The sequence below is a fragment of the Pseudomonas putida genome (assembly GCF_028682635.1).
Classification (GTDB): Bacteria; Pseudomonadota; Gammaproteobacteria; order Pseudomonadales; family Pseudomonadaceae; genus Aquipseudomonas; species Aquipseudomonas putida_AE.
The window spans coordinates 114,698-166,872 of the sequence record NZ_JANHLK010000015.1 but is presented as its reverse complement, the minus strand read 5'-3'; the positions used below and the strand labels follow the sequence as shown (position 1 = coordinate 166,872).

Below are 52,175 nucleotides of genomic sequence, written 5' to 3'. Positions count from 1 at the left end.
GGGCCTGGGCCTGCGCGCCAAGCTGGGCCTGGCGTTCAACGAAATGGTGCGCAGCGGCGAGCTCTCCGCGCCAATCGTGATCGGTCGCGACCACCTGGACTCCGGTTCCGTAGCGAGCCCGAACCGCGAAACCGAATCGATGCAGGACGGTTCCGATGCCGTGTCCGACTGGCCACTGCTCAACGCCCTGCTCAACACCGCGAGCGGCGCGACCTGGGTTTCCCTGCACCACGGCGGCGGCGTCGGCATGGGCTTCTCCCAGCATTCGGGCATGGTGATTGTCTGCGACGGTACCGATGAAGCGGCCGAGCGTATCGCTCGCGTGTTGCACAACGACCCGGCGACCGGCGTGATGCGCCATGCCGATGCCGGTTACCAGATCGCGATCGACTGCGCCAAGGAGCAAGGGCTGAACCTGCCGATGATTACCGGTAAATAAAAAACCGGCCTTGGCCGACGCAAACCTGTAGGAGCTGGCTTGCCAGCGAATGACGCACCCAGGTGTGTCAGGAAAGATGCCTTCGCGAGCAAGCTCGCTCCTACAGGGGATCACCAACCCAGAATAACAATCCACAGAGGTTGAATCATGGCTGTCAGCAGCGAACGTGCAGGCAACAAACCGTTGATCGAGAAGCGCTCGATCGACTACATCCCGGAGGCGGAAAGACACGGTCGTCTGTTTAGCCAGTTCACCCTGTGGATGGGTGCCAACCTGCAAATCACCGCGATTGTCACCGGGGCCCTGGCCGTGGTGCTCGGCGGTGATGTGTTCTGGTCGTTGATCGGTCTGTTGATCGGCCAACTGATCGGTGGCGGCGTCATGGCGCTGCATGCGGCGCAAGGGCCCAAGCTGGGCCTGCCGCAGATGATCTCCAGCCGTGTGCAGTTCGGCGTGTATGGCGCGGCGATCCCGATCGTGCTGGTGTGCCTGATGTACCTGGGCTTCACCGCAACGGGGACCGTGCTTTCCGGCCAGGCGCTGGGCCAGTTGTTTGGCGTCAGCGACACCGTCGGTATCCTTCTTTTCGCCAGTGTCATCGTGCTGGTCACGGTGCTCGGTTACCGAGTGATCCATTGGATCGGCCGTGTTGCCAGTGTCATTGGCGTGATTGCCTTTGTGTATCTGTTCAGCCGTCTGATCAGCCAGGTTGATGTTGGCGCGCTGTTGCAGATCCGCCACTTCAGCTGGAGCAGTTTCCTGCTCGCGGTGTCGCTCGCGGCATCCTGGCAGATCGCCTTCGGCCCTTATGTGGCTGACTACTCTCGCTACCTGCCGAGCAAGGTTTCCTCGGTGAAAACCTTTTTCGCCGCAGGCGCAGGTTCGGTGATTGGTGCACAGGTGGCGATGGTCCTCGGCGTGTTCGCTGCCGCTTCGGCGAACGGCCAATTCGCCGGCCACGAAGTGGCCTACATCGTTGGCCTGGGTGGTACCGGTGCCACCGCTGCGCTGCTGTACTTCAGCATCGCGTTCGGCAAGGTCACCATTTCCACGCTGAACTCCTACGGCAGCTTCATGTGCATTGCGACCATCATCAGCGGCTTCCAGGGTGACCTGAAAGTATCGCGCTTGCAGCGCCTACTCTTCGTGCTGGTCATCGTCGGTGCTGCGACCCTGATGGCGTTGCTTGGCCAGCACTCGTTCCTCGGTGCGTTCAAGTCCTTCATCCTGTTCCTGCTGGCGTTCTTTACGCCATGGAGCGCGATCAACCTGGTGGATTACTACTGCATCACCCGCGAGCGCTATGACGTGCCGGCGCTGTCCGATCCGAACGGTCGCTATGGCCGTTGGAACGCCCTCGGTATCAGCGTCTATGTTTTCGGTGTGCTGGTGCAGCTGCCGTTCATCTCCACCAAGTTCTACACCGGTCCGCTGGTGGCGGCCCTGGGCGATGTGGATATTTCCTGGATCATCGGCCTGGTGGTTCCCGCAGCCCTGTATTACCTGTGTGCGAAAAAATGGCACGGCTCAGTGCCCGATCATTTGATCCTGCCGGTCGAGCAGGACGTGGTCACCGAACAAAAGCAGACTGTCGGTCGCGCTGCGGCGCAGGCCTGATTGGACGTGGACAGGGCTGGATGCCTCTTGACTGCCGTAAGCCAATTCATGATTAGGAGCGTCACTACAATGAAATCGAACAAGACCCTGCTGACCACATTGCTATCCATGGGCCTGCTGGCCAGCGCCGGCGCCTCTCAGGCAGCGGGCTGGTGCGAGTCTGGCAAACCGGTGAAATTCGCCGGCCTGAACTGGGAAAGCGCCATGTTGCTGACCGACGTGATGCAACTGGTTCTGGAAAAAGGCTACGACTGCAAGACCGACAGCCTGCCAGGCAACTCCATCACCATGGAAAACGCCCTGGGCAGCAACGACATCCAGGTGTTTGCCGAAGAGTGGGTTGGCCGCAGCGAGGTCTGGAACAAGGCCGAGAAGGCCGGCAAGGTCGTCGGTGTCGGTGCTCCGGTCGTCGGCGCGGTCGAAGGCTGGTACGTGCCGCGCTATGTGATCGAAGGCGATGCCAAGCGTAAGCTGGAAGCCAAGACCCCGGACCTGAAGAACATTGCCGACCTGGGCAAATATGCGGCGGTGTTCAAGGACGCCGAAGAACCCTCCAAAGGGCGTTTCTACAACTGCCCGGCCGGCTGGACCTGTGAGCTGGACAACAGCGAAATGCTGAAAAGCTACGGTCTGGAAAGCACCTACACCAACTTCCGCCCAGGCACCGGCCCGGCACTCGATGCCGCCGTGCTGTCGAGCTACAAGCGTGGCGAGCCGATCCTGTTCTACTACTGGTCGCCGACGCCGCTGATGGGCCAGGTCGACGTGGTGAAGCTGGAAGAGAAACCAGGCGTGAACAAGACCGTGACCATCAAGGTCGGCCTGTCCAAGACCTTCCACGACGAAGCGCCGGAACTGGTGGCCGTGCTGGAAAAGGTCAACGTGCCAATCGACCTGCTGAACCAGAACCTGGCCCGCATGACCAAAGAGCGGATCGAGTCGCCAAAACTGGCCAAGATCTTCTTGAAGGAACATCCTGAAGTCTGGCACGCATGGGTGAGCGAAGACGCAGCCAAGAAAATCGACGCGGCCTTGTAGGTTGGGCTTCTCCGGCTGCCGACGACGGCAGTCGGATGCTTGATCGCAACCCCTTGATTGAGAGTCTCTTATGTTTCCCGAAAGCTTTACCTTTTCCATCGCCGACTGGGTCAACGGTTGGGTCGATTCGCTGGTCACCAACTACGGCGACGTGTTCCGGCACATCTCCGACACCCTGTTGTGGGCCATCGTCAATCTCGAAAGCCTGCTGCGCGCAGCGCCCTGGTGGCTGATGCTGGCCATCGTGGCGGGCGTGGCCTGGCACGCGACCCGCAAGGTCGTGACCACCGCCGTGATCGTCGGCCTGCTGTTCCTGGTGGGCGCGGTCGGCCTCTGGGACAAGCTGATGCAGACCCTGGCGCTGATGATGGTGGCCACGGTCATCTCGGTGCTGATCGGCGTGCCGCTGGGCATTCTCTCGGCCCGCAGCAATCGCCTGCGTTCGGTGCTGATGCCGTTGCTGGACATCATGCAGACCATGCCGAGCTTCGTGTACCTGATCCCGGTACTGATGCTGTTCGGCCTGGGCAAGGTCCCGGCGATTTTCGCCACCGTGATCTACGCGGCGCCACCGCTGATCCGCCTGACCGACCTGGGGATTCGCCAGGTTGACGGCGAGGTGATGGAAGCGATCAACGCCTTCGGTGCCAACCGTTGGCAGCAACTGTTCGGCGTGCAATTGCCGCTGGCCCTGCCGAGCATCATGGCCGGGATCAACCAGACCACCATGATGGCCCTGTCGATGGTGGTGATCGCCTCGATGATCGGTGCCCGTGGCCTGGGCGAAGACGTGCTGGTGGGGATTCAGACCCTCAACGTCGGACGCGGCCTCGAAGCCGGTCTGGCGATCGTGATTCTGGCCGTCGTGATCGACCGCATTACACAGGCGTACGGTCGTGCACGGCATGAGGTGAGCAAATGAACAACGCAACCGTGAGCAAGATCGAAGTCAAGAACGTCTTCAAGATTTTCGGCAACCGTTCCAAGGAAGCGCTGGCCATGGTCGGCCAGGGCAAGACCAAGGATCAGGTGCTGGCTGAAACCGGCTGCGTGGTCGGCGTGAACGATTTGTCCCTGAGCATCGGCAGCGGCGAGATCTTCGTGATCATGGGCCTGTCGGGTTCCGGCAAATCCACCCTGGTGCGCCACTTCAACCGCCTGATCGACCCGACCAGCGGCGCGATCCTGGTGGACGGCGTGGACATCCTGCAATACGACATGGAAGCCTTGCGCGAATTTCGTCGTCGCAAGATCAGCATGGTGTTCCAGAGCTTCGGCCTGTTGCCGCACAAAAGCGTGCTGGACAACGTCGCCTACGGCTTGAAGATCCGCGGCGAGAGCAAGCAGATGTGCGCCGAGCGCGCGCTGCACTGGATCAACACCGTGGGCCTCAAGGGCTACGAAAACAAATACCCGCACCAGCTTTCCGGCGGCATGCGCCAGCGTGTGGGCCTGGCCCGTGCGTTGGCGGCGGACACCGACATCATCCTGATGGACGAAGCCTTCAGTGCCCTCGACCCGCTGATTCGCGCCGAGATGCAGGACCAGTTGCTGGAACTGCAAAAGACCCTGCACAAGACCATCGTCTTCATCACCCACGACCTCGACGAGGCCGTGCGCATCGGCAACCGCATCGCGATTCTCAAGGATGGCCGCCTGATCCAGGTCGGCACGCCGAAAGAGATCCTGCATTCGCCGGCGGATGAGTATGTCGACCGCTTTGTGCAGCGTCGGGCAGCGGTGGTTTAAAGATTTGCGGTGAATGTGCTGGCCTCTTCGCTGGCAAGCCAGCTCCTACAAGGTGTACGCAATCCCCTGTAGGAGCTGGCTTGCCAGCGAAGGCGGCGGTGAAGCTGCATCAATATTTGGATGAGGTTGAAGATGTCCCAGGCTGAAAAAATCGTTATCACCGAGAAGCAGGTCACCTGGCAGGACGTGGTCGCCGTCGCCCGTCATGGCGCGCAACTCGAGCTGTCGGCGCCGATCTGGGCGCGGATTGAAAACGCCCAGGCCATCGTCCAGCGCATCGTCAGCAGCGGCGAGCGCGCCTACGGCATCAACACCGGGCTGGGCGCACTGTGCAACGTTTCGCTGCAGGACGAACAGCTCAGCCAGTTGTCGCGCAACACCTTGCTCAGCCACGCCTGTGGCGTCGGCGCGCCGCTGAGCAACGAGCAGACCCGCTCGATCATGTGCGCCGCCGTCGTCAACTACAGCCACGGCAAATCCGGCCTGCACCGCCAGGTAGTCGAGGCGCTGCTGGCGTTGCTCAACCGTGGCATCACCCCGCAAGTGCCATCCCAGGGCTCCGTAGGCTACCTGACCCACATGGCCCACATCGGTATCGCATTGCTGGGTGTCGGCAATGTCAGCTATCGCGGGCAGATCGTTTGCGCGCAGCAGGCCCTGGCCGAAGAAGGGCTGCAACCGGTCAAGCTGGGTGCCAAGGATGGTCTGTGCCTGGTCAACGGTACGCCCTGCATGACCGGCCTGAGTTGCCTGGCCATTGCCGATGCCACGCACCTGCTGGAATGGGCCGACGTGATCGGTGCCATGAGCTTCGAGGCCCAGCGCGGGCAGATCGACGCGTTCGATGCCGAAATCATCGCGCTCAAGCCGCACCCGGGCATGCAGCAGGTCGGCATCAACCTGCGTGCGTTGCTCGACGGCAGCGAAGTGATTGCCCAGAGCAAGGGCATTCGCACACAGGATGCCTTGAGCATTCGATCGATTCCGCAGGTGCACGGTGCTGCTCGCGACCAGTTGCTGCACGCGACCCGGCAGATCGAAACCGAACTCAACAGCGCCACCGACAACCCGCTGGTGCTGGGCACCGCGGACAACTACCGCGTCGTTTCCCAGGCTAACCCGCACGGCCAGTCCGTGGCGCTGGCGGCAGACCTGCTGGCCATCGCCATGGCCGAAATCGGCTCCATCGCCGAGCGTCGTCTCGACCGTTTGATCAACCCGCATGTCAGCGGTCTGCCGGCGTTTCTGGTGGCCAACCCGGGCGTGAACTCCGGGATGATGATCGTGCAATACGTCGCTGCCTCGCTGTGTGCAGAAAACCGCCAATTGGCGCAACCGGCGGTACTCGACAACTACGTCACCTCCGGCCTGCAGGAAGATCACCTGAGCCTGGGCACCAACGCCGCGCTGAAGCTGCATCGTGCCCTGGAAAACTGCACACAGATCCTCGCCATCGAGTACCTGCTGGCAGCCCAGGCGTTCGAGTTCCTGAAAGAACAGCGTTTCGGCGCTGGCACAGATGCGGCGTGGCGTCTGCTGCGTCAGCGCGTCCCGGCTTACGATCAGGACCGTTGGCTGGCGCCGGACATCGCTGCCGCTGCTGGGGTTTTGAAAGAACCGAATTTGCTGCGCAAGGCTTTGCCGAACCTGAACTGATTTCTAAATAAGCCAGCGTGCCAAGGCGCCAGCCCCCCAAAAGGTGGGAAGCGACGGACAACGGACATCTCCGGAGCGTCTGGTTAGTTAATAAAAACTCTCAAAAGGAGAATGAATGTGACTGCGCTTAATTTGATCCCTGGCCAACTGACCCTCGCCCAACTGCGTGACGTGTATCAGCAACCGGTGAAACTGACCCTCGACAACAGCGCCGCGGCCCAGATCGAAGCCAGCGTTGCCTGCGTGGAACAGATTCTCGCCGAGAACCGCACCGCCTACGGCATCAACACCGGTTTCGGTCTGCTGGCCTCGACCCGCATCGCCAGCGAAGACCTGGAAAACCTGCAGCGCTCGCTGGTGCTGTCCCATGCAGCCGGTGTCGGCCAGCCAATCAGCGACGACCTGGTGCGCCTGATCATGGTGCTCAAGGTCAACAGCCTGAGCCGTGGTTTCTCCGGTATCCGCCGGGTAGTCATCGATGCGCTGATCGCCCTGATCAACGCCGAGGTTTATCCGCACATCCCGCTGAAAGGTTCGGTCGGTGCCTCCGGTGACCTGGCCCCTCTGGCCCACATGTCGCTGGTGCTGCTGGGTGAAGGCAAGGCTCGCTACAAGGGCGAGTGGATGGAAGCCACCGAAGCGCTGAAAGTTGCTGGTCTGACCCCGCTGACCCTGGCGGCGAAAGAAGGCCTGGCGCTGCTCAACGGCACTCAGGTTTCCACCGCGTTTGCCCTGCGTGGCCTGTTCGAAGGCGAAGACCTGTTCGCCGGTGCCTTGGCACTGGGTGGCCTGACCGTTGAAGCGGTGTTGGGCTCGCGCTCGCCGTTCGACGCACGTATCCATGCTGCCCGTGGCCAGAAAGGCCAGATCGACGCCGCTGCCGCTTACCGCGACCTGCTGGGCGAGCGCAGTGAAGTCTCCGACTCTCATGAAAACTGCGAGAAGGTCCAGGACCCGTACTCCCTGCGCTGCCAGCCGCAAGTCATGGGCGCGTGCCTGACCCAGTTCCGTCAGGCCGCCGAAGTGCTGGCCGTCGAAGCCAACGCCGTTTCCGACAACCCGCTGGTATTTGCCGCTGAAGGCGACGTGATCTCCGGCGGTAACTTCCACGCCGAACCGGTGGCCATGGCTGCTGACAACATGGCCCTGGCCATCGCTGAAATCGGCTCCCTGAGCGAGCGCCGTATCTCGCTGATGATGGACAAGCACATGTCGCAACTGCCGCCGTTCCTGGTGGCTAACGGTGGCGTGAACTCCGGCTTCATGATCGCCCAGGTGACCGCCGCGGCACTGGCCAGCGAAAACAAGGCGCTGTCCCATCCGCATTCGGTGGACAGCCTGCCGACGTCCGCCAACCAGGAAGACCACGTATCGATGGCTCCTGCGGCTGGCAAGCGTCTGTGGGAAATGGCCGAGAACACCCGTGGGATTCTCGCCGTTGAATGGCTGGCGGCAGTGCAGGGCCTGGACTTGCGCAACGGTCTGAAGAGCTCGCCGAAACTGGAAAAGGCCCGGGCGATTCTGCGTAACGAAGTGCCGTTCTATGAGAAGGACCGTTTCTTTGCGCCGGACATCAACGCTGCGAGCGAGTTGCTGGCTTCGCGTTGCTTGAACGAGCTGGTATCGGCGAAGCTTTTGCCTAGCCTGTGATGGACTCATCGCCAGCAGGCTGGCTCCCACCCAACCGTGGGAGCCAGCCTGCTGGCGATTCGATTTTGAATACTGTGGAGACTAAGGGATGAAAACCCTCTGGCAACACTGCCACGTCGCAACCATGGCGCAAGGCGTCTACTCGATCATCGAGGACGCGGCCATCGTGACGTCCGGTGCGCTCATCGAGTGGGTCGGCCCGCGCGCTGAACTGCCGGCGGGCGAATACCCGGCGGTCAATGATTTGAATGGGGCCTGGGTCACGCCAGGCCTGATCGACTGCCACACCCACACGGTGTTCGGCGGTAACCGCAGCGGTGAATTCGAGCAGCGCCTGCAAGGCGTCAGCTACGCGGAAATCGCCGCCAGCGGCGGCGGCATCGCCAGCACCGTGCGTGCCACTCGCGCGGCCAGCGAAGACGAGCTGTTCGCCAGCGCCGCCAAGCGTCTGAAAAGCCTGATGCGCGATGGCGTCACCAGCATCGAGATCAAATCCGGATACGGTCTCGACCTCGCCAACGAACGCAAGATGCTGCGGGTAGCGCGTCGCCTTGGCGCCGAACTGCCGGTCAGCGTGCGCAGCACCTGCCTGGCGGCTCACGCCTTGCCACCGGAATATGCCGATCGCGCCGACGATTACATCGATCACATCTGCAGCGACATGCTCCCGGCCCTGGCCGCCGAAGGGCTGGTGGACGCGGTGGATGCGTTCTGTGAATACCTGGCGTTTTCCCCTGCCCAGGTCGAGCGCGTATTCATCACCGCCCAGGAACTGGGCCTGCCGGTGAAGCTGCACGCCGAGCAACTTTCGTCCCTGCACGGTTCGAGCCTGGCGGCGCGTTACCACGCGCTGTCGGCCGATCATCTGGAATTCATGACCGAAGACGACGCCATCGCCATGGCCAAGTCCGGCACAGTGGCGGTGTTGCTGCCCGGCGCCTTCTACTTCCTGCGCGAGACCCAGTTGCCGCCGATGGAGGCCTTGCGCAAGCACGGCGTGAAAATCGCCATCGCCACCGACCTCAACCCCGGCACCTCGCCGGCGCTGTCGTTGCGCTTGATGCTGAACATGGCCTGCACCTGTTTCCGCATGACCCCGGAAGAGGCCCTGGCTGGCGCGACCCTCCATGCCGCGACCGCGTTGGGCATGGCTGACACCCACGGTTCGCTTGAGGCCGGCAAGGTTGCGGATTTCGTTGCCTGGCACATCGATCGCCCGGCCGACCTGTGCTACTGGCTGGGCGGAGACCTGGAAAAACGCGTCGTGCGCCACGGCGTCGAATCAAGTCTGTAGGAGATCTGTTGTGGATAAGGTTCTGAACTTCAAACAAGGCCGCGTACCGCTGCTGATCAGCATGCCCCACGCCGGCGTGCGCCTGACCCCGGCGGTCGAAGCGGGATTGATCCCCGACGCGAAAAGCCTGCCGGACACCGACTGGCATATCCCGAAGCTTTACGATTTCGCCGCCGAGCTGGGTGCCAGCACCCTGGCCGCCGAGTATTCGCGATTCGTCATCGACCTGAACCGGCCGTCCGACGACAAGCCTTTGTATGTCGGCGCCACCACCGGTCTGTACCCGGCGACACTGTTCGACGGCATCCCGTTGTTCCGCGAAGGCCTTGAGCCCTCTGCCGATGAACGTGCAACCTACCTGGAGCAGATCTGGACGCCGTACCACAGCACCTTGCAGAACGAGCTGGCGCGACTGAAAGCCGAGTTCGGCTACGCGCTGTTGTTCGATGCGCACTCGATCCGCTCGATCATCCCGCACCTGTTCGACGGCAAGCTGCCGGACTTCAACCTCGGTACCTTCAATGGCGCCAGTTGCGATCCGCAGCTGGCCTCGCAGCTGGAAGCCATCTGCGCCGGTCATCCGGATTACAGCCATGTGTTGAACGGACGCTTCAAAGGCGGCCACATCACCCGGCATTACGGTAATCCGGCAGAAAACATTCACGCCGTGCAACTGGAGCTGGGGCAGTGCACGTACATGGAAGAGTTCGAGCCGTTCCGTTATCGGCCGGACCTGGCGGAGCCGACGCGGGTGGTATTGAAAGAGTTGTTACAAGGTTTGCTCGCGTGGGGTAAGGAACGCTACAAACGCTGAATGCCAACGCAATTCCCCCGGTAGGAGCTGCCGCAGGCTGCGATCTTTTGATCTTGAAAAATCAGAATCAAAAGATCGCAGCCTGCGGCAGCTCCTACAGGGGGCATGCTCATTGACGTAATTCGGGTTTATGATGCCCAACGGCAGAATAATAGAAGTCCCCCCAGGGATGACCTCGACCCCTTACGGAGCGCGCAATGCAGACTTTGTACCCGCAGATCAAACCCCACGCCCGGCACGATCTGGCCGTCGACGAGACCCACACGCTGTATGTCGACGAAAGCGGTTCGCCGAAAGGTTTGCCGGTGGTGTTCATTCACGGCGGCCCCGGTGCCGGTTGCGATGCCGCGAGTCGCTGTTACTTCGATCCCAACCTGTACCGCATTGTCACCTTCGACCAGCGCGGTTGCGGTCGTTCCACCCCCCACGCGAGTCTGGAAAACAACACCACCTGGGACCTGGTCGCCGACCTCGAGCGGATCCGCCAGCACCTGGGCATCGACAAGTGGGTGCTGTTCGGCGGTTCCTGGGGTTCGACCCTGGCGCTGGCCTACGCGCAAACCCATCCGGAGCGCGTACACGGGCTGATCCTGCGCGGGATTTTTCTCTGCCGCCCGCAGGAAATCGAATGGTTCTATCAAGCGGGCGCCAGTCGCCTGTTCCCGGATTACTGGCAGGACTACATTGCGCCGATCCCGGCGGACGAGCGCCATGACCTGCTCAACGCCTTCCACAAACGCCTGACCGGCAACGACCAGATCGCCCAGATGCACGCGGCCAAGGCCTGGTCCACCTGGGAAGGTCGCACCGCCACCCTGCGTCCGAACCCGATGGTCGTCGATCGTTTCTCCGAGCCGCAGCGTGCGTTGTCCATCGCCCGTATCGAATGCCACTATTTCACCAACAATGCCTTCCTTGAGCCGAACCAGCTGATTCGCGACATGGGCAAGATCGCTCATTTGCCAGGAGTGATCGTCCACGGTCGCTATGACGTGATCTGCCCGCTGGATAACGCCTGGGAACTGCACCAGGCCTGGCCCAATAGCGAACTGCAAATCATCCGTGACGCGGGCCATGCCGCTGCCGAACCGGGCATTACCGATGCATTGGTGCGTGCTGCAGATAAAATGGCGCGGCGCTTGCTCGACCTCGCCCCCGAAGAAGCATGAAAGGTCTGCTGCAACGCGTGCGCGGCGCGCGAGTCGAGGTGGCGGGGGAGGTGGTCGGCGCGGTCGACCAGGGTTTGCTGGTGCTGGTAGCCGTCGAGCCGGACGACACGCGGGCCAGCGCCGACAAACTTCTCAATAAGCTGCTTAACTATCGAGTGTTCAGCGACGCTGAGGGCAAGATGAACCTGTCCCTGGCGGATGTGGGTGGCGGGTTGCTGCTGGTCTCGCAGTTCACCCTGGCCGCCGACACCAAGAGCGGGCTGCGTCCGAGTTTTTCGACCGCGGCCCCTCCGGCCTTGGGTGAGGAGCTGTTCGACTATCTATTAAGCAAAGCGAAACAGGTGCATGGCACTGTGGCATCAGGTAGATTCGGCGCGGATATGCAGGTGCACCTGGTCAATGACGGCCCGGTCACCTTCCTGTTACAGACCTGAAAGCGTTTGAAACATCTTTTTAAGCGCTTTTCGACTGAAAACAGGCGTTTTCCCCGATAAATACTTTGTTACCCCTGATGCGTTGTAACGCGGCCTACTAGATAATCGCGCGCTACGGGGATCAGCGTTCGTTGGTCCATTTTGACTTAGGTAGAGACTTGTCCGGATCCGATTGGGGAATCATTTTGCCCCAGCGGAGTCGGAACAATGCTCGCCAACTTGGCAAGAGTGGTCTGCAGGACCGGTTTTTTCCCACCGGATGCCTACAGGCCCTTTAACTGGCCGTTGGTTTTTTGATCTGTTTTCGGCGAGGGTTGCTCGTGATTGTTAGTCCCTGTAACGCACCAAAATTGACTGCCAAACGGTTTCGTAGCGCATTGGTAGCGGGCTCGGCACTCCTGTGCCTGCTCAGCGCCGGCCAGCTTTGGGCATTCAATCTGGATGATGTATCGGTAAAGGCAAAAGAGCTGGCCGGGCAAAAGTACGAAGCGCCGCGCAGCAACCTGCCGAACGAATTTCGCGAGATGAAATTCGCCGACTATCAGAAAATTCGCTTCCTGACTGAAAAAGCCGAATGGGCCGATCAGAAGACCCCGTTCAAGCTTTCGTTCTATCACCAGGGCATGCATTTCGATACACCGGTGAAAATCAACGAAATCACGGCGAACAGCGTCGAAGAGATCAAGTACGACCCAAGTCGTTTCGATTTCGGCGACGTCAAGTTCGACCCAAAGGCCACCGAACAGCTCGGTTACGCCGGTTTCCGTGTCCTCTACCCGGTCAACAAGGCTGACAAGCAAGACGAAATCATGACCATGCTTGGCGCGAGCTACTTCCGCGTTGTCGGCAAGGGTCACGTCTATGGTTTGTCCGCTCGCGGCATGGCGATCGATACCGCCTTGCCGTCCGGCGAAGAGTTCCCGCGGTTTCGCGAGTTCTGGATTCAACAGCCAAAACCGGGCGACAAGCACCTGGTGATCTTCGCCCTGCTGGATTCGCCACGGGCCACCGGTGCCTATCGCCTGACCCTGCGTCCGGGCAGCGACACCATTGTCGACGTCAAGGCGCAGATGTTCCTGCGTGACAAGGTCGGCAAACTGGGCATCGCACCACTGACCAGCATGTTCCTGTTCGGCGCCAACCAGCCGTCGAAAGTGCTCAACTATCGCCGCGAATTGCACGATTCCAGCGGCCTCGCTATCCATGCCGGCAACGGCGAGTGGATCTGGCGTCCGCTGAACAATCCGAAACACCTGGCGGTGAGCAACTTCTCGGTCGAGAACCCGCGCGGCTTTGGCTTGCTGCAACGTGGCCGTGACTTCAGCCACTACGAAGACCTCGACGACCGCTACGACAAGCGCCCAAGCGCCTGGATCGAACCGAAGGGCGACTGGGGCAAGGGCTCCGTCGATCTGGTAGAGATTCCGACCGCCGACGAAACCAACGACAATATCGTGGCTTTCTGGAGCCCGGAGAAGATGCCGGAGCCAGGCCAGCCGCTGGACTTCGCCTATCGCATGCACTGGACCATGGACGAAGCGGCGCTGCACGCACCGGACAGTGCCTGGGTCAGCCAGACCCTGAAATCCACCGGTGACGTCAAACAGTCGAACCTGATTCGTCAGCCGGACGGCAGCGTTGCCTATCTGGTGGACTTTGAAGGTCCTTCCTTGGCGGCACTGGCACCGGATACCGATGTGCGCAGCCAGGTCAGCGTCGGCGAAAACGCCGAACTGGTCGAGAACAGCGTGCGCTACAACCCTGAAACCAAGGGCTGGCGCCTGACCCTGCGCATGAAGATCAAGGACCCGAGCAAGTCCACCGAGATGCGTGCTGCACTGGTGCAGAACATCGTGCCAGCCGATCTGGCCAAGACTTCGCTTCCAGTGTCTAACTCTTCCGTTGCCAAGGCAGACAAGGTTGCTGCCAAGCAAGCGGAGAAAGCCGACAAGGAAGCGAAGGCCGCCGAAGCCAAGCAGGCCGAAGCCAAGCCAGTTGCAGATGCCAAGGATGCGGCGAACAACAAAGACGCCAAGCAGCCTGCTGCTGACGCGGCCCAAGCCACACCGGAATCGGCATCGACTGAAGAAGTCCTGACCGAGACCTGGAGCTATCAGTTGCCTGCCGATGAGTAATTCTCAAGTACAGCCAGAGACGCTTTCCGAGTATCTGGCACATCTGCCAATGACCGACCAGCAGCGCGCGGAACTCGCGGGCTGCCGGTCCTTCAGCGAATTGCACGAGCGTCTGTCGTCTTCCACATTCGACGCTCCGGCCGAGGCCGCCCAGGCATCGGTCGGCAAGCGCCTGACCCTGAGCACCGCCGAAGAATTGCAGGACGCCGAAATGCTGGCGCTCGACGTCAGTGGTCGGGTCGTCCTCAAGGCGACCCCGCCAATTCGCCGGACCAAGGTCGTGCCGGAACCGTGGCGGACCAATATCCTGGTGCGAGGCTGGCGACGCCTGACCGGCCGCACCAACCCGCCGAAGCCGCCGAAGGATGAGAACGTATTGCCGGCAGCGCGCTGGCGCACTGTCGGTTCGATCCGTCGCTACATCCTGTTGGTACTGATGCTCGGCCAGACCATCGTCGCCGGCTGGTTCATGAAAGGCCTCATGCCGTACCAGGGTTGGTCGTTCGTCGACCTCGAAGAAGTCCTGCACCAACCGTTGCTGCAAACCGCCACGCAAGTGCTGCCGTATGCGTTGCAGACCAGCATCCTGATCCTGTTCGGGATTCTGTTCTGCTGGGTCTCGGCCGGGTTCTGGACCGCGCTGATGGGCTTTCTCGAGTTGCTCACCGGTCACGATAAATACCGTATCTCCGGTAAAAGTGCCGGCAACGAGCCGATTCCGAAGGACGCGCGCACTGCATTGGTGATGCCGATCTGTAACGAAGACGTGCCTCGGGTATTCGCCGGCCTGCGTGCAACGTTCGAGTCGGTAGCCGCCACGGGTGACCTGGATCGCTTTGACTTCTTTGTCCTCAGCGACAGTAACGACGCCGACATCTGCGTCGCCGAACAGCAGGCCTGGCTGGACGTCTGCCGCGAAGCCAAGGGCTTCGGCAAGATCTTCTATCGCCGTCGCCGTCGCCGTGTGAAGCGCAAGAGCGGCAACCTCGACGACTTCTGCCGTCGCTGGGGTGGTGACTACAAGTACATGGTCGTGCTCGACGCCGACTCGGTGATGAGCGGCGAGTGCCTGACCAGTCTGGTACGCCTGATGGAAGCCACGCCGGACGCCGGGATCATCCAGACCGCGCCACGTGCGTCGGGCATGGACACCCTGTATGCACGCATGCAGCAGTTCGCCACTCGTGTGTACGGTCCGCTGTTCACCGCCGGCCTGCACTTCTGGCAGTTGGGCGAATCCCACTACTGGGGTCACAACGCGATCATCCGCATGAAGCCGTTCATCGAGCACTGCGCCCTGGCGCCGTTGCCGGGTAAAGGCGCGTTCGCCGGTGCGATCCTGTCCCACGACTTCGTCGAAGCTGCGCTGATGCGCCGTGCCGGCTGGGGCGTGTGGATTGCCTATGACTTGCCGGGCAGCTACGAAGAGCTGCCGCCGAACCTGCTGGACGAACTCAAGCGCGACCGTCGCTGGTGCCACGGCAACCTGATGAACTTCCGCCTGTTCCTGGTCAAGGGCATGCACCCGGTGCACCGTGCGGTGTTCCTGACGGGCGTGATGTCCTACCTGTCGGCGCCGTTGTGGTTCTTCTTCCTGGTGCTGTCCACCGCGCTGTTGGCAGTCAACACGCTGATGGAGCCGCAGTACTTCCTCGAACCTCGCCAGCTTTATCCGCTGTGGCCACAATGGCATCCGGACAAGGCGATCGCGCTGTTCTCGACCACAGTCGTGCTGCTGTTCCTGCCGAAGCTGTTGAGCATCATCCTGATCTGGGCCAAGGGCGCAAAAGAGTTCGGCGGCAAGTTCAAGGTGACGCTGTCGATGTTCCTGGAAATGCTGTTCTCCATGCTGCTGGCGCCGGTGCGGATGATTTTCCACACCCGCTTCGTGCTCGCCGCGTTCCTCGGCTGGGCCGCGACCTGGAACTCGCCGCAACGTGACGACGACTCCACGCCGTGGAGCGAAGCGGTCAAGCGTCACGGGCCGCAGACCTTGCTGGGCTTCTTCTGGGCCTTGCTGGTGATCTGGTTGAACCCGAGCTTCCTGTGGTGGCTGGTGCCGATCGTCGGATCGTTGATGCTGTCGATCCCGGTGTCGGTGATTTCCAGCCGTGTCGGCCTGGGCCTCAAGTCCCGTGACGAGAACCTGTTCCTGATTCCTGAGGAATACAATCCACCGCAGGCACTGCTGGCCACCGACCAGTACACCCACGAAAACCGCTGGCATGCGTTGAACGACGGCTTTGTCCGTGCGGTGGTCGATCCACAGCAGAACGCCCTGGCGTGCTCGCTGGCGACCTCGCGTCACCGTGAGGCCGAGCCGATCGAATGGCTGCGGGTCGAGCGTGTCCGCCACGCCATTAAAGTCGGGCCTGAAGGCCTGACCAACGATGAGCGTGTGCAGCTGCTGAGCGACCCGGTGGCATTGGCTCGCTTGCATGAGCAGGTCTGGAGCGAGGGTCATCCGGAGTGGCTGGGCGCATGGCGCAAATCGGTCCAGGCCGATCCGCATGCACCGCTGTTGCCGCTGCAGCCTTTGAGTGTGCAGGCCCAGCTGGCATAACGAAAAAAACCGCTCCGTAAGGAGCGGTCGCTCAAGAAAAGATCGCAATCTTCGGCGGTTCCTACGGATTTTCCCCTGTAGAAGCTGCCAAAGGCTGCGATCTTTTGCTTTAAGCCACTAAATCCCGCATAAACCCTTAAACATGCGAACCAGCATCAGCATTCATGCCAGGACCATTTGTGGTCGTCCGGATGACGCTCTGTACCTCCGAGCGCCTCCACTCCAGATGGTAGAGCTACTGGTTATCGCGCTGCTCTGGTCATGTGCCCGAACCGAAGGCGTCAAGTCGCAGGGGGTCGGAGTCACTGTAGTTAGAATTACTATCCAGCGCTCTTACTATATATGTACAAGGTCTGAAACTGTCTTCGGTTACGAAGCCCTGCACATCAAAATCTAAATGCTCTGTCGAGCCTAATAGGTTGGTGTTTCGACGAATTTCATATTTTACGACCTTGACGTTGTCAGTTGAACTGTTCCACACCAGGTAATCTTTGCCCCCCATGGAGATTACTTTAAGGTTGGTTGGCTTGCTGGGGGCTCCTCCGTCGAGTGTGCGTGTAAACAGAAATTCAGAGTCGGTAAAGTTTCCAGCGGCATCCAATGCGCGAATTTGGTGAGCGTATGTCGTAGATCCGTCGAGGCCTCTGTCGAAAAAAGAAGTGCTGGTAACTCTGTCGATCGGGTCGCCGTTGCGGAGAACGTCATAGCCAGTAACTTTAACGTTATCAGTAGAAGCCTCCCACTGCAGATTAATAGAGTTGGCCGTAACTGCAGTTGCTTTAAGGTTGTTCGGTCTGGAGGGAGCAATCCCTTCTGGCGTGGTGATATCGAGTGGATCGGAGTTGGTTTCGTTTCCTCCATAATCGAACGCCTGAACGATGTATCTGTAGTTCGTAAGTGGGGTAAGGGAACGGTCAACATATGAAGTTGCGGAGGTCGTGTCGATTGGTGTGGTGTTGCGGTAGATTTTATAGCCGGATATGTCGCCGTTATCAGTTGACGGAGTCCAATTCAGGGTGGTGGAACGGGCCTGGATTTCGGATGCTGTAAGGTTGCCAGGTTTGCTGGGGGGGGTAGTGTCTGTATTTCTGACTTTGATTTCGGAAGGGTTGCCGTCTCCAGAGGCAAAGTGAGCCACTACTTTATAATGGTATTCCCTGCCGGGCGTTAGCTCATGGAATGTATATTCATTGTTTTCAATGTTGAAAGCATATCCATCGATAAATAACTTGTAGTACTCAACCTGCTCGCTATCCTCTGGTTTACTCCAGACTAACGTTGTCGAGGTATCTGTCACCTCGCGAGCCCGAAAATTCAAGGTGGTGCTTTGATGAGCGGCCAACGCCCTTGCTCGCGTGGCGCTGATGCATCGGTCGACTACTCCTGTTGATGCAAAAAAATCAATGTTGATCATGTTGCCTTTAGTTGGCGTTCTATAACGACCAGACCCAATGCTACTAAAGAAATAGTCCCAATGTATTTCGTTAGTTGTAAAGCGGGTGGGTCCTCCTATCGGAGTGTAGCCAGCAGCAAGCATCGACCATAGCTGATTCTTTGGTGGATCGGCCATGATTTCAATCATATGGTTTTTTAGTGTGGTCGGTGTATTAGTGTTTTGGCTGTTCCAAGTCTGATAAACTTTCCCCCAAAGATACAGTCTCGATGGATCCCAATCATCCCAGGCAATAATAATATTCCTGCCAGGGTGTTGCTGCCGGATTTGCCCGATCGTCAAGCCCCGTGCGGCCCACGGAATACAACGATCACTGAGAGCAGCTTCTAGCATGTCTTTGACGCGGTTGTCCGCGTCGGGGAGAACCTTTTCATGAAAATCCATTATCACGATTTCTAAAGGATTTTGTATTGCAAATTGACGAACTTCTTGAATGCAGTTGTGCAAATAGCGGCTGGCATGGTACCTCTCGTGTTGAAATCTAAACTCTTGAATAGTGCCCACGTGATCTATGTGTCTGTAAACTCTTAAGTCCAGAACTCGCATGCCGCCTTGTAGTTGATTGGTGAATGTTTTATCTTGACAGGCGCCCCATCGAACACCTGGAAATTCTGACCCTTCCTTGTCCACGCCAGCATTATGGGCCTCTGGCAGTATCAGTTCGTGTATTTTCAGAAGTTCTATGAGTGGACCACTATCTGTCATCCATCGGCTGTAATTTGTCGAGGCTTCATTGTGTCGGAATTCCAAGTGGTGACGAACGACGTGGAGTGAGTGTTCATTTAGAGTGCCGTCGGTACTTATCATCAAGATGATTGTGATCTTGGTGTTGTCACCAAGCTTGGAAAGTTGCTCAAGCGGTAGTTCGCAGGTGAATGCTGTTTCGCCTGTCGAAACGCCAATGGATACTGCTTCGGCCAAGGTTAGAAAGCCAGGATATCCATTGGCGTAAGTGCATTCACAATGCAGCCATAGCTTTGTTTTGCTATTGAAACCAGTCAGCGACTGGATGTTGATAGTTGGGCTATTTACCAGGTTGTTGTAGATTAAAACATTGTTTGCTGTGTCAGATACGGTAAGACGGGGTAGAAAGTTATCTGAAAGGTCAACGTCGGAGGCTTGGCTCTGCTGCTGAATGGTCATGTTGGTCACCGCTCAAATGTAGGCGGGAACAAGTGGAGCACAAGTAACGTCGTTTGAGACCTATCAGTTCTGATAGGCGGTCAAAGTCCTGATAATGATTTAGTATCCAAAGTTTTTTAGGCGGATTTTAGTGTTATCGATTTCCCTGATCGCCAAGGTCGCGCGCAACAGCCTGCAAGTCGCCCAAGGCGATGACGTGCCCGAAATCAATGTGATTGGCGTCACCCGTCCTGGGGTCGCCGGCCGCCCTTTCGACCATTACATCGAGCGAACGAGGTAATGATGACTTCATGAGCGCTTTTGAGCAGTTCGATAATCCCGCACATGACCGTACTGGAATACCTCTGCCTGGCTAAATTGCATCACCTCGGTCCGTAGTGAACCGAGGCAGGTGAATCACCTCAAACCTTGAACCGCCCCACCAGCATCTGCAAATGCGTCCCCAGGCGCGCCAGCTCAATGCTGGACGCCGCCGTCTCTTCACTTGCTGCGGACGTCTGATCCGACACATCACGCACGTTCAGCACGCTGCGGTTGATCTCTTCGGCCACGGCGCTCTGCTGTTCGGCGGCGGCGGCAATCTGCTGGTTCATTGCCTGGATCGCCGACACCGTGCGGGTGATGTTCTCCAGTGAGCCGCCGGCGCGACGGGTCAGTTCCACGCTGCTGTCGGTCAGGGCGCGACTGTTGTCCATGATGGTCGCCACCTGCTGGGTGCCGTTTTGCAGGCCGACGATCAGCTCTTCGATCTCCTCGGTGGATTTCTGTGTGCGTTGCGCCAGGCTGCGTACTTCATCGGCGACCACGGCAAAACCTCGCCCGGCTTCGCCGGCACGGGCCGCTTCGATGGCCGCGTTGAGCGCCAGCAGGTTGGTTTGCTGGGCGACGGACTTGATCACGTCGAGCACGCTGCCGATCTTGTCGCTTTCGCGCTTGAGTTCGCCCATGGCTTCGGTGGAGTGACCCACTTCCTTGGCCAGGCGCTCGATCTGTGCGATGGCTTCACCCACCACCTTGTCGCCTTCGCGGGCCTGTTGATCGGCGGCGACGGCGGCCTCTGAGGCTTCCTCGGCGTTACGCGCGACTTCTTGCACCGTGGCGGTCATTTCATTCATGGCGGTGGCCACCTGGTCGGTCTCGACCTTCTGGCTGGTGACGCCGGCGCTGGTTTGCTCGGTGACGGCTGACAGCTCTTCGGCGGCGCTGGCAATTTGCGTAACGCCGTCGCTGATGCCGCCGATCAGTTCACGCAAGCCCTGGGTCATGCGCTGGATGGCCCGTTGCAGTTGGCCAAGTTCGTCCTGGCGCTGGGAGAGCAGGTTGTGGGTCAGGTCGCCGGCAGCGATGCGCTCGGCCGCCTTGAGGGTCTGGTTCAGCGGAATCACGATCTGCCGAGTGATAGCCCAGGCCGCAAACAAGCCAAAGACCAGCGCCAGGACGGTGGCCAGCAACAGCATGTTCTTGGCGTGCGCTACGTCGGTATCGCGTACCAGGGTTTGCGAGACGGTGAGCTTGTTGCTGACCTCGAGCAGGATCTCGCCCTGGGCGGCCATGCGTTTGAAGGCGTCGGCGCTGGCGGTCTGGGAATCGCGGTACTGGCTGACCGCGGCGCGGTAGGCCTTGAGCGAGTCGGTCGCTTGCTGCAGGTTGCCGATGTGTTGTTCCGGCAGCTGCGACGGCAGGCTTTGCAGGTATTTCAGGGCGTTGTCGATGGCGTCCAGCGCCGGCTGCTCGGCCTCGGCCTTGCCGCTGTAGGTGTAGCCACGCACCTGGAAGCGCGCCTGCTGGATCAGCTTGCTCAGGTCGATCACGCTGTTGAACTGCGCCACGCTGTCGCCTTGCAGCATGGCTTTTTCCACTTCGGCCACTTTGGCCACGGCATTGTCGGCGGTGGAGCCCAGTTTGCTGCGGGCGTCTTCGCGGCTAACGCCGGCCTGGGTCATGGCGGCGAAGGCTTGCTTGTATTGGCTGACGGCGGCCAGTTGCTGGTCGATCATGGCCACGTCGGCGGGTTGCTCGATCATCTTGCGAGCCGCTTGCAGGCTGGTGTCGAGCTTGCCCAGCAAATCACTGACGGCGCCGGGGCCTTGTTCGCCGCGACGCATTTCGTAATCCAGGCGGGCGATGCGCAGGTCCTTGGTCATCCCGTTGATCTCGGAGATGAACCCCAGCCCATCACCGCGACGGGTGACGTCGCTCAGGCCGGTCCAGCCGGTGAAGGTGATCAGCATCGTCAGCAGCAGCACAAGACCGAAGCCGACGCCCAGCTTGCGGTTTACGCTCACGTTACCCAGTTTATCGGCCAGCCATTGGTACATGCTGCAACTCCCTTGGACCACACATTGGTTTCATGGGAGGTGTATCGGCAGAGGCGCTGGGTTCTGTAGTCGCTGCCCGATGGGCGGATAAATGATGAGCCGGGGGGAGCGTCTGGATTTAGAAGAGTCGTGCCAGCAGTGCCGTGACGGCAGTTTCCACGCGCAGGATGCGCTCGCCCAATTGCACCGGTTGCAGGCCGGATTTGCCCAGCAAGTCGATCTCGTAGGGGATCCAGCCACCTTCCGGGCCGATGGCCAGGGTCACCGGCTCGGTCAGGGCGCGGGGGCAGGGCGGGTATTGGCCCGGATGACCAACCAGGCCGAGGGTGCCCTCGGTGATGGCGGGCAGGCGATCTTCGACGAACGGTTTGAAGCGCTTCTCGATCACCACTTGCGGCAAGACACTGTCCCTGGCCTGTTCGAGGCCAAGGATCAATTGCTCGCGAATGGCCTCAGGCTCCAGGAACGGCGTCTGCCAGAAGCTCTTCTCGACGCGGTAGCTGTTCACCAGCACGATTCGTGGAACACCCATGGCCGCAACGGTCTGGAACACCCTGCGGAGCATCTTGGGCCGTGGCAGGGCCAGGACCAGGGTCAGCGGTAGCTTGGCGGGCGGTGGCTGGTCGAGGGTGACGCGCAGTTCCGCCTCGCTGGCGTCCAGGCGCAGGACCTCGGCCGAGCCCATCAGGCCACCGATACGGCCGACACGCATGCTGTCACCGACTTCACAGCGGTGGACTTCCTGCATGTGGGTCAACCGGCGATCACGCAGCACGACCCGGTCGGCCGCAATGAAGTCGGCCTCTTCAAGGAGCAGCAGGTTCACGGTTGGGTCGCTGGCGGCTGGTCGTTGTGATCGTCGACAGGCTGGTCGTCCGGGTGTTCGCCACGCTTGCTGATCAGGCTGCCAAACAGGATGCCGATCTCGAACAGCAGCCACATCGGTACGGCCAGCAGGGTCTGCGAGAAAATGTCCGGCGGGGTCAGGATCATGCCGACCACGAAGCAGCCGATGATCACATACGGGCGGATTTTCTTCAGGTACTTGACGTCGACCACGCCGATCCACACCAGCAGCACCACGGCCACCGGGATCTCGAACGCCACGCCGAAGGCGAAGAACAGCGTCATGACGAAATCGAGGTAGCTGGTGATGTCGGTCATCATTTCCACGCCGGCCGGGGTGGCGGCGGCGAAGAACTTGAAGATCAGCGGGAACACCAGGAAATAGGCGAACGCCATGCCGGCGTAGAACAGCACGATGCTCGAGCACAGCAGGGGCACGGCGATGCGCTTCTCGTGCTTGTACAGGCCCGGTGCGATGAAGCCCCAGATCTGGTGCAGGATCACCGGGATCGCCAGGAACAGCGACACCATCATGGTCAGCTTCAGTGGCGTCAGGAACGGCGACGACACATCGGTGGCAATCATCGTCGCGCCGGCGGGCAGGTACGCGCGCAGTGGTGTCGAGACGAAGGTGTAGATCTGCTGGGTGAATGCAAACAACCCGGCGAAGATGATGAAGATCGCCGCTACGCAGCGCAGCAGGCGGGTACGCAACTCGGTGAGGTGCGAAACCAGCGGCATGTGCTGGTCGTTTTCAGGAAGATCGCTCATGGGGCTCGCGGCGGCAGTGTTGGGTCATGAGGGGCCGGCGCAACGGGCGCAGCCGCGGGTGCAACGGGCGCGACCGGCGTCGCTGCGACAGGTGCAGCTTGCACAGGCGCAGATTCAACGGCAGGCGCATCAACCGTCTGCGTCGCCACAGGCTCGACGGGCGTCGGCTGCTGCTGGGTCGGCGAGAAGATCTTTCGGGCCTCCTGTTCAAGCGACAGGATGTGCTCGTTGTGCAGTTGCCGACGAATCTCGTCGGCACCGATTTCACGTTCAACTTCCTGTTTGATCGCATTGAAGCTGCGCTTGAGGCGCCCAACCCACAGGCCGGCGGTGCGCGCAGCGCCCGGCAGGCGCTCGGGACCCAGCACGAGCAGGGCGACGAGGCCGACGAGCAGCAGTTCAGAGAAGCTGATACCAAACATTAGTCAGTGCTCACACGTCTTTGCGGATCGGCTCTTCGACTTTCTGCGCCTGCACGTCGATGGTGTGCGGCTGGTTCACCGAAGCCTGAGGCTGTACCGGCGGCACCGGTTGGGCCGGGGTCACGGTGGGCTCGGCGGGTTTTTCGTCGTCGTTCATGGCTTTCTTGAAGCCCTTGATCGACTCGCCAACGTCGGTGCCGAGGTTTTTCAGTTTCTTGGTGCCGAACACCAGAACCACGACGACCAGGATGACGACCCAGTGTTTCCAGTCAAAAATGCCCATGCTGCTGCTCCTCTCTAATCGTTATTCAGGCGGACGGGCGCGAGGCTTTCTCGGCGTGTCCGGACAGACCGAAGCGACGGTCCAGTTCATCGAGTACAGCCTGGGGATGCTGCCCCAACTGGGCGAGCATGACCATACTGTGGAACCACAAATCGGCGGTTTCGTAGATGACATCGCTGCAGTCGCCGCTGATGGCGGCGTCCTTGGCGGCAATGATGGTCTCGACCGACTCTTCGCCGACTTTTTCCAGAATCTTGTTCAAGCCCTTGTGGTACAGGCTGGCGACGTACGAGCTGTCGGCGGCGGCGCCTTTGCGCTCTTCCAGCACCTGGGCCAGACGGGTCAACGTGTCACTCATGTTTGTGTCCTGCGCTATAGATGGCGTGCGGATCTTTCAGTACCGGGTCGACGGTTGTCCAGTCGCCGTTCTCATAGACGCGGTAGAAGCAGCTCTGGCGGCCGGTATGACAGGCGATGTCGCCGATCTGCTCGACCATCAGGATGATCACGTCGGCGTCGCAGTCCAGGCGCATCTCATGCAGGGTCTGCACGTGGCCGGACTCTTCGCCCTTGCGCCACAGCTTGCCACGCGAGCGCGACCAGTAGATGGCGCGGTTCTCGGCCGCCGTCAGTTGCAGTGCTTCGCGGTTCATCCAGGCCATCATCAGGACGCGCCCGGTCTTGTGGTCCTGGGCAATCGCCGGCACCAGGCCGTCGGCATCCCATTTGATCTCGTCCAGCCAGTTGTTCATCTTCAGTTCCTGAAGCAGCTTTAAGCTTAAAGCTTCAAGCTGCTAGTAAAAGCCAGTGCGCTTCGGTCTTTCGTAATGTGTAACACACGTATCTACAGGGTGAATCAAACGTGAGTGCTATGAACATCGCTTGAGGCTTGCAGCTTATAACTTGCAGCTCAATCCTGCTATCGACGAACGACCAGATACAAGCCGACGGCCATCATGATGCCCGCCGGCCAGTAGGCCAGATCGTTCAGCGGCCCACCCGCGGCGAGGATCGCGCCACCGGCCAAATGCGCTGTGCCGAGCAGGCGCAGGAACCAGTCGTCGCGGCGACGGTGCCAGGGTGGCGACGGGTCGTAGGCGTGCGGCTGGGACATGCGTTCGAGCAGGTCGCGGGCCATGTTGGCCAGGTGCGGCAGTTGCTCGAACTGGCTCTGCACGTTGCCGAGCAGGGCTTTGGGGCTGACGCGTTCGCGCATCCAACGTTCGAGGAAGGGTTGCGCGGTGTTCCACAGGTCGAGGTCCGGGTACAGCTGACGGCCCAGGCCTTCGATGTTCAGCAGGGTTTTCTGCAGCAGGACAAGCTGCGGCTGCACTTCCATGTTGAAGCGGCGCGCCGTCTGGAACAGGCGCATCAGCACCTGGCCGAATGAAATATCTTTTAACGGTTTTTCGAAGATCGGTTCGCAAACTGTCCGGATTGCCGCTTCGAATTCGTTGAGTTTGGTTTCCGCCGGCACCCAGCCTGAATCAATGTGCAGCTGTGCCACACGCCGGTAATCACGCTTGAAGAAGGCGAACAGGTTGCGCGCCAGGTAATCCTGGTCTTCCGGGGTCAGGCTGCCGACGATGCCGCAGTCGATCGCAATGTACTGCGGGCTCCACGGATTGACGGTGCTGACGAAGATGTTGCCGGGGTGCATGTCGGCATGGAAAAAGCTGTCGCGGAACACCTGGGTGAAGAAGATCTCCACGCCGCGTTCGGCGAGCATTTTCATGTCGGTGCGCTGGTCGGCCAGGGTCGCGAGGTCAGTGACCTGGATGCCGTAGATGCGCTCCATCACCAGCACTTTCGGCCGGCACCAGTCCCAATAGACTTGTGGCACGTACAGCAGTGGCGAACCGTCGAAGTTGCGCTTCAGCTGGCTGGCGTTGGCTGCTTCGCGCAGCAGGTCGAGTTCATCGTAGATTGTTTTTTCGTAGTCCTGGACCACATCTACCGGGTGCAGCAGGCGCGCATCGGCCGAGAGTTTTTCGGCGGCGCGGGCGAGGATGAACAGCCACGCCAGGTCCTGGGCAATCACCGGCTTGAGGCCCGGGCGGATCACCTTGACCACCACTTCTTCGCCGGTTTTCAGCTGCGCGGCGTGCACCTGGGCCACCGACGCCGAGGCCAGCGGTTCGACGTCGAAGCGGCTGAATACTTCACTGATTTTCTTGCCCAGCTGTTCTTCGATCAGCTTGACCGACAGCTGCGAGTCGAACGGCGGCACGCGGTCCTGCAACATCATCAGCTCGTCGGCGATGTCTTCCGGCAGCAGGTCGCGGCGGGTGGACAGGATCTGCCCGAACTTGATGAAGATCGGTCCCAGGTCCTGCAACGCCAGGCGCAAGCGCGCGCCACGGCTCAGCTCCAGGGTCTTGCGCGGGAACCAGCGCCACGGCAGGGCATAACGCAACGCCCGCAGAAACCAGGGCAGCGGCAGGGCGAACAGCAGGTCATCGAGGCGGTAGCGGATCACGACGCGCTGGATGCGCAACAAACGGCGGACGGCAAGCAGCTTCATGCGTTATCGCTTGGGTCGAGGGATCGGGAAAGGCGCTCGAAACGCGCCTCGAGACGTTCCAGATCGACTTTGATCTGGTCCAGTTCACTGAAACGGGCTTCGGCTTCGCGCTGACCGACAAGGGTGCGCGACTCTTCGGCCAGGTATTCGCCCAGGTTCTGGCCCAGGCTGGCGAACCCTTGCTGATACCAGCGGGCACGACTGCGCAGGTGACCGCCGAGCAGTTGCGTGGCGACCGGCCCCAGCCAGCGCGAGAGTTCGTACTCCCAGTCCAGCTCCAGGTCCTGAAGGATCGCCGCCAGTTCCAGCAGCACGCCGCTGTCGCCGTCGAGTTCGACTTCAGGGCTGTGCAGGATCGCAGTCTTGTCCTTGCTCATGGCCAGTTTCAGCAGGCTCGAAGCCGGTGCACGCAGGGTGCAGTCGGCGCCGGTTTCCCACTGGGAGGCGAGCATCAGGCCTTCGTCGCTGGGCAGGATGAACACCTGCAACGCCGGGCTGCGGCAATCGACGGCAATCACCCTGCCGCTCAAATGCGCCAGCCGCGGCAGCGCCGTGCTGTCGAGACGCAGCACCCGGTTCAGGCCGAGTTCTACGCTGGCGAGCAGGCCGGCGAGCAGCATCAGGGCTTGATGCCGCGGTGCAGGGCGACGATGCCTGCGGTCATGTTGTGATAGGTCACGCGGTCGAAACCGGCCTCGACCATCATCGACTTCAGGGTTTCCTGGTTCGGGTGCATGCGGATCGATTCGGCCAGGTAGCGGTAGCTTTCCGAGTCGTTGGTGATCAGCTTGCCCATCAGCGGCATGAAGGCGAACGAGTAGGCGTCGTAGGCCTTGGACATCAGCGCGTTGGTCGGCTTGGAGAACTCCAGCACCAGCAAGCGGCCGCCTGGCTTGAGCACGCGCAGCATGGAGCGCAGGGCATCTTCCTTGTGCGTCACGTTGCGCAGGCCGAAGGCGATGGTCACGCAGTCGAAATGGTTGTCCGGGAACGGCAGTTTTTCCGCATCGGCCTGGACGAATTCGACGTTGCCGGCCACACCCAGGTCCAGCAGGCGATCACGACCGACCTTGAGCATGGATTCGTTGATGTCGGCCAGCACTACCTGGCCGGTCGGGCCCACGAGGTGCGAGAATTTGCGGGTCAGGTCGCCCGTGCCACCGGCGATGTCCAGCACCCGGTTGCCGGTGCGCACGCCCGACAGTTCGATCGCGAAACGCTTCCACAGACGGTGCATGCCGCTCGACAGGAGGTCGTTCATCAGGTCGTACTTGGCGGCTACCGAGTGGAAAACCTCAGCGACTTTTTCCGCTTTCTGGCTTTCCGGAACGTTTTTGAAGCCGAAGTGAGTGGTGGGTTCGGCGTCGTTGCCTTTGCGCTGATCAGTCATATCGCTGTCACCAAAAGAGAATGCGCGACATTCTAATCCCCAAGGCATGCTTTGTCTTGGCAAGGCTGAAGGTAAGATGGGCAACCATCGGGACGTTTTGACGCAGCAGAGGTCAAGATGTCTCGGGAAAGCATTCATAAAGCAGGAGTCATTCGATGGCCCATATTAGTGTTGAACGGGCCCACGGCCTGGGTAAGGAAGCGGCGCGCGAGAAGGCCGACAAGCTGGCGCAGAAACTTCACGATCAGTATGGCCTGGAGCCGCAGTGGTCGGGTGACACCCTGAATCTCAAGCGTTCGGGTGTGAAAGGTGCGGTGCATGTCACCGATGATTCGATCAAGGTCGATGTGGAACTGGGCCTGATGATGTCGGCCATGAGCGGCATGATCAAAGCGGAAATCGAGAAGGCGCTGGATAAAGCCCTCGTCTGATTTTTCGGACGAAATGAGACCCCCTGTGGGAGCGGGCTTGCTCGCGAAAGCGCCAGGTCAGTCGACATCAATGTTGAATGACACACCGCTTTCGCGAACAAGCCCGCTCCCACATTTTGATTGCGGTGTGTCTAGAGGTTTATGTCAGTTGTTAGGGTGCCGTTTCTAATTTTTCTCCCTACTTTGTGCCTGAGCCCGACACTTTCGCGGGCAGTTCCTCAAACCTTCTGCGCGTGAGGTGCACCATGGCCAAAGTAATTTTGAAGAAAAAAATCGACGCATCGGCGACCGCTGTGCGTGACGTCAAATCCTATGCACGCCGGATCTGGTTGGCAGGCCTGGGTGCCTACACCAAGGTCGGCCAAGAAGGTAGCGAGTACTTTCAAGAGTTGATCAAGGCTGGGCAAGCAGTTGAAACCAAAGGCAAAAAAGTAGTTGCCGAGAAGCTTGAAGCGGCCAATGCCGAGATCGATGAAGCCAAGACTGAAGTCAGCACTTTCAAAGGCAAGGTCGAAGTTCAGCTCGACAAAGTCGAGAGAGTGTTTGACTCGCGTGTCGCAAGTACCTTGAATCGTATCGGCATTCCGTCTAAACATGACGTTGAGACACTCTCTGCCAAGCTCGATGAGCTGACGGCACTGCTCGAACGCGTCGCGCGTAAATCTTAAGGAGAACGGGATGGCTGGTAAAAAGAACACCGAAAAAGAAGGCAGCTCGTGGATCGGGAAAGTCGAAGACTACTCCCGCAAAATCTGGCTGGCTGGTTTAGGCGTGTACTCGAAGATCGACACTGACGGCAGCAAACTCTTCGACTCACTGGTTAAAGACGGCGAGAAAGCCGAGAAGCTGACCAAGAACGCTGTTGGCAAAACTGTCGACGCCGCCAAGGACTCCGCTTCTTCGGCCAAGTCGCGCATCAGCGGCGTGAAAGATCGCGCAATGGGCAAATGGGATGAGCTGGAAGGGGCTTTCGACAAGCGCCTGAACAGCGCCATTTCGCGTCTGGGCGTACCAAGCCGCAATGAAGTCAAGGCGCTGCACAGCAAGGTCGATACCCTGACCAAGCAAATCGAAAAACTCACCGGTGCCAAGGTTGCGCCTGTTGCGGCGAAAACCGCGGCAGCCAAGCCGGCCGCCAAAACCGCAGCCAAGCCATTGGCCAAGCCTGCGGCTAAAACCGCTGCCGCCAAACCGGCTGCAAAAACCGCTGCTGCCAAGCCAGCCGCCGCCAAACCAGCGGCCAAACCGGCAGCCGCTAAAACCGCCGCCAAGCCTGCAGCGAAAACCGCTGCCGCCAAACCGGCAGCCAAGCCAGCGGCAAAACCTGCTGCTGCGAAGAAACCAGCAGCGAAAAAACCGGCCGCTCCCAAAGCTGCCGCACCCAAACCAGCAGTGGCTGCCGCCAAACCGGCAACCCCGGTAACGCCGGCAAGCACCTCGAACTCCGCTACCGCGCCGACCCCTGCTGTGACCCCGACTGCCGCGCCAGCTCCATCGACGCCAACCAGTCAGTCCTGATTCCAGGGCTCAAAAAAACGCCCGGCCTGCCAAGGTCGGGCGTTTTTGTTTGTGCAAGATTCCCTGAGCGCCACAGGCCTCACATTTGTTAGTCGTGATCTTCCAGGTACTGCATCGCCATCTGCTCGGTCGCCGCCTTGATCGACGGCAACAAATGCGGCGCCACCAGCATCATGATCTGGTAGACCACCAATCGCACTTCGCCTTCGCGGCCGAGAATCCGCTGGTAGTCCAGTGAGAACAGCAGCGTCAGGGTGATTTGCTCCACCAGTTGCCCCAGCGCCTGGGTGTCGCTGACCAACTGCCCCAAGGCCTTCAATCGGGCCAGCAATGACGCCAGGGTGCGCTTGAGTGCATTGAGCAGGTTGCGAATGCCCTTGGCCAGTTTCGGCAAGCGCCCGGCCAGGTTCGACAGGTCCTGGAACAGAAAGCGATAGTGGGACAGGCGTTCGACGATCAGGTGCAGGAACAGCCAGTAATCCTCGGGGGCCAGTTCGACGTCGGCCGGTGGGTCGAGCAACGGTGACAGTTCGGCCTGGAAACGTTCGAACAGGCCGAGAATCAGTGGTTCCTTGCCGTGGAAGTGGTAGTACAGGTTGCCCGGGCTGATGCCCATTTCGTTGGCGACTTCCATGGTGGAAACATTCGGTTCGCCCTTCTCGTTGAACAATTGCAGGGCACATTCGAGGATCCGGTCGCGGGTTTTCATCCAGTCTTCTTATGATCGGGTCATGCCACGGCCGGCAGGGGCCGTGGTCGTTGAACATCAGCGCACGCGCACGTAGGTTCCGGGCGCCGCTTCCATCGGTGGATAATTCTGATTGCCGAGGGCCATGTGGGTTTCTTTCTGCGCACCCGAGCGCTCCTGAATCCAGCTCAGCCATTGCGTCCACCAGCTACCGGCGACGGGCTTGGCGTCGTAGTACCAGGCCCTGGGGTCGCTGCTCAGTTTTGTGCCTTCGACGTAGTTGGCTTTCGGATTGTTCGGCGGGTTGAGAATGCTCTGTATATGACCGCTGTTGGACAGGACGAAGCGGCGCTCGCCACCGAGCAGCAGGGTCGAGCGATACACGGCGTCCCACGGTGTGATGTGGTCGTTGATGCCGGCCACGCTGAAACTGTCGACATTGACCTTCTGCAAATCGATCGGGGTGCCGCACACTTCCAGGCCACCGGGATGGCTCAGCGGGTTGTGCTTGAAGAAGTCCAGCAAGTCACCATGCAGGGCGGCCGGCAGGCGTGTGTTGTCGTTGTTCCAGTAGAGAATGTCGAACGCCGGCGGCTCCTTGCCCATCAGGTAGTTGTTGACGAAGTAGCTCCAGATCAAATCGTTGGGGCGCATCCAGGCGAACACCTTGGCCATGTCGCGGCCGTCCAGGACGCCTTTCTGGTAGGAGCGGCGCTTGGCGGCTTCCAGGGTCTGTTCGTCGGCGAAGAGCGTGGCCGGGCTGTCCAGTTGGCTGTCGAGCAGACTCACCAGGTAGGTCGCGCTGGAAACGCGGCGCAGCTGGCGCTTGGCTTGCAGGTGACCCTGCAAGGCGGCAATGGTCAGCCCGCCGGCGCAGGCGCCCATCAGGTTGACTTCGCGCGCGCCGGTGATCGCCCGGCACACGTTCATGGCTTCTTCCACTGCTTCAACGTAAGTCGACAGGCCCCATTCGCGGTGCCGCACATCCGGATTGCGCCAGCTGATCACGAAGGTCTGCAGGCCGTTCTTGAGCGCGTACTGGACGAAGCTGTTGTGCGGGCTGAGGTCGAAAATGTAGTACTTGTTGATCTGTGGCGGCACCACCAGCAACGGTTTCGAATACTGCTTTTCGCTCATCGGCTTGTATTGGATCAGCTCCAGCAGTTCGTTGCGAAACACCACGGCGCCGGTGGTGGAGGCGACGGTCTTGCCGACCTCGAATGCGTGCTTGGTGACCTGCCGGGGCAACCCGTCGTTGTGCAGGAGGTCATCGACCAGATGGCCGATCCCGCGCACCAGGCTGTTGCCGCCGGAGTTGAAGATTTCCTTGATCGCCAGGGGATTGAGCAGGCTGTTGGACGGCGACACGGCATCGTTGAGCAGGGCGAACGCGAAGTGCGCGCGGGCGCGATCGTCCGGGTTCATGTTGCTGTCGTCGATCCAGCTTTTGACCTGCTTCTGCCAGCTCAGGTAGGCCTGCAGGCTGCGACGGTAAAAGGGGTTGAGGCTCCACGCCGGATCGTCGAAACGACGGTCTTGCGGGTTGGTCGGGTGCAGGGTGTCGCCCAGCAGCACGCGGCCCAGTTGACCGCCCAGTTTCAAGGCGTGTCGAGCGGTGTGCACGGGGTTGCGCAGGCCATGGGCGGCCACACTGCGCAAAGTCGAAACCAGATCCCGGCCGCGCAGGCCGGTAATCGCACTTTGTGCGTTGATGAACGCGGCGGGAGTGGGTAGTGACTCCCTCGCAGTTTTATCGCGCATGACTCAACACTCCTTCGTCTTCCAGGCCAAATACAAAACACCGAACCAGAACACCATAGACGCTGTAACGGGTTGTTGCGCGGTGCGATGTGCCGCCGCCCCCTCTTTCCTATACAAAAAATGGGCCGATCAGCTCAGTGGCGCCGGATGCGGGTGCATCACTGCACGCAGGCGCTCCTCCTCGAGGAACTTCATGATGATCGGTGCCACCGCTTCGGCCCGGGTAATCAGGAACAGATGGCCGTCATCGATAATGTGCAACTGGGCATTGGGAATCCGCCAGGCGAGCAAGCGCATGTTGATCAGCGGGATCAGTGGATCGTCGTCGCCGGCCAGGACCAGGGTCGGCTGATTGATCTTGTGCAGCCAGTGGATGCTGGTCCAGCCGAAGCCGGCGAATAGTTGCCAGTAGTAACCGAGCTTGCCTGCCGAACGGACCTTCGCTGCATGGCTCGCGGCCAGCGTCGGGTCGCGACGGAACGCGCCGCCGTAGATCATCGGCGCAATGCGGATCACATGGGAGGGCTGGATGTAGCGCCGTGGGCTGGCCATCATCCACAAGACTTTCGGCTTGCCCGGCACCATCACCGCGCCTGCTGCCGTCGCTGCCAGGACAAGCTTCTTGCAACGCTCCGGATAGTCAAAGGCGAACTGTTGCGCAAGCGCACCACCCCAGGACACGCCGATCACATTGACTTGCCCGTAGTCGAGGTAGTCGAGCATGCGTGCCGTGAGTTTCGCCAGGCTTGGAAAGCGATAGGGAAGATTCGGCGTCGACGAACCGCCGACACCGGGTACGTCGAAGGCGATGACTTCCAGGTCCGGGTCCAGCGCTGCGACGAATGGAAACACCAGCTCCAGGTTGGCGCCGATGCCGTTGAAGATCAGCAAGGGCGTCAAGTGAGGCTTGCCGGGGCGCACCGCCGTGCGGAGGGTCTGGCCATCCAGGTCGACGGTGCGGAATATGAACGGTTGCGGCATGCTTCTGGCCCTGTGGGTGGATCTTGGTTCCTGACACACATCCTGTAGGAGCCGGCTTGCTGGCGATGCGATCACCGCGGTTTGCCAGTCTCACCGTGGTGATGCAATCGCCAGCAAGCCGGCTCCTACAGGTTTGTGGGTTTAACGCTCGTGTACGTAAGTGCCTGGCGCCGCCTCGCCTGCCGGGTAAGCCTTGCTGCCCAGTTTTACCGGGGACTTTTTCAGCTCGCCCGAGCGCTGGGCCTGCCAGGCCTGCCAGTGCAGCCACCAGGAATCGGTGTGCTTGGTGGCATTCTGTTGCCATTCATCGGCACTGCTCGCCGGTTCGGTGCTGGTCATGTAGCGGGATTTCGGATTACCCGGCGGATTCAGGATGCTCTGGATATGTCCGCTGCTCGACAGCACGAATTCAACATTGCCGCCGAACAGTTGCGACGACTTGTAGCAGGACCGCCACGGGGTGATGTGGTCGTTGGTGCCGGCCAGGGAAAAGATGTCGGCCGTCACTTGCTTGAGGTCGATGGCGGTACCGCACACTTCCAGTGCATTCGGGCGAATCAGTGGGTTGTTTTTGAACAGCTCGATCAGGTCGCCGTGGAACGCGGCGGGCAACCGGGTGGTGTCGTTGTTCCAGAACAGGATGTCGAATACCGGCGGTTCGTTGCCCAGCAGGTAATTGTTGACCCAGTAGTTCCAGATCAGGTCGTTGGGACGCATCCAGGCGAAGACTTTCGCCATGTCGCGGCCTTCCAGTACGCCGGCCTGATACGAGTGGCGCTTGGCGGCTTCGAGGGTCTGCTCATTGACGAACAGGGCAACGTCGCTGTCCAGGGTGGTGTCCAGCACGCTCACCAGCAAGGTCAGGGCATTGACCTTGTTCTCGCCGATCGCCGCGTAGTGGCCCAGCAGCGCGGTGCAGGTGATGCCGCCGGAGCAGGCCCCGAGCATGTTCACGTCTTTGCTGCCGGTGATCGCAGTGACGACGTCAACCGCTTCCTTGAGGGCTTCGATGTAGGTCGACAGGCCCCACTCGCGCTGTTCCTTGGTCGGGTTGCGCCAGCTGACGATGAAGGTCTGCATGTTGTTGCGCAGGCAGAACCGCGCCAGGCTCTTGTCCGGGCTCAGGTCGAACACGTAGAACTTGTTGATCTGCGGCGGCACCACCAGCAATGGTCGCTCGTGTACCTGCTCGGTGATCGGCTTGTACTGGATCAGTTCCAGTACATCGTTGCGGAATACTACCGCGCCTTCGGTCACGCCCAGGCTCTTGCCGACTTCGAACGCACCCATGTTGACCTGGCTCGGCATGCCGCCGTTGTGCACCAGATCCTTGGCCAGGTGCGAGAGACCATCGAGCAGGCTCTTGCCGCCGGTTTCGAAAAAGCGTTTGACTGCCGCCGGGTTGGCCGCGGTGTTGGTCGGCGCCATGGCTTCGGTCATGAGGTTGATCACGAAGTGCCCGCGCGCCACATCGCTGGGGCTGAGGGTGCTCTCGTCGATCCAGGCGTGGAGCTCCTTGCGCCACGCCAGGTAGGTTTGCAAATAACGTTTGTAGAGCGGGTTCTGACTCCAGGCCGGATCGGCGAAGCGACGGTCATCGCTGGTCGGTTGCAGCCCGGATTTGCCAAACAGCACGTTCTTGAGTTCAAGACCAAAATGCGCGACATGCTTGACGCTGTGCACCGGTTGCCTGATGGCCTGCCTGAGCACCATTCGAGCAGAAGCCAGTAGATCCTTTCCACGCAGCCCAACGACAGGATTGAGCCCCAAGGTGTTCTCCGAGGCCTGATACTTCAACTCATCGTTACTCTTGTCACTCATCTACGACGCTCCATTGCCCTGAGACGAGTACCTTGGTCCTGCTGTGTAGTCACACAGCAACGGCCAGGTACTACTGCTCGGGTGACGTTAATTCTGCATCACTGCTTTTTAGTTCAGAGAGCACTGCAGGGAACTTGCCAATCCATTGGTTACCCGAGTTTAATTTTTTTCGCAAGCGGGCCAAGCGTCGGCCCTGAAGCCGAGCATTCAAACAGATGAAATTAGAAAATGCCCTCTAAAGAGCAAGAGGCTCGGGCTAGAGCATCAGCTTGACGACGGATTCGTTCGGGTCGCGGGTTTTTCCTGCGGCTTTGAGCTCGGCAAGATAATCCTCCCAGAGCGCGTCATGACGTCGCCCCAGTTCGTAGAGGTATTCCCAGGTGAACAGGCCGCTGTCGTGGCCATCGTCGAAGGTCAGTTTCAGTGCGTACTGACCGGCCGGTTCTATCTTGCTCAGTCCTACGTTGATCTTGCCAAATTGCAGGATGGGTTTGCCGTGGCCCTGGACCTCGGCGGAAGGGGAGTGCACGCGCAGGAATTCGGCGGGCAGGGTGTATTCCTCGCCGGACGCGTATTTGAGCGTGAGGGTTTTCGAGGCTTTGTGCAGCTTGATGTCGGTGGGGAGTTGGGTCATGAGCGCCGTTCCGTTTTGGATGGAACCCTGTAGGAGCAAGCTTGCTCGCGATGGACGTTAACGATAACGCGTTTTCTCTGAAGAAACGCGTCGCTCTCAAGTTCATCGCGAGCAAGCTCGCTCCTACAAGTATGGCTTACAGGATATAACGGGACAGGTCTTCGTTCTGCGCCAATTCGCCCAGGTGGCTGTTGACGTAGTCGGCGTCGATCTGGATCACCTTGTCGTCATGCACGCTGGCCAGGTCGCCGGCACTGAAAGACACTTCTTCCAGCAGGCGTTCAAGCAAGGTGTGCAGGCGACGGGCACCGATGTTTTCGGTTTTCTCGTTGACCTGCCATGCGATCTCGGCGATGCGCTTGATGCCGCTCGGCAGGAACTCGATACCCAGGCCTTCGGTTTTCAGCAGCGCGCAATATTGTTCGGTGAGCGAGGCGTGAGGCTCGCTGAGGATGCGCTCGAAATCTTCAGGGCTCAGGGCCTTGAGTTCGACACGGATCGGCAGTCGGCCTTGCAGCTCGGGCACCAGGTCGCTCGGCTTGCTCAGGTGGAAGGCACCGGAGGCGATGAACAGGATGTGGTCGGTCTTGACCATGCCCAGCTTGGTGTTGACGGTGCAGCCTTCGATCAGCGGCAGCAGGTCGCGCTGCACGCCTTCACGGGACACATCGACGCCGCCGGAATTACCACGCTTGGCGACCTTGTCGATTTCGTCGATGAACACGATGCCGTGCTGCTCGACCGCTTCCAGGGCCTTGGCCTTCAACTCTTCATCGTTGACCAGGCGGCCGGCTTCTTCGTCGCGCACCAGCTTGAGCGCTTCCTTGACCTTGAGCTTGCGGGCCTTCTTCTTGCCCTTGCCCATGTTGGCAAACAGGCTTTGCAGCTGGTTGGTCATTTCTTCCATGCCCGGTGGCGCGGAAATATCGACGCCGGCCATTTCGGCGACTTCGATCTCGATCTCCTTGTCATCCAGCTGGCCTTCGCGCAGGCGCTTGCGGAACAGCTGGCGGGTGTTGGAGTCGGCAGACGGGGTATCGTCGTTGCTGAAGCCCATGCGTGCCGGTGGCAGCAGGGCATCAAGGATGCGCTCTTCGGCGGCGTCTTCGGCGCGGTGGCGAACCTTGACGATTTCCTGTTCGCGCAGCAGCTTGATCGCGGCATCGGCCAGGTCACGAATGATCGATTCGACGTCGCGGCCGACATAGCCGACTTCGGTAAACTTGGTCGCTTCGACCTTGATGAACGGCGCGTTGGCCAGTTTGGCCAGGCGACGGGCGATCTCGGTTTTACCGACACCGGTCGGGCCGATCATCAGGATGTTCTTTGGCGTTACTTCAACGCGCAGCTCTTCTGGCAGCTGCATGCGGCGCCAGCGGTTGCGCAGGGCAATGGCGACGGCGCGCTTGGCATCGTCCTGGCCGATGATGTGGCGATTGAGTTCGTGGACGATTTCACGGGGAGTCATGGACATAATATTCAAAGGACCTCAAGCAAGAATGAGCCGTGGCACGGGGCCGAATCAGGCTTGCTCGGCGCAGTCCTGCTCCTCAATGGTCTGGGTGTGGTTGGTGAATACACAGATGTCGCCGGCAATGCCGAGGGCGGTTTCGACGATTTCCCGGGCCGACAGGTCGGTTTTTTTCAGCAGGGCGCTGGCGGCCGCCTGGGCGTAGGCGCCACCGGAACCCATGGCGATCAGGCCGTTTTCAGGCTCGACCACGTCGCCGTTGCCGGTGATGATCAGGGAGGCGTCTTTGTTGGCGACCGCGAGCATGGCTTCCAGGCGGCTCAGGGTGCGGTCGGTGCGCCATTCCTTGGCGAGCTCGACAGCGGCGCGTACCAGGTGACCCTGGTGCTTTTCAAGCTGGCCCTCGAAGCGTTCGAAGAGGGTAAAGGCGTCAGCGGTGGCGCCGGCAAAACCGGCAATGACCTGGCCGTGGTACAGGCGACGAACTTTTTTCGCGTTGCCTTTCATCACGGTATTGCCAAGGGAAACCTGGCCGTCGCCGCCCATGACGACTTTGCCGTGGCGGCGAACTGAAACGATGGTGGTCAAGGGAAGAGTCTCCACGCTGCGGGGCGAAAATGCCTTATGCCCATTCATATGGGGGTGGTGGAGTGGATTTCAACTGTGGGGCGCGGGAGGGGACGGGCGGTGTTTGTCAAACGGGGACATGTGGTGTTGTACATGATGCCATCGCCAGCAGGCTGGCTCCCACAGAGGGCTGCGCCAACCCTGTGGGAGCCAGCCTGCTGGCGATGAACGATGATGCGGTGTTTCTGACGGAATCAGCGACTCTGGCGTTGTTGTAACAACAAATTGCTGAAGCCTGCGCCCGCCAATTGTTTCTGCGCAGTGGTCAGTTGCTCTCGATTGCTGAACGGTCCAACCAGCACCCGATACCAGGTCTCGTCCTTCACCGTGCCGGATTCAACCGCCACAGCCTGCCCCAGCAGAATGATCTGCGCGCGAACCTTGTCCGCATCAGTCTCTTTGCGGAAGGAGCCCGCCTGCAGGAAAAACTTCGTCACCGGCGCAGCCTTGACCGGTGGCGCAGGTGGCGGAGTAATTCCGGACAAAGCAGCCTGGGCGCGCGCCGTATCGATCTTCGCCGCTTCCGCCGGTGTAACCGGTGTCGTCGGAATCGCAGGCACTTGCGGCGTCGGCAGGGTTTTCTCCGGTACGGCGTCCGGCGGCACGATGACTTCCGATTCCGGCAGCAAAGTGTAGAAGTCGTATTTCGGCTTCACCGGTTGCGTCGGGCTCGGCGGGGTCTTGTTGGCCTCGGCGATCTTGGTGGCTTTCTGTTGCTGTTCCACCTTCTCGCGCTTAACCGTGTCGCTGCCCTTGCCCGGCTCCAGTTTCATCAGGAACACGATGAATGCACCGACCGTCAGGCCGATGGCCATCCACAGCCAACCCGGGATCGGTTGCTTCGCTGGAGCTTGGTAACGGCTGGCGCCACGCTTGGGTGCAGGTTTTTTCTTGGCAGCCAACTTACATACGCTCCAGAGTTTCCAGGCCCAAGAGTTCCAGGCCTTGCTTGAGAGTGCGACCGGTCAGCGCGGCGAGGCGCAGGCGGCTCTGCATTTGCGCCGGGGTGTCGGCGGCGAGGATCGGGCAGTTCTCGTAGAAGCTGGAGAACAGGCCGGCGACGTCATACAGGTAGGTGCAGAGGATGTGCGGCGTGCCTTTCTCGGCCACATTGTTCAGTACTTCGCCAAACTGCGCGAGTTTTGCCGCCAGCTCGTGTTCGTGCGGTGCTTCGAGCACGATCTGGCCTTCGACCTCGCTGAAGTCCTTGCCGAGTTTGCGGAACACGCCAGCCACGCGGGTGTAGGCGTACAGCAGGTAGGGCGCGGTGTTGCCTTCGAAGTTCAGCATCAGGTCGAAGTTGAAGCTGTAGTCGCTGGTGCGGTGCTTGGACAGGTCGGCGTATTTCACCGCGCCGATGCCCACAACCCTGGCGATGTTGCGCAGCTCTGCTTCAGCCAGTTCAGGGTTCTTGTCTTTCACCAGGGTGTAGGCGCGTTCCTGGGCTTCGGTCAGCAGGTCGATCAGCTTCACGGTGCCGCCATCACGGGTCTTGAACGGACGGCCGTCAGCGCCGTTCATGGTGCCGAAGCCCATGTGTTCCATTTCCATCGGATGGGTCACGAAACCGGCCTTGCGGGCCACGGCGAACACCTGCTGGAAGTGCAGGGCCTGACGCTGGTCGACGAAGTACAGCGCGCGGTCGGCATTGAGCTTGCCGCTGCGGTAGCGCACGGCAGCCAGGTCGGTGGTGGCATAGAGGTAGCCGCCGTCGGCCTTGACGATGATCACCGGCAGCGGGTCGCCATCGGCGTTCTTGAACTCGTCGAGGAACACGCACAGGGCGCCGTTGCTCTCGACCAGCATGCCGGCGGCCTTGAGGTCGTTGACCACGTTGATCAGGTCGTCGTTGTAGGCGCTTTCGCCCATCACGTCGGCCATGGTCAGCTTGACGTTCAGCAGTTCGTAAATCTTCTGGCAGTGGGACAGCGAGATGTCCTTGAACTTGGTCCACAGTGCCAGGCAATCGGCATCGCCGGCCTGCAACTTGACCACCAGGCCGCGGGCGCGGTCGGCGAATTCTTCGGATTCGTCGAAGCGCTGCTTGGCGGCGCGGTAGAAGTTTTCCAGGTCCGACAGCTCGTCGCTGGTGATCGGGTTTTCCTGCAGGTACGCCATCAGCATGCCGAACTGGGTGCCCCAGTCGCCGACGTGGTTCTGGCGGATCACTTCGTCGCCGAGGAATTCGAGCACGCGGGCCACGCCGTCGCCAATGATGGTCGAGCGCAAGTGGCCGACGTGCATTTCTTTGGCCAGGTTAGGGGCCGACAGGTCGACCACGGTGCGCTGGACCGGGCCGGCCTTGCGCACGCCGATGTTGGCGTCGGCCAGGGCGGCGTCCAGGCGCGAAGCCAGGGCGTCGGTGTTCTGGAAGAAGTTCAGGAAGCCTGGACCTGCGATTTCGGCCTTGGAGACGTTTTCGTCAGCTGGCAGCGCGGCGATGATTTTTTCCGCCAAGTCGCGCGGCTTCATGCCGGCCGGTTTGGCCAGCATCATGGCGATGTTGCTGGCGAAGTCGCCGTTCTTCTTGTCGCGGGAGTTCTCCACCTGGATCGCCGGCGACAGGCCTTCAGGCAACACACCTTCGTTGACGAGTTGGGTGATGGCTTGTTGGATCAGCTGGCGAATGGTGTCTTTCATGGTCTTCTCTTTCGACCGCTGGCGCGGCGGCGCATCGTGCGCTGGTGGAAAAACTGGGCATTATCCGTTGCCGGGGCGGGCTTGCCAACCTTAGCAGGCAGGTTGTGGATATGTGGTAACAATTAGGCCCCCTTCGCGAGCAAGCCCGCTCCCACAATGAATCTGCGGTGTTCATACCTTATGTGTCAGGCACAAAGCCCATGTGGGAGCGGGCTTGCTCGCGAATGCGATCTCAAAATCAATACAGATCGACGGGATCCACATCGAGCGACCAGCGCACCGCCCGCCCACTCGGCATTTGCTCCAAAACCAGCAACCAACTGGCAAGCAACCGATGCAGCGGCGCCCTTGCCGTAGCCTGCAACAACAACTGCGCACGATAACGTCCGGCTCGACGTTCCATCGGCGCCGGCACCGGCCCGAGCAATTCGATGCCGGTCAGATTCTGTTCGGCCAGCAGGCGTTCGGCCTCGCTGCACGCTTCATCCAGAAAGCCTTCGGCCTGCCCTGGCTTGTGTGCCTCGGCCCGCAGCAGCGCCAGATGCGCAAACGGCGGCAATCCCGCCGCGCGCCGCTCGCTCAAGGCCTGCTCGGCAAAGGCGAAGTAACCCTGTTCGGTCAACTGCACCAGCAGCGGATGGTCGGCCAGGTGTGTCTGGATGATCACCTTGCCCGGCTCTTCCGCCCGGCCTGCTCGACCGGCGACCTGGACAATCAGTTGCGCCATGCGCTCGCTGGCGCGGAAGTCGCCGGAGAACAGCCCGCCATCGGCATCCAGGATCGAGACCAGGGTCACCCGTGGAAAGTGGTGGCCCTTGGCGAGCATCTGCGTGCCCACCAGGATGCAGGGCTGGCCTTTCTGGATGGTCGCGAACAGTTGGTTCATGGCGTCCTTGCGCGACGTGCTGTCGCGGTCGACCCGCAGTACCGGATAGTCCGGGAACAGGATCCCCAGGCGTTCCTCGGCCCGTTCGGTACCGGCGCCCACAGGGCGCAAGTCGACCTTGTTGCACTTGGGGCACTGGCGCGGCACGCGTTCGACATAGCCGCAATGATGACAGCGCAGCTCGCCGTAGCGCTGGTGGACGGTCATGCGCGCATCGCAGCGTTGGCACTCGGACATCCAGCCGCAGTCGTGACACAGCAGGGTCGGCGCAAATCCGCGGCGGTTGAGGAATACCAGCACCTGCTGGCCGGCAGCCAGCGTCTGGCCGATGGCTTGTTGCATGGGCCCGGAAATGCCGCTGTCCAGTGGACGGCTTTTCACATCCAGGCGCAGGAAGCGTGGTTGCTTGGCGCCGCCCGCGCGTTCGTTCAGCCGCAGCAGGCCATAGCGGCCGGTGTAGGCGTTGTGCAGGCTTTCCAGGGAGGGCGTGGCGGATCCCAGGACAATCGGGATGTTTTCCTGACGTGCCCTGACCAGCGCCAGGTCGCGCGCGTGGTACCGCAAGCCTTCCTGCTGTTTATAGGAGCCGTCGTGCTCTTCGTCGATGATGATCAGCCCCGGGTTTTTCATCGGCGTGAACAGCGCCGAGCGGGTGCCGATTATGATGTCGGCTTCGCCGTCGCGGGCGGCGAGCCAGGCTTCGAGGCGTTCGCGATCATTGACCGCCGAGTGAATCAGCGCGATGCGCGCGTTGAAACGCTGCTCGAAGCGCGCCAGGGTCTGCGGGCCGAGGTTGATTTCCGGGATCAGCACCAGCGCCTGCTTGCCGGCCTCCAGGGTTTCGCGGATCAGTTGCAGATAGACTTCGGTCTTGCCGCTGCCGGTGACGCCGGCGAGGAGGAACGCGTGGTAACTGTCGAACCCGGCGCGAATGGCTTCATAGGCGGCCCGCTGTTCCGGGTTGAGTGGCAGTTCGGGTTGGGCCAGCCAGTGTTCGTGTCGGGCACCGGGGGCGTGCCTGCGGATTTCAACCTGGACCAGCTCCTTGGCCAGCAACAGATCGAGGCTGTCCTTGCTCAGCATCAGCTTGCTCAGTAACTGATGGGCGACGCCGTGGGGGTGCTGGGCCAGCGTTGCCAGGGCTTCGCGCTGGCGCGGGGCACGGGCGATTCGCGGGTCGTCGAGGCTGGCGCCTGGTGCGGCGGACCAGAAGCGCTCCTGGCGCGCCTCGGCCAGTTCGCCCTGGCGCAGCAACACCGGCAGCGCCCAACTCAAGGTGTCGCCGAGGCTGTGCTGGTAGTACTGCGAGGTCCACAGGCACAGCTTGAACAGCGCGGGCGGCAACGGCGGCGTGGCATCGAGCAGTGCGAGGGCGGGCTTGAGTTTTTCCGCCGGCACTTCGCTGGTGTCGGTGACTTCCACCAGGATCCCGATCATTTCCCGCCGGCCGAACGGCACCCGCAAGCGCATGCCGGGGTGCAATTGCGCACGCAGCACGCCGGCCGGCGCCCGGTAGTCGAACAGGCGGCGCAGGGGCGAAGGCAAGGCGAGGCGCAGAATGGCGTCGGGCACGCGGGGGAGTCTCGATTAACAGGCAATGAAGGGTTTGACACATAACCACAAGGATCGCGCTTTGGGTCGGGAGCCTAGCAGACGACCGGTTTGAGGGACAGCTTGCGTGATTGGCATTGTCTGGTAGAATCCGCGGCCTAATTACGTGCGGTATTCAACAATAGTGTTGGGTGGCGGCACGCTAGCCTGAGGAAAACACCATGAAAGCTGATATCCATCCAGAATACCCAGCAGTTGCTGTTACCTGCAGCTGCGGCAACAAGTTCGAAACCCGTTCGACCTTCGGCAAAGCCCTGGCGATCGACGTTTGCAACGAATGCCACCCGTTCTACACCGGTAAGCAGAAGACTCTGGACACTGGCGGCCGCGTTCAGCGCTTCGCAGACCGTTTCGGTGCTTTCGGTGCGAAAAAGGCCTAAGGCCGATCAACCTGGGAAAACGTCACTGTTTTGCCATGCTGATGAAAAAGGCGTCCCCCGGGACGCCTTTTTTGTGTCTGTGATTTGGCTGCACGGGCCAATCTCAAAATATTGTAGACATTTTTTAAGGGGATTGTGAACAGTCTATCCCTTGTGTTCCGTGGCTCTTGGCCCAAAGTCGTAGGGGCGGGCGCTTGACAGGGGTGACCGGTCAGTCTTGTGGGGATTTTGCCAGGCGCGTATCCTCGCTGACCAGTCTGTCCAACAGTAAAAGCGGAATGCCAAAATGTCTGATCTGAAAACTGCCGCTCTCGAATATCACGCCAATCCTCGTCCAGGGAAGCTGAGTGTCGAGCTCACCAAGGCCACCGCTACCGCCCGCGACCTGTCGCTGGCCTACAGCCCCGGCGTAGCTGAACCAGTACGCGAGATCGCCCGCGATCCTGAGCTGGCCTACAAATACACCGGCAAAGGCAACCTGGTTGCAGTCATTTCCGATGGCACCGCGATTCTGGGCCTGGGTAACCTCGGCCCATTGGCTTCCAAGCCAGTGATGGAAGGTAAGGGCGTACTGTTCAAGCGCTTCGCCGGCATCGACGTTTTCGACATCGAAGTCGATTCCGAAAGCCCGCAAGCCTTCATCGACACCGTCAAGCGCATCTCCATCACCTTCGGTGGCATCAACCTGGAAGACATCAAGGCACCTGAGTGCTTTGAGATCGAACGTGCCCTGATCGAGCAGTGCGACATCCCGGTATTCCACGACGACCAGCACGGCACCGCCATCGTGACCGCGGCCGGCATGATCAACGCCCTGGAAATCGCCGGCAAAACCCTGGCTGACGCCAAGATCGTCTGCCTGGGTGCCGGTGCGGCCGCCATCTCCTGCATGAAATTGCTGGTGAGCATGGGCGCCAACATCGAAAACATCTACATGGTCGACCGTACCGGCGTGATTCACTCCGGCCGTGACGACCTGAACCAGTACAAGGCCGTCTTCGCTCACGCGACCGACAAGCGCACCCTGGCAGACGCCCTGCAAGGCGCAGACGTGTTCGTCGGCCTGTCTGGCCCGAACCTGCTGAGCCCGGAAGGCCTGAAGTCCATGGCAGCCAACCCGATCGTGTTCGCTTGCTCGAACCCGGATCCGGAAATCTCCCCGGAGCTGGCGCACGCCACCCGTGACGACGTGATCATGGCCACCGGTCGTTCGGACTACCCGAACCAGGTCAACAACGTTCTAGGCTTCCCGTTCATCTTCCGTGGCGCCCTGGACGTTCGCGCCAAGCGCATCAACGAAGAGATGAAAGTGGCTGCGGCCAACGCCCTGCGCGAACTGGCCAAGCTGCCAGTACCTCAGGAAGTGTGCGACGCCTACGGCGGCATCAAGCTGGAATTCGGTCGTGAGTACATCATTCCGAAACCAATGGACGCTCGCCTGATCACCGTGATCTCCGATGCCGTGGCCAAGGCCGCAATCGAGACCGGCGTGGCAACCCTGCCGTATCCGAAGAACTACCCGCTGAAAAGCGTGGATGACGTGTTCAACGGCTAAGTCGTTGTAGCGCTTCAACCAAAAGCCCCGGCTTGTGAAAGTCGGGGCTTTTTTATGCCTGATGGTTTTGTATTGTCTGTCAGGCCATCGCCAGCAGGCTAGCTCCCACATTGGAATGCGTTCCCTGTGGGAGCCAGCCTGCTGGCGATGGTCTGGCAGGAAGCCCGGGTAAAAAGAAGCCCCGCTTTCTGAAGAAGAGCGGGGCTTTCTGTTGGTCCTGCGATCAGAACAAATCGATCGGTGCCGCTTCATCCGCCGGCAGCGGGCTGCCTGGCGCATTGCCGTTGCCCAGCTCATTGCCCGTCGGCGGCGTATCTTCGACCTTGAACAGTTCGAAGTAGGCTCCTGGCGTGCCTGGAGTGGCTGCACGGCCACTGACAGGGTCTACCCGCAGGCTGAGGATGCCTTCCGGCTCTGGCTGGGTGTGTGGCGGCATGTCTTTGAGCGCAGCGCCCATGTAGTTCATCCAGATCGGCAGGGCGACGGTGCCGCCAAACTCCTTGCGACCCAGGCTCTCGGGCTGGTCAAAGCCCGTCCAGACGGTGGTGACGTAATCGGCGTTGTAGCCGGAGAACCAGGCGTCCTTGGACTCGTTGGTGGTGCCGGTCTTGCCGGCGATGTCGCCACGACCCAGTGCCAGCGCGCGACGGCCGGTACCGAGTTTGATCACGTCTTCGAGCATGCTGTTGAGGATGTAGGTTGTCCGTCCATCGACAATACGCTCAGCCACGGCGGGCGTTTGCGCTGCCGATTGCTCGCCCGGCACCTGGCCAGGTGTTGCATTGACCGTAAAGGCTTCGGCGGCAGGTGCGGCGATTCCGTCGGTCGCGACAGCGCCTTTTGGCACGCTGGGCGGGTTGGCGACGAACAGCGTGTCGCCGTTGCGGCTTTCGATCTTGTCGATGATGTACGGGGTGATCTTGTAGCCGCCGTTGGCGAAGGTGCTCCAGCCCGTGGCGATTTCCATCGGCGTCAGGGTTGCGGTACCCAGGGCCAGGGACAGGTTGGGCGGCAGGTCCTGCTTGTTGAAGCCAAAGCGGCTGATGTAGTCGATGGTCTTGCCAACGCCCATCGCCTGTAGCAGGCGGATCGAAACCAGGTTGCGCGACTTGTAGAGCGCTTCGCGCAGGCGGATCGGACCGAGGAAGGTGTTGGTATCGTTTTTCGGACGCCAGACCTTGTCCAGGTACTCGTCGACAAACACGATCGGTGCGTCGTTCACCAGGCTGGAGGCGGTGTAGCCGTTATCCAGTGCCGCGCTGTAGACGAACGGCTTGAAGCTCGAACCCGGCTGGCGCTTGGCCTGAAGGGCGCGGTTGTAGTTGCTCTGCTCAAAGGCGAAACCGCCGACCAGCGAGCGGATGGCGCCGTTTTGCGGGTCAAGGGAGACCAGTGCGCCCTGGGCCTGGGGGATCTGGCTGAATTTCAGCGAGTTGTCCGCCTGGCGCTGCACGCGAATCAGGTCGCCGACCTGGGCTACGTCCGACGGTTGTTTCGGATTGGCGCCCATGCTGTTGGTGTTCAGGAACGGGCGAGCCCATTTCATGCTGTCCCAGCCAACGTGTTCGCTGCCGGTGCGGGTCAGCACCTGCAGGCCGCTCTTGTCGACCTGGGTGACGATGGCCGGTTCAAGGCCGCTGATGGTGCGTTGCTTGGTCAGTTCGGTTGCCCACGCCTCGCGCGTCTTGCCCGGCAGGCGGGACTCGGGGCCCCGATAGCCATGACGCTGGTCATAGGTCATCAAGCCTTCGTGGACGGCGGTGTTGGCCATTTCCTGAAGGTTGCTCGGCACCGTGGTGGTAACGCGGAAACCTTCGGTGTATGCATCGCTGCCATAGCGACCGACCATTTCGGCGCGGGCCATCTCGGCGATGTAGGGCGCGTTCACTTCCGGCGTCGGCACGTGATAGCTGGCGTTCAGGGGCTCGTTGACGGCGGTGGTGTAGTCGGCTTCGCTGATCTTGCCCAGCTTGTACATGCGCCCCAGGATCCAGTCGCGACGCTCCTTGCTGCGGGCCGGATTGGCCAGCGGGTTGAAGCGTGAAGGAGCCTTGGGCAGGCCGGCGATCATCGCCATCTGCGCCAGGCTGATGTCGCGAATCGACTTGCCGTAATACACCTGCGCCGCCGCTTCGATGCCGTAGGCACGGTTGCCCAGATAGATCTTGTTGACGTAGAGCTCGAGGATTTCGTCCTTGGTCAGCTGTCGTTCGATCTGCAGGGCCAGGAGGATCTCGGTGGTTTTGCGCGAGAAGCTGCGTTCGCTGGTCAGGAAGAAGTTTTTTGCCACCTGCATGGTGATAGTGCTGCCGCCGGACTGGATATGGCCGCTTTTCACCAGTTGCGTGGCGGCACGCATCAGGCTGCTGGGATCGACGCCGTAATGGTTGGCGAAGTTGTCGTCTTCAGCACTTAGTAACGCATTAATGAAGTTGGGGGGAATGTCGGCGAAACGGATCGGTGTGCGGCGCATTTCGCCGAATTCTGCGATCAACTTGTTATCGCTGCTGTAGACCCGCAAAGGGATCTGCAACTGGATGCTTCTCAGTGCCTCTACGGACGGTAATCCGGGACTAAGGTAAAGAAACGCCCCACTCAGACCCAGAAGCAGTCCGCAGAATACGGCGACGATGGACCAACCGAAAAATTTCAGCAGACGAATCAAGGCTTTTGGACATCCAGGGTAAAAAATGAATTTGGCATCAGGGTTCAGGCTAAAGGCGAACGACCCGCGCTTGAGAAAAAGCGGAAAAAAACGCTGGGCATTATAAGCATTTTTCCGTCCATGGCGTTATTTGCGCTGCTGTCAAGACGGGTGGTTTGAACGCAACCCCCGTTATGGAGTCCGTAACACACGGAAAGTCATAGGGAAATTGTTAGTGCCAGGACTCTTCAATAAAAAGGCCAGGTCGCTCCTTGGCATCGATATCAGCTCGACATCGGTGAAGCTGCTGGAGCTGAGCCGGCAGGGCAATGGCTATCGTGTCGAAGCCTACGCGGTCGAGTCGTTACCCCCCAGTGTGGTCATCGAGAAAAATATCGCCGAGCTCGATGGCGTGGGCCAGGCCTTGACGCGTGTGCTGGCCAAGGCTCGCACCAGTCTCAAGGGCGTTGCCGTGGCCGTGGCCGGTTCGGCGGTGATCACCAAGACCATCGAGATGGATGCCGGCCTTTCCGACGACGAGATGGAAGACCAGCTGAAGATCGAGGCCGATCAGTACATTCCTTATCCGCTGGACGAAGTGGCCATCGATTTCGAAGTCCAGGGCGCGTCAGTGCGCAATCCTGAGCGGGTCAACGTGTTGCTGGCCGCCTGTCGCAAGGAAAACGTCGAAATCCGTGAGGCAGCCCTGGCCCTGGCGGGCCTGACTGCGCGCGTGGTCGACGTCGAGGCCTATGCCCTGGAGCGATCGTTCAGCTTGCTGAAGAGCCAGGGAGGGGGCTTGCAAGGGCGACTGGTGGCGGTGGTCGATGTTGGAGCAACCATGACCACCCTGAGCGTGCTGCATGACGGGCGGATCATCTACACCCGCGAGCAATTGTTTGGTGGCCGCCAGCTCACCGAGGACATTCAGCGCCGATACGGCCTGACCGTCGAGCAGGCCGGCCTGGCGAAGAAGCAGGGCGGTTTGCCGGACGATTATGTCAGCGTTGTGTTGCAGCCGTTTCGTGAGGCCCTGGTGCAGCAAGTGTCGCGTTCGTTGCAGTTCTTCTTTGCTTCGGGCCATTACACCGCGGTCGACCACATACTGCTGGTGGGCGGGACCGCGTCGGTGTCCGGTCTGGACCAGTTGATCGAGCAGCAATTGGGTACGCCGACCCGGGTGGCCAATCCGTTTGCCGACATGACCTTGAGCAGCAAGGTCAACGCCGCGGCCCTGGCCAGCGATGCGCCCGCGCTGATGATTGCTTGCGGGCTGGCCCTCAGGAGTTTCGACTGATGGCCCGGATCAATCTATTACCCTGGCGCGAAGAGCGGCGTGAGCAGCGGCGCAAGCGCTTTCTCCTGGTGTTGGTGGGTGTGCTGGCGGGATCGGCAGGTGCATTGCTCATGGCCAACCAGGTCATCAGCAGCGCCATCGAGCGGCAGATTGCGCGTAACGATTACATCGGCAAGCAGATCGCCGTGGTCGACGAGCGGATCAAGCAGATCAGTGATCTCAAGGCTCGTCGTCAGCAGTTGGTCGAGCGTATGCGCATCATCCAGGACCTGCAGGGCAATCGCCCGATCAGCGGGCGAATTTTTGATCAGCTGGCGCGGACCTTGCCCGATGGCGTGTATTTCACTGAAGTCAAAATGGCCGGCAAGACCTTGTCCATCACCGGTGCGGCGCAATCGAACAACCGTGTTTCAGACCTGATGCGTAACCTGGACCAGTCCGACTGGTTCGATGCGCCCAGTCTCACTGAAGTCAAGGCGACGACCGCGGGGCAAGTCGACCAGACCAACGTTTTTCAGTTGACCGTTCGTCAGACCCAGCCTGCGGCTGGGGAGGACAGCGAATGAGTCCGTCCGAATGGATCGAAGGGTTGCGCCGGATCGACATCAACGAGCTGGACAGCAGCAACATGGGTTCCTGGCCACCCGCGATCAAAATCCTGATGGGCATTGTGGTCGCGATCCTGGTGCTGTCGATCGGCTACAACTTTTCCACGAGCGAGCTGGAACATCAGCTCGAACTCAAGCGCGAGGAGGAATCTACCCTCAAGGAGCAATTTGCCAGCAAATCCCACATGGCGGCGAATCTGCAGCTCTACACCCAGCAGATGAAGGAGATGGAAAACTCCTTCGGCGTACTGTTACGGCAACTGCCCAGCGACACCGAAGTCCCCGGCTTGCTGGAAGACATCACGCGAACGGGGCTGGGCAGTGGCCTGGAGTTCGAAGAGATCAAGCTGCTGCCGGAGGTCTCCCAGCCGTTCTACATCGAGTTGCCGATCCAGATCACGGTCACCGGCGCCTATCACGACCTGGCCACGTTCGTCAGTGGCGTGGCCGGATTGCCGCGTATCGTCACCCTGCATGATTTCGACCTGGCGCCGATCAATCCCGACGCCGGTCCGAAGTTACGCATGAGCATCCTGGCCAAGACCTACCGTTACAACGACAAGGGGCTGCAATGATGAGCCGGCTTCGTGGTTTTTCGCCGGTGATGTTGATGGTCGTATTGGCGGGCTGTGGCGGCGGCGATGATGTCAGTGACCTGGACGCCTACATGAACGAAATGCGCCTGCGGGCACCGGGCAAGATTGAACCAACGCCGACATTCCGGTCTTACCCCACATTCACCTATAACGCCGCCAACCTGCGCAGCCCGTTTTCCCGGCAGATCAAAGTCGATCTGGCACTCAAGCAGGGCGCGCGTTATGTCCAGCCGGACCCCAACCGGGTAAAGCAGTACCTCGAGGGCTTCAATATCGAGCAGTTTGAAATGGTCGGTACCCTCTCCAATGCCACGGGCTCCTTTGCCTTGTTGCGCGGCGCCGGTGGGGTGCATCGGCTGAAAGTCGGTGATTACCTGGGGCGTAACGATGGCCGGATTGTCGCCATCAGCGGTTCGCAAGTCGATGTGGTGGAAATCGTTCCCGACGGCGAAGGTGCCTGGCTGGAGCGACCGCGGACCCTTCCTTTGAAAGAGCATTCATAGTGGAACCCGTACGATGAACAGGATTTTCTCCGCCCTCGGAGTATCGCTATGGATAGCGTTGCTGTCGCCGATGGTACAAGCGGCCACCCTCAAGACGCTGGATGTCGCCGCGTTGCCGGGAGATCGCGTCGAGTTGAAGCTGGTGTTCGACGAGCCACCCCCGGCGCCCCGTGGCTACACCACGGAATCTCCCGCCAGGATTGCCCTGGATCTTCCCGGCGTGGTCAGTCAGCTGGCGAGCAAGACTCGCGACCTGGGCAATGGCAATGCCCGCAGCGCGACGGTGGTAGAGGCCAAGGACCGTGCGCGGCTGATCATCAATCTGAACCAGTTGAGCCCCTATGACTTCCGGGTCGAAGGCAACAGCCTCTTTGTCGTGGTCGGGCAGGGTGGCAAAAGCCCGACCCCGCGGGCGGCCGCTACCGCCGTCCCGGTTCCGGCGCCCAAGCGCGCGGTTGCGCCGGCGAGCAAGGCCATTCGTGCAGTGGATTTCCAGCGTGGTACCCAGGGCGAAGGCAATGTCGTGATTGATCTGTCGGACCCGTCCATTGCACCGGATATTCAGGAACGCGAAGGCAAGATCATTCTCGGATTTGCCAGGACCCGATTGCCCGAGCCATTGCGCGTACGCCTGGACGTCAAGGATTTCGCCACCCCGGTTCAGTTCGTCAATGCCAGTGCCAGCGGGGATAAGGCGACGATCACCATTGAACCCGGCGGCGCCTTCGATTACTCAACCTATCAGACCGACAACAAGCTGACCGTCAGCGTCCGCCCGATGACGGTCGACGACCTGCAAAAGCGCAACGCCGACCGCAATGCCTACACCGGTGAAAAGCTCTCGCTGAATTTCCAGGACATCGACGTGCGCTCAGTGCTGCAACTGATCGCCGATTTCACCAACCTCAATCTGGTCGCCAGTGACACGGTGCAGGGGGGCATTACCCTGCGCCTGCAAAATGTACCCTGGGACCAGGCACTGGACCTGGTGCTGAAAACCAAGGGCCTGGACAAGCGCAAGGTGGGTAATGTGCTGCTCGTCGCGCCAGCCGACGAAATTGCGGCCCGTGAACGTCAGGAGCTGGAGTCGCAGAAGCAGATTGCCGACCTGGCGCCGCTGCGTCGGGAGCTTTTGCAGGTCAATTACGCCAAGGCGGCCGATATCGCCAAACTGTTCCAGTCGGTGACCAGTGCCGAGGCGAAAGCCGACGAACGGGGATCGATCACCGTCGATGAGCGCACCAACAACATCATTGCCTACCAGACCCAGGACCGTCTCGACGAACTGCGGCGAATCGTTGCGCAGCTGGATATCCCGGTGCGTCAGGTGATGATCGAGGCGCGCATCGTCGAAGCCAACGTCGACTACGACAAGAGCCTTGGCGTGCGCTGGGGTGGCGCGATCAAGAAAGGCAACTGGAATGCCTCCGGTGTCGGTAACGGCGCCAACGACAGCAGCGCCAGCTCGCCGTTCGTCGACCTGGGGGTCGCCAACAATACGTCGGGCATTGGCATTGCCTTCATCACCGACAACGTCTTGCTGGACCTTGAATTGACGGCCATGGAAAAGACCGGTAACGGCGAAATCGTCTCGCAACCCAAGGTGGTCACCTCCGACAAGGAGACCGCGAAGATCCTCAAGGGCACCGAGATTCCCTACCAGGAAGCCAGCTCCAGCGGCGCAACCTCGGTCTCGTTCAAGGAGGCGTCGCTGTCGCTGGAGGTGACGCCGCAGATCACGCCGGACAACCGGATCATCATGGAGGTCAAGGTCACCAAGGATGAGCCGGACTACCTGAACAAGGTCCAGGACGT

At 60.5% G+C, this 52,175-nt stretch carries 45 protein-coding genes and 2 pseudogenes (1 of these 47 cut by a window edge); 24 read left to right on the top strand and 23 right to left on the bottom strand.

Going from position 1 to position 52,175, the window contains the following annotated elements:
* The 13 genes and pseudogenes from NPS56_RS19590 to mdoH form a co-directional block, all read left to right on the top strand.
* Positions 1 to 439, top strand: a pseudogene (locus NPS56_RS19590) (urocanate hydratase); the annotation flags it as partial.
* A 147-nt stretch (positions 440 to 586) separates the two neighbouring features.
* Positions 587 to 2,056: a purine-cytosine permease family protein gene (locus NPS56_RS19585; RefSeq protein WP_274076130.1), complete on the top strand. Its 1,470-nt coding sequence runs from the start codon at positions 587 to 589 to the stop codon at positions 2,054 to 2,056.
* Between the two features lie 69 nt (positions 2,057 to 2,125).
* A complete protein-coding gene (locus NPS56_RS19580) occupies positions 2,126 to 3,094 on the top strand; it encodes an ABC transporter substrate-binding protein (protein WP_274076129.1) in 969 nt (322 codons plus the stop codon).
* A gap of 70 nt (positions 3,095 to 3,164) precedes the next feature.
* Positions 3,165 to 4,016 carry an ABC transporter permease gene (locus NPS56_RS19575; protein ID WP_007989253.1) on the top strand — a complete coding sequence of 284 codons (852 nt, stop codon included), beginning with the start codon at positions 3,165 to 3,167 and terminating at the stop codon, positions 4,014 to 4,016.
* The gene (locus tag NPS56_RS19570) at positions 4,013 to 4,843 is read left to right on the top strand and encodes a quaternary amine ABC transporter ATP-binding protein (RefSeq protein ID WP_052760638.1); all 831 of its coding nucleotides are present in this window, start codon (positions 4,013 to 4,015) and stop codon (positions 4,841 to 4,843) included. The genes NPS56_RS19575 and NPS56_RS19570 overlap by 4 nt, the downstream gene beginning before the upstream one ends.
* Before the next feature lie 132 nt (positions 4,844 to 4,975).
* Entirely contained in the window at positions 4,976 to 6,499 is a 1,524-nt protein-coding gene (hutH, locus tag NPS56_RS19565) for a histidine ammonia-lyase (RefSeq protein ID WP_274076128.1), read from the top strand.
* A 111-nt stretch (positions 6,500 to 6,610) separates the two neighbouring features.
* Positions 6,611 to 8,149 (top strand): histidine ammonia-lyase, encoded by a 1,539-nt coding sequence (hutH, locus tag NPS56_RS19560; RefSeq protein ID WP_274076127.1) that lies wholly within the window; start codon positions 6,611 to 6,613, stop codon positions 8,147 to 8,149.
* 88 nt (positions 8,150 to 8,237) lie between these two features.
* On the top strand, positions 8,238 to 9,443 hold the full coding sequence (hutI, locus tag NPS56_RS19555) for an imidazolonepropionase (protein WP_274076126.1): 1,206 nt from the start codon (positions 8,238 to 8,240) through the stop codon (positions 9,441 to 9,443).
* Positions 9,444 to 9,453: 10 nt separating this feature from the next.
* Positions 9,454 to 10,257, top strand: coding sequence for an N-formylglutamate deformylase (gene hutG, locus NPS56_RS19550; protein WP_274076125.1), 804 nt, complete (start codon positions 9,454 to 9,456; stop codon positions 10,255 to 10,257).
* 197 nt (positions 10,258 to 10,454) lie between these two features.
* A complete protein-coding gene (gene pip, locus NPS56_RS19545) occupies positions 10,455 to 11,426 on the top strand; it encodes a prolyl aminopeptidase (protein ID WP_274076124.1) in 972 nt (323 codons plus the stop codon).
* Positions 11,423 to 11,860 (top strand): D-aminoacyl-tRNA deacylase, encoded by a 438-nt coding sequence (gene dtd / locus NPS56_RS19540; RefSeq protein ID WP_103397253.1) that lies wholly within the window; start codon positions 11,423 to 11,425, stop codon positions 11,858 to 11,860. Before pip ends, dtd begins: the two co-directional genes overlap by 4 nt.
* 320 nt (positions 11,861 to 12,180) lie before the next feature.
* Positions 12,181 to 13,995: a glucan biosynthesis protein G gene (locus NPS56_RS19535; protein ID WP_274076123.1), complete on the top strand. Its 1,815-nt coding sequence runs from the start codon at positions 12,181 to 12,183 to the stop codon at positions 13,993 to 13,995.
* Positions 13,988 to 16,558, top strand: a complete 2,571-nt coding sequence (mdoH, locus tag NPS56_RS19530; RefSeq protein ID WP_274076122.1) for a glucans biosynthesis glucosyltransferase MdoH — start codon at positions 13,988 to 13,990, stop codon at positions 16,556 to 16,558. The genes NPS56_RS19535 and mdoH overlap by 8 nt, the downstream gene beginning before the upstream one ends.
* 259 nt (positions 16,559 to 16,817) lie before the next feature.
* Here mdoH and NPS56_RS19525 read toward each other — a convergent pair whose 3' ends face one another.
* Entirely contained in the window at positions 16,818 to 19,154 is a 2,337-nt protein-coding gene (locus NPS56_RS19525) for a phosphatidylinositol-specific phospholipase C domain-containing protein (RefSeq protein WP_274076121.1), read from the bottom strand.
* 130 nt (positions 19,155 to 19,284) lie between these two features.
* Here NPS56_RS19525 and NPS56_RS19520 point away from each other — a divergent pair, with 130 nt between their 5' ends.
* Positions 19,285 to 19,434 carry a hypothetical protein gene (locus tag NPS56_RS19520; protein ID WP_274076120.1) on the top strand — a complete coding sequence of 50 codons (150 nt, stop codon included), beginning with the start codon at positions 19,285 to 19,287 and terminating at the stop codon, positions 19,432 to 19,434.
* Positions 19,435 to 19,555: 121 nt separating this feature from the next.
* Here NPS56_RS19520 and NPS56_RS31360 read toward each other — a convergent pair whose 3' ends face one another.
* From NPS56_RS31360 to ubiE, 11 genes and pseudogenes are all read right to left on the bottom strand, one after another.
* Complete coding sequence (locus tag NPS56_RS31360; protein WP_414920731.1) at positions 19,556 to 20,269, bottom strand: methyl-accepting chemotaxis protein; 714 nt, start codon at positions 20,267 to 20,269, stop codon at positions 19,556 to 19,558.
* Positions 20,270 to 20,410: 141 nt separating this feature from the next.
* Positions 20,411 to 21,385, bottom strand: a pseudogene (locus tag NPS56_RS31355) (methyl-accepting chemotaxis protein); the annotation flags it as partial.
* 205 nt (positions 21,386 to 21,590) lie between these two features.
* The gene (locus NPS56_RS19510) at positions 21,591 to 22,298 is read right to left on the bottom strand and encodes a 16S rRNA (uracil(1498)-N(3))-methyltransferase (RefSeq protein WP_274076118.1); all 708 of its coding nucleotides are present in this window, start codon (positions 22,296 to 22,298) and stop codon (positions 21,591 to 21,593) included.
* The gene (gene tatC, locus NPS56_RS19505; protein WP_274076117.1) at positions 22,295 to 23,089 is read right to left on the bottom strand and encodes a twin-arginine translocase subunit TatC; all 795 of its coding nucleotides are present in this window, start codon (positions 23,087 to 23,089) and stop codon (positions 22,295 to 22,297) included. Before tatC ends, NPS56_RS19510 begins: the two co-directional genes overlap by 4 nt.
* A complete protein-coding gene (tatB, locus tag NPS56_RS19500) occupies positions 23,086 to 23,511 on the bottom strand; it encodes a Sec-independent protein translocase protein TatB (RefSeq protein WP_274076116.1) in 426 nt (141 codons plus the stop codon). The genes tatC and tatB overlap by 4 nt, the downstream gene beginning before the upstream one ends.
* Positions 23,512 to 23,521: 10 nt before the next feature.
* The gene (locus NPS56_RS19495) at positions 23,522 to 23,794 is read right to left on the bottom strand and encodes a twin-arginine translocase TatA/TatE family subunit (RefSeq protein ID WP_046816938.1); all 273 of its coding nucleotides are present in this window, start codon (positions 23,792 to 23,794) and stop codon (positions 23,522 to 23,524) included.
* Positions 23,795 to 23,819: 25 nt separating this feature from the next.
* Entirely contained in the window at positions 23,820 to 24,152 is a 333-nt protein-coding gene (locus tag NPS56_RS19490; protein ID WP_007899279.1) for a phosphoribosyl-ATP diphosphatase, read from the bottom strand.
* Complete coding sequence (hisI, locus tag NPS56_RS19485; RefSeq protein WP_274076115.1) at positions 24,145 to 24,546, bottom strand: phosphoribosyl-AMP cyclohydrolase; 402 nt, start codon at positions 24,544 to 24,546, stop codon at positions 24,145 to 24,147. Before hisI ends, NPS56_RS19490 begins: the two co-directional genes overlap by 8 nt.
* Positions 24,547 to 24,713: 167 nt before the next feature.
* Positions 24,714 to 26,318, bottom strand: coding sequence for a ubiquinone biosynthesis regulatory protein kinase UbiB (gene ubiB, locus NPS56_RS19480; protein ID WP_274076114.1), 1,605 nt, complete (start codon positions 26,316 to 26,318; stop codon positions 24,714 to 24,716).
* Positions 26,315 to 26,938, bottom strand: coding sequence for a ubiquinone biosynthesis accessory factor UbiJ (locus tag NPS56_RS19475; protein WP_274076113.1), 624 nt, complete (start codon positions 26,936 to 26,938; stop codon positions 26,315 to 26,317). Before NPS56_RS19475 ends, ubiB begins: the two co-directional genes overlap by 4 nt.
* Positions 26,938 to 27,708 carry a bifunctional demethylmenaquinone methyltransferase/2-methoxy-6-polyprenyl-1,4-benzoquinol methylase UbiE gene (ubiE, locus tag NPS56_RS19470; protein WP_274076112.1) on the bottom strand — a complete coding sequence of 257 codons (771 nt, stop codon included), beginning with the start codon at positions 27,706 to 27,708 and terminating at the stop codon, positions 26,938 to 26,940. The genes NPS56_RS19475 and ubiE overlap by 1 nt, the downstream gene beginning before the upstream one ends.
* A gap of 155 nt (positions 27,709 to 27,863) precedes the next feature.
* Here ubiE and NPS56_RS19465 point away from each other — a divergent pair, with 155 nt between their 5' ends.
* From NPS56_RS19465 to NPS56_RS19450, 3 genes are all read left to right on the top strand, one after another.
* Entirely contained in the window at positions 27,864 to 28,139 is a 276-nt protein-coding gene (locus tag NPS56_RS19465) for a polyhydroxyalkanoic acid system family protein (RefSeq protein WP_274076111.1), read from the top strand.
* Positions 28,140 to 28,384: 245 nt separating this feature from the next.
* Entirely contained in the window at positions 28,385 to 28,807 is a 423-nt protein-coding gene (locus NPS56_RS19455) for a phasin family protein (RefSeq protein ID WP_274076110.1), read from the top strand.
* A 10-nt stretch (positions 28,808 to 28,817) separates the two neighbouring features.
* The gene (locus NPS56_RS19450; protein WP_274076109.1) at positions 28,818 to 29,657 is read left to right on the top strand and encodes a phasin family protein; all 840 of its coding nucleotides are present in this window, start codon (positions 28,818 to 28,820) and stop codon (positions 29,655 to 29,657) included.
* Positions 29,658 to 29,745: 88 nt separating this feature from the next.
* Here NPS56_RS19450 and NPS56_RS19445 read toward each other — a convergent pair whose 3' ends face one another.
* The 10 genes from NPS56_RS19445 to NPS56_RS19400 all read right to left on the bottom strand — a co-directional run bounded on the left by NPS56_RS19445 (position 29,746) and on the right by NPS56_RS19400 (position 42,738).
* Entirely contained in the window at positions 29,746 to 30,366 is a 621-nt protein-coding gene (locus tag NPS56_RS19445; RefSeq protein WP_274076108.1) for a TetR/AcrR family transcriptional regulator, read from the bottom strand.
* 57 nt (positions 30,367 to 30,423) lie between these two features.
* On the bottom strand, positions 30,424 to 32,106 hold the full coding sequence (gene phaC / locus NPS56_RS19440; RefSeq protein WP_274076107.1) for a class II poly(R)-hydroxyalkanoic acid synthase: 1,683 nt from the start codon (positions 32,104 to 32,106) through the stop codon (positions 30,424 to 30,426).
* Positions 32,107 to 32,235: 129 nt separating this feature from the next.
* On the bottom strand, positions 32,236 to 33,087 hold the full coding sequence (phaZ, locus tag NPS56_RS19435; RefSeq protein ID WP_274076106.1) for a poly(3-hydroxyalkanoate) depolymerase: 852 nt from the start codon (positions 33,085 to 33,087) through the stop codon (positions 32,236 to 32,238).
* 141 nt (positions 33,088 to 33,228) lie between these two features.
* Positions 33,229 to 34,908: a class II poly(R)-hydroxyalkanoic acid synthase gene (gene phaC, locus NPS56_RS19430; RefSeq protein WP_274076105.1), complete on the bottom strand. Its 1,680-nt coding sequence runs from the start codon at positions 34,906 to 34,908 to the stop codon at positions 33,229 to 33,231.
* A 256-nt stretch (positions 34,909 to 35,164) separates the two neighbouring features.
* Positions 35,165 to 35,542, bottom strand: coding sequence for a gamma-butyrobetaine hydroxylase-like domain-containing protein (locus NPS56_RS19425; protein ID WP_046816950.1), 378 nt, complete (start codon positions 35,540 to 35,542; stop codon positions 35,165 to 35,167).
* A 136-nt stretch (positions 35,543 to 35,678) separates the two neighbouring features.
* Positions 35,679 to 37,016, bottom strand: a complete 1,338-nt coding sequence (gene hslU / locus NPS56_RS19420) for an HslU--HslV peptidase ATPase subunit (protein ID WP_274076104.1) — start codon at positions 37,014 to 37,016, stop codon at positions 35,679 to 35,681.
* 48 nt (positions 37,017 to 37,064) lie between these two features.
* Complete coding sequence (hslV, locus tag NPS56_RS19415; protein WP_274076103.1) at positions 37,065 to 37,601, bottom strand: ATP-dependent protease subunit HslV; 537 nt, start codon at positions 37,599 to 37,601, stop codon at positions 37,065 to 37,067.
* 233 nt (positions 37,602 to 37,834) lie between these two features.
* A complete protein-coding gene (locus NPS56_RS19410) occupies positions 37,835 to 38,542 on the bottom strand; it encodes an SPOR domain-containing protein (RefSeq protein WP_046816952.1) in 708 nt (235 codons plus the stop codon).
* Position 38,543: 1 nt separating this feature from the next.
* Positions 38,544 to 40,280 carry an arginine--tRNA ligase gene (gene argS / locus NPS56_RS19405; RefSeq protein ID WP_274076102.1) on the bottom strand — a complete coding sequence of 579 codons (1,737 nt, stop codon included), beginning with the start codon at positions 40,278 to 40,280 and terminating at the stop codon, positions 38,544 to 38,546.
* 238 nt (positions 40,281 to 40,518) lie between these two features.
* On the bottom strand, positions 40,519 to 42,738 hold the full coding sequence (locus NPS56_RS19400; protein ID WP_274076101.1) for a primosomal protein N': 2,220 nt from the start codon (positions 42,736 to 42,738) through the stop codon (positions 40,519 to 40,521).
* Positions 42,739 to 42,938: 200 nt separating this feature from the next.
* Here NPS56_RS19400 and rpmE point away from each other — a divergent pair, with 200 nt between their 5' ends.
* Entirely contained in the window at positions 42,939 to 43,157 is a 219-nt protein-coding gene (gene rpmE, locus NPS56_RS19395; protein ID WP_008047849.1) for a 50S ribosomal protein L31, read from the top strand.
* A 286-nt stretch (positions 43,158 to 43,443) separates the two neighbouring features.
* On the top strand, positions 43,444 to 44,712 hold the full coding sequence (locus NPS56_RS19390; protein WP_274076100.1) for a malic enzyme-like NAD(P)-binding protein: 1,269 nt from the start codon (positions 43,444 to 43,446) through the stop codon (positions 44,710 to 44,712).
* A gap of 223 nt (positions 44,713 to 44,935) precedes the next feature.
* Here the strand turns inward: NPS56_RS19390 and NPS56_RS19385 are convergent, their stop codons facing one another.
* Complete coding sequence (locus NPS56_RS19385; protein ID WP_425313638.1) at positions 44,936 to 47,374, bottom strand: penicillin-binding protein 1A; 2,439 nt, start codon at positions 47,372 to 47,374, stop codon at positions 44,936 to 44,938.
* 217 nt (positions 47,375 to 47,591) lie between these two features.
* Here NPS56_RS19385 and NPS56_RS19380 point away from each other — a divergent pair, with 217 nt between their 5' ends.
* The 5 genes in view from NPS56_RS19380 to pilQ are tightly spaced (at most 13 nt apart) and all read left to right on the top strand, a layout consistent with a single transcriptional unit that may run on beyond the window.
* A complete protein-coding gene (locus NPS56_RS19380; protein WP_274076098.1) occupies positions 47,592 to 48,653 on the top strand; it encodes a pilus assembly protein PilM in 1,062 nt (353 codons plus the stop codon).
* Positions 48,653 to 49,219 carry a PilN domain-containing protein gene (locus NPS56_RS19375; protein ID WP_274076097.1) on the top strand — a complete coding sequence of 189 codons (567 nt, stop codon included), beginning with the start codon at positions 48,653 to 48,655 and terminating at the stop codon, positions 49,217 to 49,219. The genes NPS56_RS19380 and NPS56_RS19375 overlap by 1 nt, the downstream gene beginning before the upstream one ends.
* Positions 49,216 to 49,836 carry a type 4a pilus biogenesis protein PilO gene (locus NPS56_RS19370; protein ID WP_274076096.1) on the top strand — a complete coding sequence of 207 codons (621 nt, stop codon included), beginning with the start codon at positions 49,216 to 49,218 and terminating at the stop codon, positions 49,834 to 49,836. Before NPS56_RS19375 ends, NPS56_RS19370 begins: the two co-directional genes overlap by 4 nt.
* The gene (locus tag NPS56_RS19365; RefSeq protein WP_274076095.1) at positions 49,836 to 50,360 is read left to right on the top strand and encodes a pilus assembly protein PilP; all 525 of its coding nucleotides are present in this window, start codon (positions 49,836 to 49,838) and stop codon (positions 50,358 to 50,360) included. The genes NPS56_RS19370 and NPS56_RS19365 overlap by 1 nt, the downstream gene beginning before the upstream one ends.
* A 13-nt stretch (positions 50,361 to 50,373) precedes the next feature.
* Positions 50,374 to 52,175 carry the 5' portion of a type IV pilus secretin PilQ gene (gene pilQ, locus NPS56_RS19360; protein ID WP_274076094.1) on the top strand. 244 nt of this gene lie beyond the right edge of the window, so only the first 1,802 of its 2,046 coding nucleotides appear in the window; the start codon lies at positions 50,374 to 50,376; the stop codon falls past the right edge of the window.

Coding starts and splice junctions, on each gene's coding strand:
- NPS56_RS19585 (WP_274076130.1), top strand. CDS start 587: ATGGCTGTCAGCAGCGAACGTGCAGGCAACAAACCGTTGATCGAGAAG.
- NPS56_RS19580 (WP_274076129.1), top strand. CDS start 2,126: ATGAAATCGAACAAGACCCTGCTGACCACATTGCTATCCATGGGCCTG.
- NPS56_RS19575 (WP_007989253.1), top strand. CDS start 3,165: ATGTTTCCCGAAAGCTTTACCTTTTCCATCGCCGACTGGGTCAACGGT.
- NPS56_RS19570 (WP_052760638.1), top strand. CDS start 4,013: ATGAACAACGCAACCGTGAGCAAGATCGAAGTCAAGAACGTCTTCAAG.
- hutH (WP_274076128.1), top strand. CDS start 4,976: ATGTCCCAGGCTGAAAAAATCGTTATCACCGAGAAGCAGGTCACCTGG.
- hutH (WP_274076127.1), top strand. CDS start 6,611: ATGAATGTGACTGCGCTTAATTTGATCCCTGGCCAACTGACCCTCGCC.
- hutI (WP_274076126.1), top strand. CDS start 8,238: ATGAAAACCCTCTGGCAACACTGCCACGTCGCAACCATGGCGCAAGGC.
- pip (WP_274076124.1), top strand. CDS start 10,455: ATGCAGACTTTGTACCCGCAGATCAAACCCCACGCCCGGCACGATCTG.
- dtd (WP_103397253.1), top strand. CDS start 11,423: ATGAAAGGTCTGCTGCAACGCGTGCGCGGCGCGCGAGTCGAGGTGGCG.
- mdoH (WP_274076122.1), top strand. CDS start 13,988: ATGAGTAATTCTCAAGTACAGCCAGAGACGCTTTCCGAGTATCTGGCA.
- NPS56_RS19525 (WP_274076121.1), bottom strand. CDS start 19,154: ATGACCATTCAGCAGCAGAGCCAAGCCTCCGACGTTGACCTTTCAGAT.
- NPS56_RS31360 (WP_414920731.1), bottom strand. CDS start 20,269: ATGAATGAAATGACCGCCACGGTGCAAGAAGTCGCGCGTAACGCCGAG.
- tatC (WP_274076117.1), bottom strand. CDS start 23,089: ATGAGCGATCTTCCTGAAAACGACCAGCACATGCCGCTGGTTTCGCAC.
- tatB (WP_274076116.1), bottom strand. CDS start 23,511: ATGTTTGGTATCAGCTTCTCTGAACTGCTGCTCGTCGGCCTCGTCGCC.
- NPS56_RS19495 (WP_046816938.1), bottom strand. CDS start 23,794: ATGGGCATTTTTGACTGGAAACACTGGGTCGTCATCCTGGTCGTCGTG.
- NPS56_RS19490 (WP_007899279.1), bottom strand. CDS start 24,152: ATGAGTGACACGTTGACCCGTCTGGCCCAGGTGCTGGAAGAGCGCAAA.
- hisI (WP_274076115.1), bottom strand. CDS start 24,546: ATGAACAACTGGCTGGACGAGATCAAATGGGATGCCGACGGCCTGGTG.
- ubiB (WP_274076114.1), bottom strand. CDS start 26,318: ATGAAGCTGCTTGCCGTCCGCCGTTTGTTGCGCATCCAGCGCGTCGTG.
- NPS56_RS19475 (WP_274076113.1), bottom strand. CDS start 26,938: ATGCTGCTCGCCGGCCTGCTCGCCAGCGTAGAACTCGGCCTGAACCGG.
- ubiE (WP_274076112.1), bottom strand. CDS start 27,708: ATGACTGATCAGCGCAAAGGCAACGACGCCGAACCCACCACTCACTTC.
- NPS56_RS19465 (WP_274076111.1), top strand. CDS start 27,864: ATGGCCCATATTAGTGTTGAACGGGCCCACGGCCTGGGTAAGGAAGCG.
- NPS56_RS19455 (WP_274076110.1), top strand. CDS start 28,385: ATGGCCAAAGTAATTTTGAAGAAAAAAATCGACGCATCGGCGACCGCT.
- NPS56_RS19450 (WP_274076109.1), top strand. CDS start 28,818: ATGGCTGGTAAAAAGAACACCGAAAAAGAAGGCAGCTCGTGGATCGGG.
- NPS56_RS19445 (WP_274076108.1), bottom strand. CDS start 30,366: ATGAAAACCCGCGACCGGATCCTCGAATGTGCCCTGCAATTGTTCAAC.
- phaC (WP_274076107.1), bottom strand. CDS start 32,106: ATGCGCGATAAAACTGCGAGGGAGTCACTACCCACTCCCGCCGCGTTC.
- phaZ (WP_274076106.1), bottom strand. CDS start 33,087: ATGCCGCAACCGTTCATATTCCGCACCGTCGACCTGGATGGCCAGACC.
- phaC (WP_274076105.1), bottom strand. CDS start 34,908: ATGAGTGACAAGAGTAACGATGAGTTGAAGTATCAGGCCTCGGAGAAC.
- NPS56_RS19425 (WP_046816950.1), bottom strand. CDS start 35,542: ATGACCCAACTCCCCACCGACATCAAGCTGCACAAAGCCTCGAAAACC.
- hslU (WP_274076104.1), bottom strand. CDS start 37,016: ATGTCCATGACTCCCCGTGAAATCGTCCACGAACTCAATCGCCACATC.
- argS (WP_274076102.1), bottom strand. CDS start 40,280: ATGAAAGACACCATTCGCCAGCTGATCCAACAAGCCATCACCCAACTC.
- rpmE (WP_008047849.1), top strand. CDS start 42,939: ATGAAAGCTGATATCCATCCAGAATACCCAGCAGTTGCTGTTACCTGC.
- NPS56_RS19390 (WP_274076100.1), top strand. CDS start 43,444: ATGTCTGATCTGAAAACTGCCGCTCTCGAATATCACGCCAATCCTCGT.
- NPS56_RS19375 (WP_274076097.1), top strand. CDS start 48,653: ATGGCCCGGATCAATCTATTACCCTGGCGCGAAGAGCGGCGTGAGCAG.
- NPS56_RS19370 (WP_274076096.1), top strand. CDS start 49,216: ATGAGTCCGTCCGAATGGATCGAAGGGTTGCGCCGGATCGACATCAAC.
- NPS56_RS19365 (WP_274076095.1), top strand. CDS start 49,836: ATGAGCCGGCTTCGTGGTTTTTCGCCGGTGATGTTGATGGTCGTATTG.